This is a genomic window from Micromonospora sonneratiae (genome assembly GCF_042679305.1).
Lineage (GTDB): Bacteria > Actinomycetota > Actinomycetes > Mycobacteriales > Micromonosporaceae > Micromonospora_H > Micromonospora_H sonneratiae.
Genome location: NZ_JBHTMP010000023.1, coordinates 57,672 through 105,301, shown reverse-complemented (window position 1 = coordinate 105,301; position 47,630 = coordinate 57,672). Strand labels below are relative to the sequence as shown.

Genomic DNA, 47,630 nt, shown 5'->3' with positions numbered 1-47,630 from the left:
CGGGACCGGCCGCCAGCGCGGCGGCCAGCGGGTCGGCGTCAGCGGCGGTGACCAGCACCGCAGGCGGGCCGGCGAGCCGGGACCACGGCCCGGCCGCGACAAGTTCGCCGCGTCGGATCACGACCACGTCGTCGACGAGCTGCTGGACCTCGCTGAGTACGTGGCTGGAGATCAGGACGGTGCGTCCCTCGTCGGCCAGCCGACGCAGGAAGCCGCGTAGCCACGACATGCCCTCCGGATCGAGGCCGTTGCTCGGTTCGTCCAGGAGCAGTACCCGGGGGTCGCCGAGCAGCGCCGTGGCAAGGTTCAGCCGCTGTCGCATGCCGGTGGAGAACCCGCGGGTACGCCGGTCGGCGGCATCGGCGAGACCGAGCAGGTTCAGCAGTTCGGTGACCCTGCCGTCCGGGTAGCCCCCCATCGCGGCGTAGATCCGCAGGTGGGCGCGGGCGCTGTGGCCGGGGTGGAACGCGTTGGCGTCGAAGACGGCACCGACGACGCTCGACGGTCGGGCCAGCCGACGGTACGGCTGTCCGCCGATCGTCGCGGTGCCGGAGGTGGGCGACACGAGGCCGGTCAGCATACGCATCGTGGTGGTCTTACCCGCGCCGTTCGGGCCGAGGAATCCGGTGACGACGCCGGGTTCGACGGTGAAACTCAGATCCCGTACGGCGGTGACGGCACCGTAGCGCTTCGTCAGGTGGGAGACCTCGATCGCCAGATGGTCGCCGGTCATGCGCGGGCCGCCATCGCACGCCCGATCGCCTCGACGAAGTCCGGCGCGGCCGGGCTGGAGAGTACGACCTCGTCGAACTCACCACCGGCAGCGGCACGGTCCAGGACGAGGTGCAACCCGGGCTCGCCACGGCGGGCCGCCACGAGCTGCCGGGGACCGCCGAACAGACCCCAAATGCCGATCTTGGCGAAGCCGGTGACCGTGTAACCGCGTCGGGCACCACGGGCCAGGCGCAGCGGATCGTCGACCCGAACGGCATGCCGCACGGCGGCGACGGGCAGCACCAGTCGCTCCCGCCCGATCCAGAGCCGCTCCCAACTGGTGAACCGGATGTCGAGCAGATCGCCGGTAACCATGACCGATGCCATCAGCCATCTCCTTCCGTCGCGCCAGAGCCGTCCACGGGCTCTGCTGTCTGGTTGTCGTTGCCGGTGGTCGTCACCTGGTTGGCCGGCAGCAGGATGGTCGCCAGCAACCGGGGCACCCGCCCGTTGCCGGGCTCGTTGCCGAGCAGCGGGCCGACGAGCGCGTTGAGGCCTGCGGCGAACTGGCCCAGTTCGGCGTCCGTCAGGTGCAGCACGAGCTGGTGGTATCCGACCCCGTCGGCGGCGAAGTCGATGTGTTCGCGGGCGAGATAGCGGGAGAACTCCGACAGCAGGCTCGACATGAACGCGGTGAAGTCGCGCTCGTGCTCCTCGGCGGTTGCCGTGGCGTCCAGCGTCGCGCCGCGAGCTGGCAGCGCGTACACCCGCTCGACGGCACCGCGCACCTTGCGCTCCTCGACGACCTCGAGCAGCGAGGCTTTGACCAGCGTCGCCAGGTGCCGGTACAGCGTGGCCTGCGGAATGTCCGGCAGCAACGCAACGAGGTCGTGCGTGGTGAGCCGGGCGCCCGCGACGGCTCGCAGGATCCGGATCCGGACCGGGTGCAGCGCCAGCTCGGCCAGGCGCTCCTTCGACGTTTCCACGCCGCCAACGTTATCACTATCGAGAATGAGAATGAAATCAGCCGAGAGATTCGACCGACTGCCTCTGACCGGCACTCGGGCGATCTCCCGGCAAACCTCGCACCGCGTCGGCCCTACGGGTCGGACGCCGCCGATGTGGCCAACCCTTTGTGGGTGTCGCCGCGAGCCCGGCGACACCCACAGCGGCGGGTCAGCTCGCGCAGACCAGGGCCAGCGAGAGCCCCCATGCCTCGACGTATCCGTCGGCATCCTCGTACGCCCAGGTGTTCGCCGAGCCAGCCGTGCTGCCGTTGAGCCCGGTGAGCAGGGTCTGGGTCCGGTCGTCCTCGTGGATGCTGGACACGTTGATGCCGGCGCCCACGCTGAGCAGCTTCTTTCCGGTGGTGCAGGTGCCGGGGACGTTCTTGAACGAACTGCTCGTCATGTCCGTTGCCGCACGTACCACCTCGTAGCCGGCGGGCTCGGTGGCGCAGATGGCGAACGTCCGGAGTGCTTCCGTGCCGTGCGCCGCCGTGCCCTGGTCCACGGTCCGAGCGACAGCCCAGGTGTAGTTGGTTCCCCCGTTCGGCGACACGGCATCACCGGGGGCGACCCGGTCGAGAACGAAGGCGCTGTTCGAGTTGTAGACCTCGGCTCCCGCGCCGAGGACCTTCGTGCTGCCCGGGCAGGCCGTGGTCTTGGACAAGCGGTGGAAGTCGTTCCATCCGGTCTTGACCTCCGACACCACCTGGTAGCCGGTTGGCCGGTTGGCGCAGAAGGCGAAAACAGTGAAGCGCCACTCTCCGGTGTACTTGACCGCGCCGACCTCACGCATCGACACCGTCCAACTCGCACCGTCGGTGGACGGCGCGGACTTGTCCATCGCCACCCGCCCGACCGCATCCGTGGAGGCGGTCAGGTACCCACCCCCACCGAGGGCAACCTTGCCGGACGGGCACGGCACCGTATGGGTGCGGTCCGAACTGCCGGGGCTCGTCGTCTCGGAAACCTTCTCGAGTCCGCTCACGACGGGGTTCGCCGGGATCGGGTCGATCTCGGCGAAGGCCGGGGCTGCCCAGCCGGCACCCGCCAGCGACGCGGCCAGCACGACGGCTGCGGTAACGGAACTGCGACTGATGCGGATTCGCATCTGATGACCTCCTGTGGTTTCGAAGGACCGACCGGTGTGCAGGTCGACCGCTCCGCGCTTCGCCGGACGTTCGTCGCCGGCTGACAATGAGCCTCGGAGATCACGCTTGCCGTCCACTAGCCGTCCGCTAGCCGTCGGCTCCGCTGTCCAGGTGGCAGGTAGCCAGCGATGCCAGCCCGAAGGGTGACGGGCAATGCCGTGGGCTTGGCGAAGTGAGTCGACGGCAGCGGAAGACCACGTCGACGACGGCACGTGGCCGGCTGCTGCTCGACCTGCGCGGCGTTCCGGGACCGCGAAGCAACGGCCCGGTCGACACGGACCATCGCGGATTCACGGATACGCAACGTGGCCGGTCTCCGCGAGGTGGCACAGCTACCGCCGGACCACCAATCAGACATCCACGATCAACGATGTCGTCGGGATAACAACTCGTTCACACTGCTGGCATAATCGTCGATGGCTAGGGGCGCGACGTGGTGCCGGAGCTGTAGGTGTGGCCCCGTCCGCCCGGGTACATCGCGGGGGCACACATGACACTAGCCTTTCGTATCCTCGGCACGCCCTGCGTGCACCGGGACGGCCAACCACTACGCCTACCGGCCGGCCGACCGACATCGCTGCTGGTGACCCTGCTGGTGCACACCAACCAGGCCGTCCCCGTCGGCGCGCTGGTCGACGAGTTGTGGGGGCAGAAACCACCGGCTTCGGCGGTACCCAACCTGCGCAGCCACATCTGCCAACTCCGTACGCTGCTGGCCTCGTCCCCCTCACCGGAGACGCCCCGGCTGTCCGCCGGTGCCGGCGGCTACCGACTGCGGGTCTGCCCCGGTGAACTGGACGCCGTCGAGTTCGACCGCCTCGTCTCCGACGGGCACTCGGCACTCGCCCGGGGGGAACTGCACGCCGCATCGGCCGTACTCGGTCAGGCGCTGTCGATGTGGCCCACCTCGACGTCCGGCGGGCCGATCGGTGGTCCGATCGTCACCGCCGCACTCGACCGGTTGCGCCAGCGACGGATCGGCGCGGCCGAGGCGTACTTCACCTGCCAACTGGAACTCTGGGAGGGCAGTTCCGCCGACCTGGTCGCGCGGCTACGGACACACGTCGCCGAGAATCCGCTGCGGGAGTGCGCCTGGGCGCAACTGATGACCGTGCTCTACCGGATCGGCGACATCGCCGGGGCGTTGGACACCTTCACGACCGCCCGCAGGAGCCTCGCCGACGACCTGGGGGTGCAGCCGAGCACCGAACTGTGCGACCTGCATCGAGCCGTGCTACGCCGTGACCCGAGTCTGCTGCATCCACGACAGCGGTTGGCGGAGAGTCCCGTCCGACCACGTACCTGGCGGGCCCGTACGGCACCGGTCGAGGGCAGCACCAGCACCGGCCCGGGGACACCACCCGTACCCGTGCCACACGAACTGCCGCACGACGTCAACGCCTTCGTCGGCCGGGGCGCCGAACTGGACCGGCTGCACGACGTACTGAGCACCGTCGGCGATCGCCCGGTCGCGGTTGCCGTCTACGGCATGCCCGGCACCGGCAAGTCCGCGCTGGCCATGCGGGCGGCGGCGGCCGTCGTCGATCGTTTCCCCGACGGCCAGATCTACCTCGACCTCGGTGGCTCGGCGGCGGACACACCGCCACTGGCTCCCGCCGAGGTGCCGGCCCGACTGGCACGCTCCCTTGCCGGGCCGTCGGCACCGGCACCCTCGACGCTGGCGGAGGCACATGCCCTGGTGCGGTCGTTGCTGTTCGGCCGACGGATCCTGCTGCTGCTCGACAACGCGGCCGAGGCCGCGCAGGTAGCCGATCTGCTGCCGGTTCGCGGCGGCTCCGCGTTGCTGGTCACCACCCGGGCACGGCTGCCGACCGTCGAAGGTCTGCACCTACGGCTCGGCCCCCTAGCCGAGGCGGACGCGGTCGAGTTGCTGCACCACTCGGCCGGTCGGCAACGGATCAACGGCGGTCCAGCGGCCATCGTCGTCGACCTCTGCGAGCGGCTTCCCCTGACGGTACGGGCCGCCGGGAGCAGACTGGCCCAACGCCCCCACTGGTCCGTGGCGAGGCTGGCCACCCGGCTACGCGACGAGTGTCACCGGCTCGACGAACTGGCGATACGGCCGCGTCTGGCGGCCAGCTGCCGGTTCCTCGGGGACGCCGGTGCGGCGTTCCGGCGGCTCGGGCTGTTACGACTCGGCCATGTCACCCCGGACATCGTCGCCGCGCTACTGGACACCGGCCCGGAGCTGGCCGGGACCGCCCTCGACCGGCTGGTCGAAGCCCAACTCGTCGAGCCCGTCGGCGCCGGACGTTTCCAGATGTCCCGCCTGCTCTGGCTGTACGCAGCGGAACTGGCGGCCGACGAACGGCAGGGGGCACGGGACGCCGCCGTACGTCGGGTCCTGGTCACGTTCGCCACCACCGCCGCGCGAGCCGCACGGCTGCTCCGACTGCCGGTCAGCTGTGACAGCACCCGCTGGCCCGACGTCCGACTCGGCCCGCAACTCGCCAGTCCCGACGAGGCAATGAAGTGGTTGCGCGGTGAACAGCACAATCTCATCGGTCTGGCCCGGCAGGCTGCGGCGCGTCACGACGACACCGCGAGATCGGCTGCCCGGCTCCTACAGGTGGTGCACCGCTGTCTGCCCCGGACCAGCGCCGGCTGACCAGGTCCCCCGGTGTCGGCTGACCAGGTCCCCCGGTGTCGGCTTGACCTCGCCCCAGGGGCGGGCCGGAGACTTACCGGCATGTCCGAGCTGTTGACCACTGGAGAGTTCGGGGCGCAGTCACGGCTGAGCCCGAAGGCACTGCGCCTGTACGAACAGCGCAGCCTGCTGCTGCCCGCGCACATCGACGCCCGGACCGGATACCGCTACTACGGTCCCGCCGAGCTCGACCGCGCCCGGCGGATCGTGCTGCTGCGCGGGATCGGGATGCCACTGGCCGACATCGCCGCCGTGCTCGACCTGCCGCCCGCACCGGCGGACCGGGTCGTCGACGCGTACTGGCAACGGGTCGAGGCGGACCACACCGCGCGTCGCAGCCTCGTCGCCCATCTGCGACAGGTTCTCACCGAGGAGGGTGTCCACCCGATGTACGACATTCGCCAACGGGACGTGCCCGAGCAGAAAGTGATCTTCATTCAGCGGCACGTGACCGCCGACCAGCTTCCCGTGTTCCTACCCGAGGCCACCCGGCAGCTCTTCGCCCACCTGGACGCGGTCGGCGGCACACTGTCCGGACCGGTCTTCGTGGTCTACCACGGCCTGGTCAGCGAAGACTCCGACGGCCCGGTCGAGGTCTGCGCGCCCACCCCCGATCCGATCGAGCCGGTCGGGGCGATCGGAGTACGGGTGGAAGGTGCCCACCGCGAGGCCTACACCGCACTGACGAGGACGCAGGCGTCGTACCCGTCGATCCTGGGGGCGTACGACGCGGTCGGGGCCTGGCTGACCGACCGGAGCCTGACGCTGAGCGCGTCCGTTCGGGAGGTCTACTACCCCAACTGGGATACGGCCGACGACGCTGAGGAGTGCGTCGACGTCGCCTTTCCGTTCTCCTCCCGGTAGCCACGGGCCTGGAGGGTGAACAGCCGGGCATAGCCGCCGCCGGCCGCCATCAGCTCGTGGTGGGTGCCCCGCTCGACCATCCGCCCGTCGTCGAGCACGACGATCATGTCTGCCTCGCGCACCGCGTTGAGCCGGTGCGAGATGAGCAGACTGGTCCTTCCCCGCCGCAACTGGCGGAGTCGGGTGTGCAGGTCGTGTTCGGCCTCGGCATCCAGTCCGGCGCTCGGCTCGTCCAGGATGAGCAGATCACGGCCGGCCCGCAGGAAACCCCGGGCCAGTGCCACCCGCTGCCACTGGCCGCCGGAGAGCACCACACCGGCCGGTTGCTCGTCCCGGTCACCGCCGGCGAAGAAGATCCTGGTGAGCAGGGTGTCGTAGCCGCGTGGCAGGGCGTCGAGGGTGTCCGCGATGCCGGCGTCGTCGGCTGCGGCCCGCAGCCTCGGCTGATCCCCGAGCGCCGCCAGGTCTCCGACCGCGATGTTCTCCGCAGCGGTCAGGTCGTACGCCATGAAGTCCTGGAAGACCGCACCCATCCGCTCCCGAAGGCTGGCCGGGTCCAGATCCCGCAGGTCGACACCGTCCCACAGGATCGATCCCCGATCCGGGTCGTAGAACCGGCACAGCAGCTTGACCAGGGTGCTCTTCCCCGCGCCGTTGAGCCCGACGAGCGCGGTCGTCGACCCGTACGGCAGGTGCAGGTCGACGCCCCGCAGCACCCACGGATGTCTGTCGGAGTAGCGGAACCACACGTCCCGCAGTTCGATCCCGGAGCGCAGCGGCGGGACGGGGCGGGGCACGGCCGGCAGGGCCAGGTCCGGTTCGGCCCGTACCACCGCGTCGTAGTGGTCGAACAGCAGCAGTGCCTGGTGGATGGCGCCGACCTGGCCGACGAGACTGGCCAGGGCACTCTGCACACCGGGTACGGCGGCGAGGAAGAGCGCCACGTCGCCGACGTTCAACGTGCCGGTACGGGCCACGCCGATCGTGTACACGATTCCGGTTCCGGCGGCACCCGCCCCGAGCAGCCCGAGCAGCACCTGGGCCCGCATCTCCCGACGGTCCAGCCGGTGTTCGGCGTCGTGCATCCCGCTCAGCTCACCGAGCATCCGGTCCCCGAAGAACCGGCTCAGCCCGAACAGGCGGATCTCCTTCGCCGCCGGAATTCCGACCAGTAGCTGGGAGAAGAACAGGTCGCGGCGTTGGAAGTGTTCCAGCCGCAGGAGCATCGCCGCCCGCCGCTGGTTGAGGCGCAGTTGGATCCACAGCGTCGGCAGGGCGGCCAGCAGCACCAGTACGGCCATCCACGGATTCAGCACCAGCAGTACGCCGAGGAAGCCGGTCATGCCGATGACACCCTGCACGGTGGCCAGTACGTTGCCGGTGAGCTGGGTCGGCCCGAGGTGCCCGGTCTGCTGCGCCACCTGAAGCTGGTCCTGGAACTCCGGATTCTCCAGCCGGACCAGGCCGACGAACCGCTGCAACGCCGTGTACAGGCGTCGCCGTACCAGCCGGGCGACCGCGCGGGACCGTTCCGCCTCGACGTACCTGCGCAGGTGCGGCAGTACGGCACCGGCCGCCGCCGTCGTCGCCAGCCCCACCCCCAGTCCGGCGAGCCCGGCAGCGGAGCCTCCCCCGGTGAACAGTCGGTCGAGCACCAGCTTGGTCAACCAGGCCGCCAGCACCGGAGTGAGCCCGACGAGCACGGCAAGCACCAGATCCACCACAGTGCCGGCCGGGGCCGCCCGCCAGGTCAGGCCGAGGGCGTCCCGCGCGTGCCGGACCGCGCGCGCGGGTGCCAGCCGTGGTCCGCCCGACGCTTCGACGCTCATCGGGCCACCGGCAGGTCCAACCTGGCGATGCCGAAGGTGCTGGCGACCGCCCTGCCACCCTCGTCGAGGAGGCCGAATGCCGGAAAACCGTTGACCTTGAAGGCAATGGGGAGGCTGCCGTTGCCGGGCTCGACGAAGACGGTGGCGACGTCCCGGAACCGGTCGGCGTACGGTGCGGTCTCCGGGCCCTTGCCCACCACGACGACCCAGACGTTGTCCCGACCGCCCGGCATGTCCCGCGCCCGGTCCAGCAGCGTGGGGATCTGCTCCTCGCACAGGTCGCAGGCGGGTGACACGAAGGCGATCAGGGTCATCGGGCGCAGCGAGTCGCGGGTGAGCACCTGACCGTCGACGGTGGTGGAGACGAAGTCGTCGGGGGCACCGCCGCCTTCGAGGATCGCCTCCGGTCGCTTGGTTTGCCGGTCACTCAACAACTCGGTGTGCTCGCGCAACCGGCGTACCACTCCGAGAGTGAACACCAGATTGACCAGGCCCAGCGCGGCGACGAGGACGACGGCGACGGTGAGGTACCACATCATGTTCTCCTTCGGGGTCACGGTGTCGGGTCACCAGCGGGTGCGGCCCGACGTCCTTCAGCGGCCGGACGGGCCGACGGGTGGTTTGGCCCGGACCGGGCTCGCGGTGAAGAGTTCGACGATGTCGTCGAGTCGGACGACCAGGGCGGCCAGTGGGACCGCCGTTGCGACCGCCAGCAGCGCAGCCGCCGGGCGCATCGGTGAACCGCTCGTGGCGACCGAGGCCACCAGGCCGCCGGCGGCGATCGCGGCCAGCAGCAGGTTGCGCGCCACGTGTCGCGCGCCGATCGGCACACCGGCCGCGCCGAAGCACAGGCAGGCTGGCCGCCGGCCGCGTCGTACCGCCGTCAGCATCCCCGCGCTGAGGATCCCGAGCACCCCGATCGCGAGTGCGTAGCCGGCCGGAACGGTGGCGGGCAGGGCGAGCAGCAGCACGATGCCCGCCTCGCCGGTCAGCACGAGTCGGGCGGTGAGCGGCAGCCACCTCTCCGGTAGCAGGCCGAACTGGGCAACGGAGGCGACGAAGTCGTCGAAGGCGGTGCGGCTACGTAGTTTGCCGGTGACCGCGACGAGGAACACCAGGCCAAGCAGGCACCGGCCAGCCAACTCGACGTACGCCATCCCGACCGCCCTCCCCGATCCGCTTCGGGAGGTCACCGTAGGAGCCCGACCTACATTCGACATACATCGATGAGATGTGGTCCGGGGCGGAGATCGGGGCCGAGCTCACGCGCAATGTATGCCCGATGTAGTGGCCGACCGTAGGGTTCGAGCGCTCTCAACCTGGAGGGAGGTGAATCAATGTTTCGTCGACTGGAAGCCCTCGGCGAGCGGATGCTCGGCCTCGTCGTACCCAGGGTGACCGCCTCCGCCGGTTGTCCGCCAGACCCCTGGTGTGCAGCCTGCGGCACCTGTCACCTGAAGCGGTGCAGCCAGAACCTCGGGTGCCAGACCTTCTGCGGCTCGTGCGGTTACTCCTGCACCGCTGGTGGGGTCACCATGACCTCACTTTGCTGATCGGCACCAGGCGCGCCGCACGGGTCCGCGTCGGACCGGGCGGCGCGCCGCTCGGTGCCATCCGTCGGGGGCCGTCAACTGGTCCGCTGTCCCGACCGGTCGCCGGCCACCACGATCTTGATCGCCCCGCTCGGGCAGAACTCCGCAGCTTCCGCGACCGCCTCCTGTTGGTCGATGTCCGGTCGTGGGGTCAGCAGGAGCACGGTTCCGTCCGTTTCGTGCTGGCTGAAGACCTCGGGCACGGTGAGCACACACAGTCCAGCGCCGCAGCAGCGTTGCGGCTCGACCTCGACCAGCATGGTTCTCACCACGCGACCGGAAGCTGATGGACGCCGTAGATTGCCATCTCCGTACGCAGCGGAACGTCCGCCGGGGAAACCGCCAGACGTAGGCCGGGGAACCGACGCAGCAGCGCAGGGTAGCCGACCCGCATCTCGACCCGGGCCAGTTGCTGGCCGAGGCACTGGTGGACCCCGTGTCCGAAGGCGACGTGACCGGTAGCCCGGCGGGTGATGTCGAGTCGGTCCGGCTGGGGAAACCGCTCCGGATCCCAGTTGGCCCCGGGAACCGACACGGTGACGGACTCCCCCGCCCTGATCAACTGGCCCTCGACCTCGATGTCCGCCACGGCCGTACGAATCGGTCCGATATGGACGATGCTGAGGTGGCGCAGCAGTTCCTCCACCGCATTGCCGGCCAGGTCCGGATCCGCGTGTAGCAGGGCAAGCTGCTCGGGATGCTGAAGCAACGCGAAGGCACCGAGGGCGAGCATGTTGGCGGTCGTCTCATGCCCGGCGACGAGCAGCACCAGACCGATGTTGGCCAGTTCCTCGTCGGTGAGTTCACCCGTGGCCAACAGCCCACTGAGCAGGTCGTCGTCCGGTTCGGCCCGCTTGTGTGCCACGAGTTCCCGAAGGAACCGCTCCAGGCCGTCGACGGCCGACCTGACCTGCTCGGTGGCAGAGGTCAGGTCGAACAGCACCCTGCTGTTGTGCTGGAACTCCTCCCGACGATCGTACGGAACACCGAGCAACTCGCAGATCACCAGCGAGGGAATCGGCAGCGCGAAGGCCTGCACCAGGTCGACGGGCGGACCCGCCTTCTCCATCGCGTCGAGGTGCTCCTCGGTGATCTGCTCGATCCGTGGCGTGAGCTGGTTCATCCGCCGGACGGTGAACTGGCCGGTCAGCAGGCGGCGATACCGGGTGTGCTCCGGCGGATCGAACTGGGTGATGATGCCCGGCGTCGGGTGCTGCGGCCTTTCCCGGTCCGCGACGATGGAGACGGGGCTCCTGAGCAGCTCCGGGCGGGAGCTGAACCGGACGTCCGCCAGCACCGCCCGCACGGCGCTGTACCCGGTCACCAGCCATCCCTCGTGACCGTCGGGGTAGATCATTCGGCTGACCGGACGCTCGTTGCGCAACGCGATGAGTTCCGCGGGCGGGGCGAACGGACAACTGCGTCGAGTTGGTGTTCCGTTCGGAGTCGGTAGCGTCGACGTCATCGCGATCTCCTTCACTGAACCGGGCCGGAACGGGAGACGGGCTGGGGTGAGCCGCGATCACAGGGCCGGTCGGTGCCTCCTTCGAGCAGGGTCCGTGATGCGGCCGGCTGGTCTGGCGATGGCCTGGGGCGTACGCATCGGGACGTCATGGGACGCGTGCCAGGTCGGGCGATACCCCAACTCCGTCACTCGCCACAATCATCCGATCACGCACTGTAGCTTCGATGGAGCGAGGAGTACAGCCCTCGATGCAGCATCTGTGATAAAAAGTCAGGATTACTGCGCTGTCCCGTGCCCGGGGACAGGCGACCGGGCCGTCGACCGGGCGGCGTGACAGCTTCGCGGCCGACCGCCGAAGCCGAGGTGGACGGTCCTCAGGAGAGGGCGTTCTCCAGCACTCGACGGTTTCGCAGCAGCCAGGCGGCGGCGCGGGCCCGCCAGGCCATCGCCCACAGCGCCTGGGGATGGTAGGTCATGTCCGGGGTGACCCGGGCGTCGTCCGCCTCGAACGCGGTATCGGACACGACGAACTCGACGATCCGGTCGAAGAAGCCGCGACGCTGGTTGGCTGACAGACCGTAGGCGTCGACGATGGCGCGGAGCTGCCGTGCCCGGTCGGCCAGGGGTGGCAGACCCTCGAGTTCGGCGACGATGTCGTCGTGGAGTTTGACGTTGAGCCAGCTTGCCTGCGCCAGCTCGACCAGCGGGTCGACCGGACCGGCGAACTCCCAGTCGATGAGGGCGACCGGCATTCCATCGCGGGCCACGATATTCCAGGGGGCGACATCACAGTGGCCGATGACCCGGGCGGATCCGCCCAGATCGCGGCCGTGCCAGGGAAACCACACCGCGTCGGGGGACGGCTGGTAGGAGGCGGTGGCGTCGTGGAGATCCCGCAGTAGTCGACCGACGGCAGCGACGCCGTCCAGGCTCCACGGTCCGGGCTGGACGAACACGCCCTCGATGAAGGTCAACGTTTCGCGTCCGGTGGAGTCCAGACCGGTACCGACCAGGCGCGGTGCCCCGGCGAAGCCGACCCGTTCCAGATGCCGCAACAGTGTGTGCACGGCCGGCGTCCACGGGCCGGTGTCTCGGACCACGACCTGCCCACGCCGATGGACCGCCGTCCGCCCTCCACCGGTCAACTCGACCTCGTCTGGCCACTCCAACTCGGGCACGTTGGCATTCTCCTGCACAGAGCGCGAGCGGGCACGTGGTTATCGCATGGTTCAGGCAGGTGAAGCGGCGCTAACTGGCGGGCAGCCGCGGACGCACCACCACACCGAGCACGCTCTCCTCCCGGAAGTAGCCGATCTCGCGCGAGTCGTAACTCCAGGGTGGATTGTCACCGAGCGCGACCAGGTGTCCGACCGGCACCTCCGCAGCGGACTGGCCACCCAGGATCGGCACCCGCTCCACCGGCACCGGGTCGCCCGGCACCGCAAAGGCCCGCTTGATGAGCAGGCCGGGTGACTCCTGGCTCGGGGGCTGCGAGTCATCCGCCATCTGCGCGGGTGCCGCCAACACGACGACGTCGCCACGTCGGACCCTGGCCAGCGGAACCCGCCGGGCCAACACCCGGTCGCCGGACCGCAGCGTGGGTTCCATGCTGCGGCCCACCACCGACACGACGAGCAGTCGCCGTCGTGCCCAGACGAGCAGCGTGGCGGCCGACGCCAGAACGCCGGCCACCACGATGATGACGACTGCCGTACCCATCCGGGTCAGGCACCCCGTAGGACGGCCCCGAAGCGGGCCGCGGCCTGGGCCACCGCGGCGTCCCGCGCGGCCACCGCCTCCTCGGCGGTGAGCGTACGGTCCGGCGCCCGGAACGTCAGCTTGTACGCCAGCGACTTACGCCCAGCGCCCAACTGCTCGGCCGAGGTGTACACGTCGAACAGGCGGATCGACTCGAGCAGCTCGCCCGCCCCCTCGGTGAGGGCCTGACGCAACTCGGCGGCGGGCACCGCGTCCTCGACGACGAGCGCCACGTCGATCAGAGCCGGCGGGAACGTCGACACCTGTGGCGCGGCCACCTGCGGCGCCGACGGTACCGCGTCGAGGTCGAGTTCCATGGCGCAGGTACGCCTCGGCAACTCCATCGTGTCGATCACCGACGGGTGCAGCTCGCCGGCGTAGCCGATGGTGATGTCGTCGACGAGCAGTTCGGCACAGCGCCCCGGGTGCCAGGGCGCCCGTTCCGCCTGCCGTACCGTCACCCGCTCCGGCGGGATACCCGCGGTGGCCAGCACGAGTCGGGCCGCCGCCACGGCGTCCGCCCAACCGGCCGGACGTCCCTGGCCCCACCAGCCGGCCGTGTCCAGTTCACCGGCCAGCACCGCCGCCACGTGCCACGGCTGGTGCGGCACGGTCGCGTCGGCTGCGGCGAACTCGGCCTCGGACGGCCGGTCCGCCACCCCCATCGCCGGGGGTACGCCGGCCCCGATCCGGGGTTCGAACACCAGACCGAGCTCGTAGAGCGCCAGGTCACGCTGCCCGCGACCAATGTTGCGGCGCAACGTGGCCAGCAGCGGGCCGAGCAGCGTGGTACGCAGCAGCGGCTCCTCCTCGGACAGCGGGTTGGCCAACCGTACGGCCTGTCGACGCGGGTCGTCGGCGGGCAGGCCCAGGGCGTCGAACAGTTCCGGTGCCACGAACGGGTACGCCAGCACCTCGACGTAGCCGTTCTCGGCCAACGCCTGAGCGACCGCCCGCCGCCGACGCTGGTCGGCGGTCAACCCACGCCCGGCCGGGGCCTTGGGCAGGACGATCGGCACCCGGTCGTACCCGTCGAGCCGGACGATCTCCTCGACCAGGTCGATCGGATCGGTGAGGTCGGGTCGCCAGGTCGGGGGCGTGACGATGAGACGGTCCGGTCCGGTGACGTCGGCCGCGACGGAACCGGGATCCTCGGCCAGCCGGTCGGTGCCCTCGGTAACCGTGCAGCCGACCTGTTCCAACAGTTCGACCACGCGGGCCGGTGGGTAGTCGACCCCGATCCGGCGACCGGCCAACTGTGGGTCGAGCGCGATCGGCGTACGGGCCGGCACGTGGTCGATGTCGAGGATCTCGTCCCCGGCGACACCGGCGCCGTACTCGGTCAGCAGCGCGACCGCCCGGTCGATGGCGACCAGGGCCAGCGCCGGGTCGACGCCGCGTTCCCAGCGTTTGGCCGCCTCGCTGAACAACTTGTGCCGCCGGGCGGTACGACCGACCATGGCCGGATCCCAGTGCGCCGCCTCGAACAGCACGTTCGTGGTGCTGGCGACGACCTCGCTGGTCTGCCCGCCCATCACCGCCGCCAGCGAGATCGGCCCGCTGTCGTCGCAGATCACCATGTCCTCGACCGCCAGCACCCGGTCGACACCGTCCAGGGTGGTCAGCCGCTCCCCCGGCTCGGCCCGGCGTACGACCAGCGGTCCGGCCAGTCGGTCCAGGTCGAAGGCGTGCATCGGCTGGCCCAGTTCGAGCATCAGGTAGTTGGTGATGTCGACCGGCAGCGAGATGACCCGGATGCCGGCGACGGTCAGCCGCCGCTGCATCCACTGCGGGCTCTGCGCCAACGGATCGACACCACGTACCGCCCGGGCGGCGAACCGGTCACAGCCGACGGTGTCGAGTACCTGCACCGGGTACGCCGGTTCGGCGGTCGCACCGGGTGCGGATCCGGCTGCCGGGTCACGCAACGGCAGCCCGAGCGCATGTGACAACTCCCGGGCGATACCCCGCACCGACATGGCGTACCCACGGTCGGGGGTGATCTCCAGCTCGACCACGACGTCGTCGAGCCCGACGACCGGGCGGGCGTCGTCCCCGGGCAGGGCCTTCGTGTCCTCCGGCAACACGATGATGCCCGAGTGGTCCTCGCCGAGGCCGAGTTCGCGCGCCGAACAGATCATCCCGTTGGAGTTGCGTCCGTACGTCTTCCGCGCACCGATGGCGAACCCACCGGGCAGCACCCCGCCCGGCAGGATCACCACGACCCGGTCGCCGGGGGCGAAGTTGGTCGCTCCGCAGACGATCTCCTGTGGTTCGCCGGTGCTGTTGGCGTCCCCCACGTCCACCCTGCAGAAACGGATCGGCTTCTTGAAGCCGGTCAGTTCCTCGATCTCCCGTACCTCGCCGACCACCAGCTGTCCGGTGACCGTCGTACGCAGGTCCACCACGGACTCGACCTCGATGCCGAGTTCGACCAGCGCCCGTTCCAGGTCCTCGGTGGACAGTTCGGCGGGCAGGTCGACGTATTCCCGCAGCCAGGAAATTCCAACTCGCATGGCTCAGACCACCGTCTCCGTCGCTTCGTTCCGCATCCCGCTACGCTCCACCTGCGAACGTGCGGGTGAACCGCACGTCGCCCTCGAACATGTCCCGCATCTCCCGCACCCCGTGCCGAACCATCAGGGTCCGGTCGATGCCCATTCCGAACGCGAAGCCGGAGTAGACGTCCGGGTCGATGCCGCAGGCCCGCAGCACCCGGGGGTTGACCAGACCGCAACCGCCCCACTCGACCCACTGTGGCCCGCCCCGGTGCTCGGGGAACCACACGTCGAACTCGGCCGACGGCTCGGTGAACGGGAAGTAGTGCGGCCGCCAGCGCATCCGCGCCTGCGCCCCGAACATCGACCGGGCGAAGTGCTCCAGGGTGCCCCGCAGGTGGGCCATGGTGATGCCCTTGTCGACGACCAGGCCCTCGACCTGGTGGAAGACCGGGCTGTGGGTGGCGTCCAGTTCGTCGGTGCGGTAGACCCGCCCCGGGCAGACCACGTAGATGGGTGGTTGCCGGGTCAGCATCGTGCGGGCCTGCACCGTCGAGGTGTGGGTACGCAGCACCAGCCCCGAGCCACCGGCGCCGTCGGTGCCGGCGACGTGGAAGGTGTCCATCAGGCCGCGGGCCGGGTGGTCCGGACCGATGTTGAGCGCGTCGAAGTTGGCCCATTCGAGTTCGACCTCGGGCCCCTCGGCGATCTCGTAGCCCATCCCGACGAACAGGTCGCTGATCTCCTCCATGAGGGTGTTCAGCGGGTGCCGACCGCCCTTCGGACGTCGGTCGTAGGGCAGCGTGACGTCGACCCGTTCCTCGGCCAGCACCCGCTCGGCCCGCTGCCGCTCCAGTTCTTCACGGCGGGCGGCGAACGCGGTCTCGACCGCCCGGCGCGCCTCGTTGACCCGCTTGCCCGCGTCGGACTTGGCGGCCGGAGGCAGCGCGCCGATCTCCCGGCGGGCCAACGAGATCGGGGCCCGGTCGCCGAGGTGCTGGTGGCGTAGCGAGGCCAGCGCGTCGGGGTCTCCGGCGGCGTCGAACGCCTGCTGCGCGGCGGCGACAGCCCCGTCCAGGGCACTTTGGTCGAGCAGGGCGACCTGTTTCGGGTCGTACGGATCGTTGCGATAGGTCATGGCGTACGGGCACTCCCTCACGGCGGCGCAGCCCTCGTCGGGCGCGATGGCGAGTTTACGGACACGCGGCTTCGCCGCAGCCCGCCGGTGGGAGGTGCACAGGGAAAGGTCAGCCCTGCCGCCCGCCGACACCGGCGGGCTGGCTAAACGAGTGCCGTACGGCGCTCATGACGGGGTTGTCCTCCTGGCTCGCAATGCTCTGGCTGAAGCATACAGACACACCGCTGCGGCGGCAGCCAGGTTCAGGCTCTCGGCACGGCCGTGCAGCGGTACGCGTACCCGGGCGTCGGCCGCGTCGGCCAGCTCGGCGGGCAGGCCGTGCGCCTCGGAACCGAAGAGCCAGGCGGTCGGTGTGGCCAGTCCTCCGGCGTCGGCGAGGTCGTCGAGGTCGGTTTCGCCGTAGCCGGAGGCGGCCAGCACGGTCAGGCCCGCCGCCCGCAGGGTGGTGACCACCTCGGCGGGATCACCTGCCCGGACCACGTCGACGTGGAAGAGGCTGCCGGCCGACGAGCGCACGCTCTTGCCGTTGTACGGGTCCACGGTCTCCCCGGCGAAGACCACCGCACCGGCCCCGGCCGCGTCGGCGGTGCGCAGCACCGTACCGGCGTTGCCCGGGTCCCGGATCCCGGCCAGCACGGTGACCAGACGGGGTGCCCGGTCGAGCGCGGCGGCCAGTGACACGTCGAGGTGGTGGCAGACCGCGACCAGGCCCTGGGGCGCGACCGTCTCGGTCAGCGCGGCCAGCGCCTCGTCGGTCAGTGGCGAGACCGGCATCCCGGCCCGTGCGGCGGTGGCGGCAAGATCGGCGTAGCGGTCCAGCGCGGCCGGGGTGCCGAACAGTTCGGCGACTACGCCGGGCACGGCCAACGCCTCCCGGACCGCCTGCGGCCCCTCGGCGAGGAACCGGCCGGTGGTGTCCCGGTCCCGGCGGCGGTGCAGCCGTCGGGCGGCGACCACCCGGGGTGTACGGGTGGTGAACAGGGTGTCGTCCCGGTCTGGAACAGGAGCGAGGCGCCCCCCGGACGGTCGTGCTGTCATAGGGAGCGCCTCGTTCCAGGTGGGTCTTGACTCAGGCGGCCTGCGCCGCCGCGCCACCGGTGCCCTCGGCCGCGACAGCGGCACGGGCCACCTCGACGATGGCGGCGAACGCCGCCTCGTCGGTGACGGCGAGGTCGGCCAGGATCTTGCGGTCCACCTCGACGCCGGCCAGCTTCAGGCCCTGGATCAGACGGTTGTAGGTCATCCCGTTGGCGCGGGCACCCGCGTTGATCCGGGTGATCCAGAGCTGCCGGAAGTCGCCCTTGCGGTCGCGACGGTCCCGGTAGGCGTACTGCATCGAGTGCAGCACCTGCTCCTTGGCCTTGCGGTACAGCCGGGAGCGCTGGCCGCGGTAGCCGCTAGCGGTCTCCAGCAGGGTACGACGCTTCTTCTGGGCATTCACAGCCCGCTTGACGCGTGCCATCTCAACTTCTCCTTCGGGTCAAGTGGCGCGCGTCAGCGGCCAAGCAGTTTCTTGATGCGCTTGACGTCGGCCTTGGCCACCTCGACCGTGCCGGTCAGACGACGGGTGCGGGTGGTGGCCTTCTTCTCCAGGTTGTGCCGCAGCCCAGCCTGCTGGGCAACGATCTTGCCACGGCCGGTCACCTTGACCCGCTTGCCCATACCCGTGTGGCTCTTCATCTTCGGCATGTGAACCGTTTCTCCCCTGTTACTCGCCGGTGGTCCCGGCGGGTCCGGCCGCCTCGGCCGGTGGTGCCTCGGCGGCACCGGCCTCCCGCTCACGCGGCGAGCCCGCCCTGGCCGCCGTAGCGGACGCCTTGACGGCTCGATGCGGAGCCAGAACCATGATCATGTTTCGGCCGTCCTGCTTCGGTGCGGCCTCGACGTACCCGAGTTCCGAGATCTCCGATTCGAGCCTCCGCAGAAGCCGGTAGCCCAGCTCCGGCCGGCTCTGTTCGCGACCACGGAACATGATTGTGACCTTGACCTTGTCACCCGCCTTGAGGAACCGCACCACGTGACCCTTCTTGGTCTCGTAGTCGTGCGGGTCGATCTTCGGCCGGAGTTTCATCTCCTTGATGACGGTCTGCTGCTGGTTACGCCTGGCTTCGCGTGCCTTCAGTGCGCTCTCGTACTTGAACTTGCCAAAGTCCATGAGCTTGCACACCGGCGGACGCGCCATCGGCGCAACCTCGACCAGGTCCAGGTCGACGTCCGCGGCCAGCTGCAGGGCGCGCTCCAGCGGGACGATGCCCACCTGCTCACCCTCAGGGCCGACCAGCCGGACCTCACGTGCCCGGATCTGCTCGTTGACGCGTGGCTCGACGCTGATGGGGCCTCCTCAAGTCCGTTTCTCAGCTTGAGCCGACCCCGGCAGGTTCCCGGCGGGAACCAACCCGGAAAGCAGAAGGCCCCGGCGCATGCCAGGGCCCGCTCGACCGGTCAACTGCGGCACAGCGCCGCAAGCCGGATCGATCGCTCGATCCGGTGACCGGACCCGGACGCCAATCCTGGCGACTCGGGTGGGAGCAGGCGCTCCACTTTATGGCTGATGCGGCTGTGGTTCGTAACATGTACGCAGTTCGCACCAGCATGGTCGACCCATGAAGGTTACCAGGTGGGGTGACCGGTTGCGACGCGGCCACCCCGGCGAGTCGTCCGACCGGTCAGGCCGGCTCGGACTGCCTGGCCGGGGCCGACGACGGCTGGTGGGCCGAGTGCAGGGCCCGCAGCGCCCGGACCCCGGCCACCGCGCGCTCCTTGTCCACCGCCTGCAGGGCCAGCATGGTCACCTGCTCCTCGTCGTGCAGTTCCAGGGTGGCCCAGGCGGAGCCCCGGTTGAAGCGGACCGCCCGTACCTCCTCCCAGGGCACGTCGTACGAGCCGATCACGTTCTGCACCCGGACACCCTGGGCATCGGCCTCGACCCGGGGGCGGGTGAAGAGGAGGACCCCGAGCGCACCGAGCACCCCGAGTCCGATCATGGCCATCTGATCGCCGCGTTGGAAGGTGGCGTTACCCATGCCGGTCGGGCCGGTCAGCGACGTGCCGATCAGGGTGAAAACCACGACCAGAGCAGCCGCCAGGGACCAGCACATCACGCGGATACGGTGCGGTCGAAGACGTACGACGTCGGAGTCGGTCACCTCACCAGTCTGCCATCTGCTGGTCAGGCTCCGGGAAGGGTGTCCGGACCCGGCTACCCGACGGGGCCGGGCCGCCGGGTTCGGGTCCGGAGTCCGGAGACCGCCACGGCCGACAGGGTGAGCAGCGTGCCGGCCAGTACCGGCAGACTCACCACCGGCTGGTCGGCCCGCAGCGTGTCCAGCAGAACCGCGCCACCGAGCTGGCCGGCGACGATCGCCAGTCCGGTACGGAACACGCCCACCGACCGTACGGCGAGCAGCAGCGTGACCACGATGCCCACCCCGAGCAGACCGCCGACGTAGAGGTGCCACTCGGTCGGCCAGTGCGCCGAGGGCAGCACGTCGAGTGCCCCCAGCCCGATGGCGGCGACGATCACGGCCGGTGTGCTGACCGCGAAGTTGATCGCCGTACCCGCCGCCGTGCTGCTGGCGGCGGAGACCCGGCCGTTGAGTGCCGCCTGTAGCGCGACGGCGACTCCCCCGAACACGGCCAGCAGCACCAGCCCGACGGCCAACTCGCCGACCGGGCGACCGGTCTGCGCCAGCGCCACCGCCCCGATTCCGAGTACGGCACCGGCCAGCCGGGGGCCGGTCAACGCCAGCCGGCCGGCCGGGGCCAGTCCCACCCGGTCGACGGTGAGCCCGCCCACGCTGTTGCCGGCGACCTGGGCGATGGTGAACACCGCCACCCCCAGCACCGGTACGACATAGGTCGCCACGATCACGATGGCCGCCCCGCCCAGCCCACCGAGGTACGCCCACCAGGGCAACCGGGAGTGGCGCAGGGCGGCCAACCCGGTACGCATCGACGGCAGCACCAGCAGGCCGAGCAGCACCAGCACGACGCCACCGAGGTTGTTGACGACGGCACCGATGGCCGCGTTGCCGACCCGCTCCCCCAGTTCGGCGTTGACGGCGCTCTGGGCGGCCGAGGCGACACCGCCCAGCGCGGCCAGGCCGAGCGCCGCCCAGGCGGGCAGCGCCTTCACCGTCGTACCTGACAAGTGGGCGGTTGCCGATCAGAGCCGAAGTTCACCGACCCAGCTTCGTGGTCGACCGGCGTGGATGTCTGTGACCAAGATCGCTCAGCGGCTGTCTGGACGGCCTGACCGGGCACCCGCCGAGAGGCTCAGTCGCCGAGGTACGCCAGCTCGATGATCTGGAAGTCGCAGGGCAGCGGACCCGGGTTGGCGAACGTGTGGTCCGCACCGGGGGCCAGGTAACGGACCCCGCCGTCGGGCGACGCGTCGACGGCCGGGGAGCCCTCCAGCGGGACGACCACCACCGGCAGCCGGCCGGCGGTCCAGGTCTGCTCGGTGCCCGGCGCCACGGTGAGCCGCCGGACGTGCACCTCGTCGATCTCCAGCACGCTCGTCGAGCCGGAAAGCTCGGAGGAAGTGCCCTCGCCCGTCCGGGCTGCCGCGTCCCCGCCTACCGGTGGCTGCCCGGAGGCCTCCTCACCCAGGTCGAGCAGTTCGATGAGCCGGTTCCGATACGTGGTGTCGCCGTAGTTGGTGAGCATGTGCACCGGGGAGACCGGCCGGTAGATGGCGCCACCCACCTCTTCCCGGATGAACCAGGGCGGGGTGCCGTCGAGCCAGTCCATCCGGCAGTCGGAGGTCCGCAGGCACAAGACCACGTACGGGTTGTGGTGCAGGTGCCAGGGCTGGGTTCCACCCGGCTGGAGGGTGACCTCCCAGACCCGTACCCGGGAGTTGACCAGCAGGATCCGCTGGCCGATCTCCCCCAGGACGATCTCGGTGCCGTCGGGGGACTGGACGATGGTGCCTGCGCTCATGAGGGGTTCCTGTCATCTGGCTCGACGATCTACCAGCTACCGCTGCTGTTGCACATTATGTGCAACAGCAGCGGTAGGAAACCCCGGCCGGGCCCTACAGCCGGCAGGCGTGGATGTCGGTGACCAGGATCGCCCGGGCGCCGAGGTCGTAGAGCTCGTCCATGATCCGGTGCACCTCGTCGCGGAGCACCATCGCCTGGACCGCGACCCAGCCGTTGCGGTGCAGGGACGAGACCGTCGGCGACTCGATACCCGGGGTCAGGGCACTGGCCTGCACCAGCAGGTCGACCGGCACGTTGTAGGCCAGCATCACGTAGCGGCGGGCCACCAGGACACCCTGGAGCCGGCGCAACAACTGGTCGGTCTGCGCACTGGCCGGGGCGCCCACCCGGCGGATCAGCACCGCCGACGAACGCAGGATCGGCTCACCGATGATCACCAGTCCGGCCTGACGCAGGGTGGCCCCGGTGGAGACCACGTCGGCGACGACATCAGCGACACCGAGGCGTACGGCATTCTCGACCGCGCCGTCGAGCCGGATCACATCCGCCTTCAGGCCCCGTTCGGCCAGGTAGCGCTCGACCACGCCGGGATAGGCGGTGGCGATCCGCTGTCCGCCCAGTTCGTCGACCGACGAGACGGTCTCCGGGCGGGCGGCGAACCGGAAGGTGGCGCCCCCGAAGTCGAGGTCGACCACCTCCTCGGCCGGGCTGCCCGCGTCGACGAGCAGGTCCCGACCGGTGATGCCGAGATCGAGGTCACCGGAGCCGACGTAGGTGGCGATGTCCCGGGGACGCAGGTAGAAGAATTCGACTCCGTTGGCCTCGTCCAGGCAGACCAGGTCCCGGCTGTCGGCGCGCTGACGGTAACCCGCCTCGCAGAGCATCTGGCTGGCCGGTCCGGACAGGGTGCCCTTGTTGGGGATGGCGATACGCAACATTCTCGGGTGCTCCTTCGAGTTCGATCGGAATCGGTCGGGGCACTCAGAGATGTCGGTAGACGTCCTCAAGGTCCAGACCGGTGGCCAGCATCAGCACCTGCGCCTGGTAGAGCAGCTGGGAGATCTCCTCGGCGGCCCGTTGCGGTCCCTCGTGCTCGGCCGCCATCCACGCCTCGGCGGCCTCCTCGACGACCTTCTTGCCGATCGCGTGCACACCGCGTTCCAACGCGGCCACGGTCGCCGAGCCCGGGGTGCCGGCAGCGGCCTTGGCCTGCAACTCGGCGAACAGCTCCTCGAACGTCTTCACGGAATCGGATTCTCGCAGCCGCGCCGCGTGACCCTCGCCCCCGGGGCACCCGGCAACCATCAGGTGGACGCCGGCGCCACTGTCGCCGTACCCGGCGTCGACCACGGGGTGGCCCGGCGGAGGTCAGCCCGGCCTCTCGATGATCCCTACCACAGGAGTCGGAATTCCTCGGGTACGGCCCTATGCTGTCGGCCATGGCCAGCCGCCCCTACATGCCAGTCGCGCTCGCGACCGTTGTCCTCGCCGCCCTCGCCGGCTGCGCTCCGCAGGAGGCAGACCCGGCCCCCACCAACCAGGCCCAGGCCGACTGCACGAAAGACAAGCTGCGTACCCTCACCGCCGGCAAACTGACCATCGGCACCGACGAGCCGGCGTACGAGCCCTGGTTCCGGGACAACAAGCCCGAGAACGGCGAGGGTTTCGAGTCCGCCGTGGCCTACGCCGTGGCGGAGAAACTCGGGTACGCCCGCAGCGACGTGGTGTGGACCCGGGTCAAGTTCGACAATGCCATCGCCCCCGGACCGAAGAGCTTCGACTTCGACATCAACCAGTTCTCCATCACCGACGAACGTAAGCAGGCCGCCGACTTCTCCGGCCCGTACTACCTGGTCCGTCAGACGGTCATCGCACTCAAGACCTCCAAGATCGCCGGCAAGGCGACGCTGGCCGACCTGAAGGACGCCAAGCTCGGCGCACAGGTGGGCACCACCAGCTACCAGGCGATCACCGATGTGATCAAGCCGAACACCAAGCCGCAGGTCTACAACAGCAACGACGACGCCAAGAAGGCGTTGCAGAACGGCCAGATCGACGGGCTCGTCGTCGACCTGCCCACCGCCTTCTACATCACCGGCGCGGAGATCACCGACGCCACCATCGTCGGCCAGGTTCCCCAGGTCGGCGTGCCCGAGGCGTTCGGCCTGCTGCTGGACAAGAACTCGCCGCTGACCGGCTGCGTCAGCAAGGCGGTCGACGACCTGCGGACCGCCGGCACGCTGGCCGAGTTGGAGAAGAAGTGGCTCGCCCAGGCGGCGGGCGCGGCCGAGCTGACGTGACCCTCGACCGGATCGGCACCCCGCCGGTCGGCAAGACGACGGACGGCTACCAGCCCTCCGAGACCCAGCGCCAGCGGATCGCCTACCGGCGACGGCAGACGATCCGCTCGGTGCTGGTCGCCGCCGCGTCCACCGCCGTGCTGGGTACCCTGCTCGTCGTCGCGGTCACCGGGGCACCGGGCTGGGACCGGGTCAAGCAGTCCTTCCTCGACCTGGACATCGCCCGGGACGCGTTGCCCGACGTGCTCGACGGTCTGTGGCTCAACGTACGGCTGCTGTTCTTCTGCGCCCTCGGCGCGCTGGCCCTCGGCCTGCTGATCGCGGTGCTGCGTACCCTGCGCGGCCCGGTGTTCTTCCCGGTACGGATGCTGGCCACCGGCTACACCTACACGTTCCGGGGCCTGCCGCTGATCATCGTGTTGTACGTGCTCACCCTCGGCGTACCCGGTCTGCGGTTGCAGGGCATGCCGTCGGTGCTGGTGCTCGGCGGACTGGCTCTGGTGATTACCTACAGCGGCTACCTGGCCGAGGTGTTCCGCGCCGGGATCGAGTCGATCCACCCGAGCCAGATCGCCGCCGCCCGGTCGTTGGGCCTGACCTACCGGCAGGCGATGCGGCACGTGGTGCTGCCGCAGGCGGTCCGTCGGGTCGCCCCGCCGCTGCTCAACGACGTGGTCGCGCTACAGAAGGACGTCGGGCTGGTCTCGCTGGCCGGCCCGATCGACGCGGTACGCGCCGCGCAGATCGCCACCGCCGAGACGTTCAACTACACCCCGTACATCCTGGCCGGGGTGCTCTTCGTACTGCTGGCCATTCCGCTGATCGCCATCACCGACTGGGTGACGCTGCGGGCCGCGCGCCGACAGGCGGGAAGGTGACATGTCACTGCTGACCTGCCGAGGACTACGCAAGACGTACGCCGGTGGGCACGTCGTCCTGGACAGCCTGGATCTGGACGTGGCCGAACACGAGGTGGTGGCGCTGATCGGGGCGTCCGGCTCGGGCAAGTCGACGCTGCTGCGCTGCGTCAACCTGCTGGAGGAGATCAGCGACGGCACCATCCACCTCGACGGCGAGCACATCACCGACCCGAAGGTCGACCCCGATCGGGTACGCCAGCGCATCGGCATGGTGTTCCAGTCGTACAACCTGTTTCCGCACCTGAGCGTGCTGGAGAACATCACCCTGGCACCCCGGCGGGTGCACCGGCGGGCCCGGGCCGACGCCGAGGCGCAGGCGCTGGAGCTGCTCGACCGGGTGGGGTTGGCCGACAAGGCCCGCGCCTATCCGGACCGGCTCTCCGGCGGACAGCAGCAGCGGGTGGCGATCGTCCGGTCGCTGGTCAACTCCCCTCGGCTGCTGCTGCTCGACGAGGTCACCTCCGCGCTGGACCCGGAACTGGTCGGCGAGGTGCTGACGATGATCCGGGACCTGAAGTCCGAGGGCATGACCATGGTGCTGGCCACCCACGAGATGGGGTTCGCCCGGGACGTTGCCGACCGGATCTGTTTCCTCGACGGCGGCCGGGTGATCGAGCAGGGGCCACCGGAGCAGGTGCTGGGTGAGCCGATCGAGCCACGTACCCGGCAGTTCCTGCACCGCATCATCGAAGCCGGCCGGCTCTAGCGCCGGATCGTCCTGAGTGCTGGCTGGCCTGGGCGACGACCTGAGACGTACCACCCGGGTGGCGGCCGGTAGGAACGGGTCCGTCCAGCCTGTCGAGCTGGACGCACAGACGGGGCAGCCGCAGCGCCATCAACGGCCAGGACCCATCCGAGGTCGTCGTTAGGTGACGGGAGCACAGACGGGGCAGCCGCAGCGCCATCAACGGCCAGGACCCATCCGAGGTCGTCGTTAGGTGACGGAGCACAGACGGGGCAGCCGCAGCGCCATCAACGGCCAGGACCCATCCGAGGTCGTCGTTAGGTGACGGGAGCACAGACGGGGCAGCTCGACAGGTCCGCAGCAGGGCTTCCCGGACCAGCCTTCCCGGGCACCTCCGCCACGCCCGTGTACGGATCTGACGGGTCGTGGCGGATCTGGAAAGACAGCCGACGCACGGGTGGGGCTCCGGACAACCACCCGGAGCCCCCAGGTTCGTGAGCTGCCAGTCAGCGCAGGGTGGCCGCGCCAGCGTTGGCGTACTGCTCGTCGAGGTCGCCCGAGGGCGCGCCACCGACTCCGATGGCCCCGATGGCCTGACCGCCGACGGTCACCGGCACTCCCCCGGCCAGGAACAGGGTCCCCGGGATGTCCCGCAGGGTGGCGCCCTGCCCGTCGACCCGGCCCGCGAGCGCCGAGGTCGCCTGGCCGAAGGAGACCGCCGTGAACGCCTTGCGCTTGGCGGACTCCGCCGTCTGCGGGCCCGCGCCGTCGCCCTTGAGCTGTACCTGGACGTTGCCGGACCGGTCGAGGATCACGACGGTCACCCGGTGCCCGCCCTTTTCGGCCGCCTTGATCGTCGCCTCGGCCGCCTTCAGCGCCGCGTCGATGTCGAGGGACGGGTTGTCGACCAGGTCGTTCTTCTTGACCGCTACGGCAGCCAACGCGACCGTCGGCTCGGCGGCGCTGGCGCTGCCGGAGGTGGCGGCGGTGACGGTGACACCGGTGACGGCGGCCACCCCCAGGGCACCGGCAACCACACCGAGGGTTACCCGGCGGCGGGCTCTACTGATCATCAGCACTGCTCCTTCGATCGAGATCCAGTCGAGGTGACGTCCCCAGCCTGGTCGCGAACACCGGTACGGGCATGGCGCGCGAGATCCATCCGCGATACATCAGATGGTTGATTTGCCTACCTCGGATCTGCCGTACGCTGGATTTGTCAAGATCAGCTAACTGTGCGTGAGGGAGGTGAGTGGTGGTGCCAGGCGAGAACCGGCTGCGCTCGACGATGCGGTGGGGGTTCCTGCTCCTGCTGACCGCCGCCGCTTCCCGCTACGTCGCGTACCACGGCTGGGGCGGCTCGACCACCGGAGTGCTGGTGCTGGCCGGGGTGCTGCTGGCCGCGTACGCCATGAACGAGCTGGGGCGTTCCGCCCCCGGCGCACGCTTCGCGGTGGTCGTCGTCGCGTTCCTCGCGTTGGTGATCGTGGCACCGAGCTTCGCCTGGTGTGCGATCCCCCTGTTCTTCGTCGGGCTGCACCAGCTCCCCCGACGCGCGGTCTGGCCATTGGTCGGCCTGCTGACCGCCGCCGTCGTGATCGCCCAGATCCGGCTGGCCGACCGGCTCGAACCCAGCCTCGTACTCGGACCGGTCGGCCTGGCCGCCATCACCACCGTCGTCTTCCTCGAACTGGACCGGCAGAACCGGGCCCGGCAACACGCGCTCGACGACCTCCTGGCCGCTCGCGACGAACTGGACCGCAGTCAGCGTGAGGCCAGGGCGCTGGCGGAACGGGCCCGACTCTCCCGGGAGATCCACGACACCCTCGCCCAGGGCCTGTCGAGCATGAACCTGCTCCTCCAGGCGGCCGACCGGGAGTGGGACGACAAGCCAGAGCAGGCCCGTGGACATGTACGCCAGGCCACGGCGACCGCCCGGGAGAACCTGGCCGAGGCCCGCCGTTTCGTACGCGGCCTGGCCTCGCCCGCGCTCGACAACGCCTCGTTGACCGATGCCCTACGGCGACTGTGTACGGCGACCGAGCGGGACACCGGCACCCCGGTCCGACTCACCGTGGCCGGCACGGTCACGCCGCTCGGGGTCGACAACGAGATCGCCCTGCTGCGGGTGGCCCAGGGTGCCCTGGCCAACGTCCGCAGCCACGCGCACGCGCGCCACGCCGCAGTGACGCTCACCTACGGCGACCAGGAGGTGATGCTCGACGTGTACGACGACGGGGCGGGTTTCGACCCGGCCGCCACCAGCGGATTCGGACTGACCGGCATCCGGGAACGGATAGCTCACCTCGGCGGCACGGTCACCGTCGAAAGCGCCCCCGGTGAGGGCACCGCACTGGCCGTCAGCCTTCCGCTGAGGGAGGCACGATGACGAGCCCGCTACGGCTGATCCTGGTCGACGACCATCCGGTGGTCCGCGCCGGCCTGCGCGCCCTGCTCGGCGGCCGACCCGACATGACCGTGGTCGCCGAGGCGGCCACCGCCGCCGACGCCGTACGGCAGGCCGCCGCCCTGCGCCCCGACGTGGTGCTGATGGACCTGCAACTCGGTGACGGGGTCGACGGTGTCGCCGCCACCGCGCACCTGCTCGACCTGCCGGACCCGCCCCGCGTCCTGGTGCTGACCACGTACGACACCGAAGAGGACATCATGCGGGCGGTCGAGGCCGGCGCGACCGGCTACCTGCTCAAGGACTGCCCACCCGAGGAGATCTTCCGTGCCGTGCACTCCGCCGCCGCCGGACAGACCGTCCTGTCCCCACCGGTCGCCGCCCGGTTGATGGACCGGATGCGCGGTCCGCAGCCCACCCTCAGCACCCGTGAGGTGGAGATCCTCGGTCTGTTGGCCCGGGGCCATTCCAACAGGGAGATCAGCCGACTGCTCTTCATCAGCGAGGCCACGGTCAAGACCCACCTGGTCCACATCTACGCCAAGCTCGGCGTCGACTCGCGTACCGCGGCCGTGCATGCCGCCGTCGAACGGAAGCTGATCCGGCTGTGAAGCGCCGCACCCTGCTCACCCTTGCCCTCACCACCCTGCTCACCCTTGCCCTCACCGTCGCCGTGACCGGCGGCTGCGCCCGGCCGGACCCGACCCCATCACCCCGGGAGGACCGTATGACCAGCACCGCCGACCAGCAACTACTCGCCGCGGCCAGCACCGGTGACGCGACCGGGGTACGCACCGCACTGGCCGCCGGCGCCGATCTTGAGGCCCGCGACGCGCGACGGCGTACGGCGCTGCTGCTGGCCGCCGCGAACGACCAGGTCGAGGCAGCCCGGGTCCTGGTCGAGGCGGGAGCGGACCCGGACGCGCTCGACGACCAGCACGACACCCCGTGGCTGGTGACCGGTGTGACCGGCAGCGTGGCGATGCTCGAGGTCCTGCTGCCCGCCGAGCCGGACCTGACGATCGTGAACCGCTACGGCGGCATCTCGATCATTCCGGCCAGCGAGCGGGGCCACGTCGACTACGTACGGCGGGTCGTCCGTACGGGCATCAACGTGAACCACGTCAACAACCTCGGTTGGACCGCGCTGCTGGAGTGCGTGCTGCTCGGCGACGGGAGCGGGGCGTACCAGCAGATCGCCGAGATCCTCGTGGCCGCCGGCGCCCGGGTCCACCTGCCGGACCGGGAGGGCGTCGACGCGTTGGAGCACGCGCGTCGACGCGGCTACGACGAGATCGTCACCATCCTGTCCCGCTGACCGGCGACGGTCGGCACTGCGGGAACCCGGTGGGTGGCGGCCCACCCCGCGGCCCCCCCACCGGCGCGGTGGTGTGGTTGGCGGTCACGCCGTGGCGGCGTGGGTGGCCGCCTGCCAGGCGGCGAATCCGCCGAGCAGGTCTGACACGTCGGGCCGACCGGTGGCCCGCAGGAGGCTGGCCGCGACCGAGGAGCGGTAGCCGCCGGCGCAGTGGGTGACGATCGGCCGGTCGGTGGGTACCTCGTCGAGGCGACGGGGCAGTTCGGCGAGGGGAATGTGCAGCGATCCCTCGATGGCGCCCTGCTCGCGTTCGCCGATGTTGCGTACGTCGAGGACGGTCGGCGGTTCGGGCTGGTCGAGTGCCTGGCGCAGTTCGGTGGCGGTGAGCCGGCTGGCCCGGGTCAGCTCACTGATCATGTCGAGGAACGTGTGCTCCGGATCGCGGAGGTATCCGGTGACGTTGTCGAAGCCGATGCGGGCGAGTCGTACGACGATCTCCTCTTCACGGTCCTGCGGGGCCACGACGAGGATCGCGCGGTCGGGTGCGACGACGCTACCGGCGGTTTCGGCGAAGCGGCCGTCCGCGGGGATGTTGATGGCGTCGCGGAGGTGGCCGGTGGCGAATTCGTGCGGGTCGCGCGTGTCGATCACGACGGCACCGGATGTGCGGGCGGCGAGGAACTCGGCGGGGTCGAGCGGCCGGGCTGCCCGGGCGTGGTCGAACAGTTCCCGGGCCTTGCGGTTGAGCACCGCGTCGTAGGAGAAGTAGCCGGGTGCCGATGGTTGTCCGCCGGTGACCAGGGCGAGGAACTGCTCCTGGCTCATCGGGGCGCAGGCGTAGTTGGTGCGACGCTGTTCGCCGATCGTGGACTGCCGCTCGGTGGACAGGTTCTTGCCGCAGGCCGAGCCGGCACCGTGGGCGGGGAAGACCCGGACCTCGTCGGGCAGGCCCATGAGCTTGTGCTGCACGCTGTCGTACAGCATCCGGCCCAACTCGTCGGCGGTGACGCCGAAGGAGGCCAGCAGGTCGGGCCGGCCCACATCGCCGATGAACAGCGCGTCTCCGGTCATCACTCCGTACGGAACGGTGTCGTCGGCGTGCTCGTAGACCAGGACGCTGATGGATTCCGGGGTGTGGCCCGGGGTTTCCATGATCTCCAGGGTGACGTCGCCGAGCGGGATCCGCTCGCCGTCGGCGAGCTTGCGGATCGGGTATTCGGTCTCGGCGGCCTGCCCGTAGCCGATCCAGGCTCCGGTCGCGGCGGCCACCTCCAGGTGACCGGCGAGGAAGTCGGCGTGGAAGTGCGTGTTGATTACGCCTTCGATGCTCAGTCCACGGGCTCGGGCGTCAGTGAGGTACTCGGTGATGTCGCGGCGCGGATCGACCAGCACGGCACGCTTCGTGGTGTCGTCGGCGATCAGGTACGACGCCTGGGACAGGCAGTCCAGGTAGTACTGGGTGAACAGCATTGTTACTCCCCTAGCTATCGGTGTTGGTCAGTGAAATCTAGCATCACATACCCCCGGGGGTATGCGTAAGGCCTAAAGTCCCGAGTTGCGGTCCGGACTGTTCGGGCGCACTCAGGTGCGGCTGCCCCGGGTCACGGGGTGGCCGGCACGGGCCCAGGCTGCGGTGCCGCCGGCGACCGAACGGGCGTCGAACCCGGCCCGTTCCAGCAGTTCGGCGGCCACCCGACTGCGGTTGCCACTGGCACAGATCGCGTAGACCGTACGGTGGCGCGGCAGGCTCCCGAGGCTCGCCGGCAGTTGGGCCAGCGGCACGCAGTGGGCACCGGGGACGTGACCCTCGGCGTACTCGACGGGCTCCCGTACATCGATCACCGTCGCCCCGTTCGCGTGGGCGACGGCGAAGGCGGCAATGTCGACCTCTCGCACGTCTTCCTCCTCGATCTTTATACCCCCCGGGGTATCCGTTGATGGCGACGATAGCGTGCCGTCGCCGGTTGCCGCCACCCACGCCAGGTGGACCACCGCCCCTTCGGCGAGTGGCACCACAATACCCCTGGGGGTATGCTGGCAATCGCCATCCCAGCGAGAAGCGGAGGTCAGCATGGCCAGCGTGGCCCTGACGCAGGACAACTTCGAGCAGATCGTGACCGACAACGGGATCGTGCTGGTGGACTTCTGGGCCGCCTGGTGCAGCCCGTGTCGCCGCTTCAGCCCGGTCTTCGAGCAGGCCAGCGAGAAGCACGCCGACGTCGTGTTCGGCAAGGTGGACACGGAGGCAGAGCCCGGACTGGCCGCTGCGGCGCGGATCGCCTCGATTCCGACCCTGATGGCGTTTCGGGACGGATTGCTGGTCTTCTCGCAGCCCGGCGCACTCGCACCGGCCGGACTCGAGCAGGTGATCCAGGCGGTACGCGACCTGGACATGGCCAAGGTGCGGGCAGTGATCGAGGGACAGCCGCCGAGTCGATGAGCAACCCGGAACCCCGGCGCGAACCGCGCGGGATTACCGGGGCACCCTCGCAACGTTGACGCACATACCCCCTCGGGTATCCAGGGGCAATCAGGTGGAGGTGTGGAGATGAAGCTTCGTCCCGAGATGACCGCTGAGGCACTGGTTCGGCTCAAGCGGGCACGTGGGCAGCTCAATGCCGTGATCGAGATGATGGAGACCGGCCAGGACTGCCAGACGGCGCTGACCCAACTCGCTGCGGCGTCGAAGGCGATCGACCGCGCCGGCTACAAGATCATCGCCTCGGGCCTGCGGCACTGCAGCACCGCCCGCGACCGTGGCGAGCAGCCGGAGATGACCGAAGAGGAACTGGAGAAGCTGTTCCTGGCCCTGGCCTGAGCCACCCCGGCTCCGGGTCGCGCTGACGCGCGCCCCCGGGGAGACCCTGACCAACGGGGAGAGAGCACAGATGAACGACACCCATCACGATGTCCCGGGAAACCTATCCGGGGGGACCCACGGGTACGGCTCGGAGCCTCGACGGTGACCGCGACCGGCACCGCGCTGCGGTTGGGCCTGCGCGCGAACATCGCCCAGTTCACCCTCCTCGTCGCGGTCAACGCGCTGGTCGGTGGGCTACTGGGCACCGAACGTACGGTGCTGCCGCTGCTCGGCGAGCAGGAGTTCGACCTGAGTGCCTACACCGCGGCGCTGACCTACATCCTGGCCTTCGGCGCGACCAAGGCGGCGGTCAACTTCGTCGCCGGCACCCTGTCCGACCGGTTCGGCCGCAAACCGGTGCTCATCGCCGGCTGGCTGTTCGCGCTGCCCGTACCGCTCATGCTCATCTGGGCCCCCAGTTGGGGCTGGGTGATCGCGGCCAACGTGTTGCTCGGCGTCAACCAGGGGCTTGCCTGGTCCACCACGGTCATCATGAAGATCGACCTTGTCGGACCCCACCGTCGGGGCCTCGCGATGGGTCTCAACGAGGCTGCCGGCTACCTCGCGGTCGCCACCACCGCCATGGCGACGGGTGCACTCGCCACGGAATTCGGACTGCGCCCGGCCCCGTTCCTGCTCGGAGCGGCCTACATCGCGGTCGGACTGGGCCTGTCGTTGTTCTTCGTCCAGGAAACTCGCGGGCATGCCCGGCACGAGGCCACCCTCGACGGAGCTGTCGACAGTGGCCACTCCGGATCCCTGTCCACCTGGCGGATCGCGGGTCTGGTCAGTTGGCGGGAACCCGCCCTCTCCTCGGCCAGCCAGGTCGGTATGGTCAACAACCTCAACGACGGTCTGGCCTGGGGGCTGTTTCCGCTGCTCTTCGCCGCCGCCGGCCTGTCGTTGCCCCAGATCGGCGTGCTGGTCGCCCTGTATCCCGCGATCTGGGGTCTCGGTCAGGTCCTGACCGGTCCCCTGTCCGACCACATCGGCCGGAAACCGCTCATCGTCTCCGGCATGCTCACCCAGGCCGTCGCGCTCGGCCTGGTCGCCACCGCCGACACCTTTCCGGCGTGGGCCGCAGCAACGGTGCTGCTCGGCGCCGGTACCGCCATGGTCTATCCCACCCTGCTCGCGACCATCGGCGACGTCGCGCACCCGTCCTGGCGGGCCCGTGCGGTGGGGGTGTACCGGCTGTGGCGTGACGGCGGGTTCGCCGCCGGAGCGGTGTTCGCCGGCGTGATCGCCGACCTGACGAGCATCCGTGGTGCCACGTGGGCGGTGGCCGCCCTCACGGCAGCCTCCGGCCTGCTCGCCGCCAGGCGGATGTACGAAACCCGCCCCGGTGGGTGACTCGCGAGGTCGTCGACAACGACGTCGAGGATGGGCGGATCTGCCGGCGGCATGCCGGCACGATGATCCCAGCGGGGTGCAGGCCCCCCGCTAAGCCAGCGACAGGAACAACTTCTCCATCTGTTCCAGGTTGGCCTTCTGGTCCTCACCGGGAGCACCGGTGACACACTGCTGGAGACCGCTAGCAATGATCTTGAACCCGGCCCGGTCCAGTGCTCTGGACACCGCCGCGAGCTGGGTCACCACCTCGGCACAGTCTCGGCCGGTTTCCAGCATTCCGATGACGCCACGGATCTGACCTTCGGCACGGCGGAGCCGTTTGATCACGTCGCCGACCGCATCCTCGTCGACCTGCATTGCCTGCCCCTCCTTGATGTTCAAGCGTCAACGATACACCCGGAGGGGTATACAACCGGCACATGGTATGATCATCACTTCTCGCATACCCCCGGGGGTATGTTAGGATTCAGTCAGCCGGCCGGCAACGACGTCGCACGACGCGCCGCCGCGCCCGGCGAAGCCCGAGCCGACCGCCCAGTTCCGTCGCCCCCCGAACCCCGTGGGTCACCCGCAAACAGCGGATGACCCACGGGTCACCGGTCGACGGCCCGCTCGAAGACAGGCGACCCCGTCGACCATTCGCACCCGGTTGCCACCGGACGAACATCCGGGCAGCGCGGGGCCACAGGGTACGCGGGGCCGCAGGGCACCGAGGTTTGCAAATGTCCGTTCATTCGCACATACTCGATTTGGTTACCCCCGGGGGTATACGCCGGGGGCCGCTAGAGAGGGGAAGGACCACCGTGGAACTCGTGTCATTCCGCACTCCAGGGCTAGGCGACCAGACATACCTGCTGACCCACGAGGGAAAAGGTGTCCTGGTCGACCCACAGCGGGACATCGACCGCTTCCTGCACGCCGCCGCCGAGCGCGACGTGGAGCTGCGGTTCGTGCTGGAAACCCACCTGCACAACGACTACGTCTCCGGTGGAGAACAGGCCGCGTTGCGTACCGGCGCTGAGCTGGTGCTGCCCGCAGCAGCGGCTGCGGCCTACCCGCACACCGCAGCGTTCCACCTCGAGGACATCAAGGCCAACGACGGGCTGACGATCCGCCCGATCCACACCCCCGGGCACACCCCTGAGCACACCAGCTACCTGGTGCTCATCGACGGCGAGCCGGTGGCCGTGTTCTCCGGCGGCAGCCTGCTGGTCGCCTCGGCCGGTCGGCCGGACCTGCTGGGCCCGGCCCGTGCCCGGACGCTGGCGAAGCTCCAGCACGGTTCGCTGCACCGCCTCGCCGGACTGCCCAGTTCCGTCGCCCTCTATCCGACACACGGCGAGGGCTCGTTCTGCACCGCCACCGGCGCCGGACGCTATACCTCCACCATCGGCGAGGAACTCGCCAGCAACCCGCTGCTGAACGTCGGCGACGTGGAGCAGTTCGCCGACCGGCTACTTGCCGCGCCGATGCCCATTCCGGCGTTCTACCAGTACATGGGGCCGGCGAACACGCTGGGTGTGCCACCGATGCCAGCGCTGACCGTACCCGAGCTCGACCTGGCGGACCTGGCCGATCAGCCCGAGGGCACGCAGGTGCTCGACGTCCGCCCCCGAGCCGCGCAGGCCGCCGGTTTCCTACTCGGTTCCGTCGGGATCGAGGTGGCCATCGACTTCGGCAGTTGGGCGGGCTGGCTGCTGCCGTACCAGACCACCACCGTGCTCGTGGCCGAGCCCGGCCAGGACGTCACCGAGCCGATCACCCAGCTGGCGCAGATCGGCATCGACAGCGTGCGCGGTGTCGTCCGGGACCTGGGCGAGGCAGCCACCGAACGGTTCGAACTCGTCGACGTGGCCACCTTCGTCCACCGACTGGCCGACCCCGCTGCCCAGGTGCTCGACGTACGGATGCCGAGCGAACGCGCGGTCGTACGGCTGGACGGAGCGGTGGAACGTTTCCTGCCCGACCTGATCACCGAGGGCGTACCCACCGAGATCGACGCCGGGCGGCCGGTGCTGGTCGCCTGCGGCAGCGGTCGACGCGCCGCAATCGCCGCCACCCTACTGGCCCGCGAGGGGTACCAGCCCGTCGTCCTGACCGGTGCCGGTGTCGCCGACGTGGTCGCCGCCCGCGCCTCCTGACCATCTCCCGCATTCCCGGCGGGGCGACTCTGCTGCCCCGCCGGCCCACCACCCAACAATTGACCGGAGTATTACGTGAGCACCAAGAACGCTTCGTCTTCCATCGATGTCGCCACCGCCCGTGCCCTGCTGGCCAACAACTCTGAGGTCCTGGTCGTCGACGTGCGTACGCCAGGCGAGTTCGAAACCGCGCACGTGGCTGGTTCGATCAACCTGCCGCTGGACCAGGTCGATGCACACCTGGGACGGATCGTGAATGCCGCTGGCGGCCGGGTGCTGCTGATGTGCCAGTCCGGCAACCGCGCCACCCAGGCCTGCACCAAGTTGGTGAACGCCGGGATGGTCGACGCCACCGTGATCTCCGGCGGCATGAACTCCTGGATCGCCGCCGGCGGTCCGGTCGAGCGCGGCCGTCAGCGGTGGAGCCTCGAACGCCAGGTCCGACTGGTCGCGGGAGGCATCGTCCTGCTGTCCGTGATCGCCAGCATCTGGCTACCGCCGGTACGGTTCGTGGCCGGTTTCATCGGGGCCGGGCTGACCTTCGCCGCGCTGACCAACACCTGCGCCATGGGTGCCCTGCTGTCCAAGCTGCCGTACAACCGGGGGGCGGGTTGTGACGTCAACTCCTCCATCTCCCGGATGCAGGACACCAGGAGACGGGCATGAGCTATGTCCAACAGGACCGCTCGGGCATAGCCCGGGCGGTCCCCCTGTTCGGGTGGCTGCGCAACTACAACCGCGAGACCCTGCGCCACGATCTGATCGCCGGCCTGACCGTGGCGGTGATGCTGGTGCCACAGAGCATGGCCTACGCCACGCTCGCCGGCATGCCGCCGGTCACCGGACTGTACGCCTCGATCGTGCCGCTGCTGGTGTACGCGCTGCTGGGTACCTCCGGGGCGCTCGCCGTCGGACCGGTGGCCATCACCGCGCTCATGAGCAGCGCGGCGCTGGCCCCCCTCGCCGACGGCGACCCCGGCCGGTACGCGGCGCTGGCCGGTCTGCTCGCGCTGCTGGTCGGCGCGATCCAGGCACTGATGGGCGTGTTGCGCCTCGGGGTGCTGGTCAACTTCATGTCCCACTCGGTCCTGTCCGGATTCACCTCCGCAGCCGCGATCGTCATCGCCGCCAGCCAGATCAAGGACCTGTTCGGGCTCAACGCGACGCGGGCGGAGACCTTCCCGGAGACCGCCGCCTCGGTCTGGGAGTCGGCCACCACCGCCCACGGGCTGACCATCCTGATCTCGGCGGTCAGCGTCGCCGGACTGGTGCTGCTACGGCGCTACCTGCCGAAACTTCCCGGCGCGCTGCTTGTCGTCGCCGGGGTCACCACGGTCAGCGCCGCACTGTCCTTCGGCGAGCGCGGAGTCAAGATCCTCACCGACATTCCGGGAGGAATTCCCGCGCCCGCACTGCCGGCACTCTCCGGACAGGACATCCAGGCTCTGTTGCCCACGGCCGTGGGCATCGCGCTGGTGGCGTACATGGAGGGCATCGCCGTGGCGAAGTCCCTCGCGGCCAAGTCCCGCCAGCAGGTCAGTGCCAACCAGGAACTGGTCGCGGTCGGAGCGGCCAACATATCGGCCGGGCTGTTCCAGGCGTTCCCGGTCGCCGGCGGTTTCTCCCGCAGCGCGGTCAACTTCTCTGCGGGCGCCCGTACGCCGGTGGCCAGTGTGCTGACGGCGGCGATGGTGGCCCTCGCCACCCTCGCGTTGACACCCGCCTTCTACCACCTGCCCAAGGCCGTGCTCGCGGCGATCGTGGTCGTCGCCGTGCTTGGCCTGGTCGACCGCAAGGGAGCGGTGACCACCTGGCGGGCCCGTCGGTCCGACGGTCTGACCCTGGGACTGACCTTCCTGGTCACGCTGCTGTTCGGGGTCGAGCCGGGCCTCGTCGCCGGCGTGGTCTTCAGCCTCGGCATCTTCGTGTGGCGCTCGTCCCGGCCACACACCGCCGAACTCGGCAGGGTGCCGGGCAGCGACACGTACCGCAACGTCGACCGGTACGCCGGCCTGCACACCGATCCACGATTCGCCGTCATCCGACTGGACGGCCCCCTCTACTTCGCCAACGCCCAGGTCCTCGAGGAGCGGCTGATGGGACTGGCCGAGCAGCGGGAGGGGCTGACGGCCATCGTGCTCGACGCCAGCGCGATCAGCGACATCGACGCGGACGGAGCCCACGTCCTGACGGAGCTGGGTGAGCACCTCGGTGCCCGTGGTGTGGCCCTGCATCTGGCCACGGTTCGCGGCCCGGTACGCGACCTGCTCCATCGCGCCGGGGTGTGGCAACCCCTGCACGAGAAGGGCCGGGTACACCGCGACATCGCTGCCGCGCTCGCCACCAGCGGGCTCGAACCATCCAGCCCACTGGGCCGTGGTGCGTCCGAACCCGCTCCACCCGTTCTCGAGGGGGTGCTGTGATCATGCCCGACCGATTCGCAACGATGCTCACCTGCATCGACGGCCGTATCCAGCAGCCGCTCACCGAGTGGGCCAGGAAGCACCTCGATGTCGAATACCTCGACACGATCACCGAGCCCGGACCGGAGGCCGTGTTGACCACGGCCGACGAGCGGTGGCTGGAGGGGGTACTGGAGAAGGTGGAGGTCTCCCAGCGGGCCCACGAAAGCGGCACGCTGGTCGTCGCCGCCCACTCCGACTGTGCCGGCAACCCCGTCTCCGACGACGAGCACCGCCAGCAGCTTCGTCAGGGCCTGACCCGGCTGGCCACCCGGCTTCCCGGCACCAGGATCCTCGCCGTACACGCTGGCCGGTGTGGCGACCGGTGCTGGGATCCGGAACTCGTGGCCGAGGTGACGCCGACCGGTCGTACACCTTCCGCGCTGTGAGGGTGAAGGGAAGGACCCCTTCCTGTCGGTTCTTGTGCAGGAAGGGGTCCTTTTCGCCCCACCGTCGACGGTGACGTCGATGTCGGTTGTCAGCTCAGAGCTTCGAGAGCGGGTGCCCCATCCGGGGACAGGCGGAGCATCCGAAGGTCACCGGTGAGCTGGTCGAAGACCATCGTCAGCACCTTGCCGCTCGGTGCTGACGCCCCCTGCGGCCGGGGCGCGCTGGTGGCCGTGAAGTCACCCGACATCTGGACCACGGTGACGGCCCGCTCCTCGGGCAGGTCGGTTTGCAGGGTGGCGGCGACGTCGGCGCCACGGGCGGTCACCGAACGCACCTGCGTCGGGTTGGTGACCCCGTACGACGTGGCGATCCGCTGTGCCCTGGCCAGCGGGTCGGTGGCCGACTGGCGACCGGTCGGTCCGGCCTGGGCGCCGGTGAGCGAGATCGTGTTGCACAGCGCCCGCATGTGGGTGGGGTTGGTCTGCCACAGCGTGTAGCAGGGCCAGCCGCTGGGGTTGGCGGCCGGTGCCGGCCAGCCGGTGGCGGACCATCCGTTGGTCCAGACCCCGCCGGTCGCGGTCCGGTACTTCAGGTTGCTGCCCGCCATGATCGACTGTACGTCGTCCCGGGTGTACTCGTTGCCGACCTCCAGGAAGTTGGTGCTGGTCGGGGCGTTCAGCCAGGTGGTCAACGCGGCACCGTCGAGGGTCCAACTCCACGTGCCGGAGGCTCCCTCCTCGGCACGGAGCACGACCGAGGTGTTCAGGGGCGCGCTGCCGAGGCAACGGAACTCGAAGCCGATGGCTGGATAACTGGCGGCACTGAAATAGTTGACCCCTCCGCAGTAGGTGTCCACGCCGTGGATGACTCCCGCCTCGACCCAGGAGATCGGCGAACCGTCGAAGCCGATCCACACCTCCGAGGTTTCGAAGTGCGGTCCGGGGCCGACGATGTCCATGACGTACGCGCCGAGTTCGACCTCTGCCCCGGACACGTCATCGTGATACCACCGCAGCGTGGCGTAACAGTGGCTTTCCCAGGAACACGGGTCGAGCGATTCCGACGATGCCGAGGCGGGCACCGTCGCCGCTTGTCCGACGAGCAACGCGACCAATGCGCTGGTCACGAGCCCGAGCCGGTGGAGACGTGACATTGTCACCCTTCCGTTGAATGACAGGGACGGACCCGAGCCGAGCGCCTACCGGATCCGAATCAGCCCCAGCATTACATTGAATTGTGACAATGTCTCGATGAAAACTTTTCTCAGCCGGACCATCGGTGACAGTACGGCCACGCAATGGTCGTCGAGGGGCATGGATGCTCGTCGCCGACAAACCTCGTACCAGCACGCACCAATGCCTTCTCCGGTTGACCGAGATGGTCGGGCAGGTTTTCAACTACCAGCACCCGAGTTGCCCGATCACCGCCGCCAGTCGGTGAAGGCGCGGCTCAGGTCGAGCGGTCGACACGCCCGGACGCTGGACGGCACGACACTCAGCACTCTGGACGTACGCCGATCGGCGGCGGGAGCAACCGGTACGCTCCCGCACCTGATCCGGGTCGCGTGCTGTCTAGACGAGTAGCTCCGAAGTCAGAGGTCGATGTTCGGGCATGGGGAGGGCGTCCAGGATCGTGTTGTGATGCAGAACCTGGACCTGGCCGTCGACGGCCACTGGTCGGGTTTCGTGACTACTCGTCGGATGTCGCGTAACTGTTGTGGGTGCCGCCGCCGATGCCGGGGGCGAGGAGGTCTGCTGGCTGTCGAGTTGGGCGCACAAGCGGGGCAAGCCGTTGCGCCATCGGTGGTCAGGATTCGCACGAGGCGGCCGACCGCTACGGGATCGACACCAGGGCCGGCTGCTGGCGAGGGCGTGCGTCGTCCCGGGAAGTGCCATGTCCAGGGCGATGTCCATCTGCGAGAGCGCCGGCCAGGTGCCGGGGCAGAGAGGTGGGAGCGTAGACGAGGCAGCTCGACAGGCTCTACGGCGGCCTCCCCTGACCGCCGGGAACCGGTCAGATTTCGGAACTACTCGTCCAGACCTTCTGGTACGGGTCGGCGGCATTCCACACACTGGTGAACTGCTCGTAGAAGTAGTCGAACCACTCACCGTCGCGCTTGCGGATCAGCCTGAAGGTGGGTCGCAGTTCGCGCTGACCGTGGAACGAACCGAGGCGGAGATCCATCGAACCGTTCTCCAGCCCGGGATCGTAGGCGTAGAGCGTGTACGGGGCCAGATAGTCGACCAGGCGGACCTCGATGCCGGTACGGTGTTCCAGCAGCCGGTCGAGCAGCCCGAGGTTGATGCCAGCCGCTCCTCCAAGCCCTGGACGTCACCGCCGGGTCCCGCGCGGGGTACGGCACCCCGCCCGACCACGCCTTTGCCGGGGCGGTGGACGCGCTCTGCCGGGCGTTGGCGGCGGCGACGGAGGTTGAGCACGTACCCCGTCGTCCGGTCGCGGAGAAGGACACCCGCAGGCGTCGGTAGGGCTAGCACTACCTTCCATTCGGGGGTATCCGGGATTACTCACTGCGACGAAAGCCCGAACACTGGGGTACGACAGCACGCCGTCTGGCGTAGCGCAAACCCGAGCATTTGGGGGAATAATGGCCGTCGGTCTGGCAACGGCTCCCGACACGCGGAAGGCGAGCGACTACTCACAGCTACTGAGACGGATCAACGCGGCTCGCCTGCTGGACCGACGCCCCGGGTACTACGTCGCGCGGCTGAGCCTGGTGGGCGGTCTTCTCGTCGCGGGCTGGGCGGCGTTCTTCATGCTCGGCGACTCCTGGTGGCAACTGCTGGTGGCGGCAGGGCTCGCGGTGCTCTTCGCGCAGGTTGCCCTGGTGGCACACGACCTCGCGCACCGGCAGGTGTTCCGGGGCCGGCGGGCGAGCGGGGTCGCCGGACGAATCGCCGGCAACCTGGCGATCGGCATGAGCTACGGCTGGTGGATGGACAAGCACACCCGCCACCACGCCAACCCCAACCACGAGGACCTGGACCCGGACGTCGCCCCGGACATCCTGGTGTGGTCGGTCGAGCAGGCCCGGGCCAGCCGAGGTCTGCCCCGGTTCATCGGACGCTGGCAGGCGTACCTGTTCTTTCCGCTGCTCACGCTGGAAGGGTTCAACCTGCACGTGTCCAGCGTCCGGGCGCTGCTCCGCCCGGGAATGAAGGGCCGTGGACTGGAGGCGGCGCTGCTGCTCGTCCACCTCGTCGGCTACCTGGCCGCCCTGCTACTGGTGCTCTCGCCGGGCAAGGCGCTGGCGTTCCTCCTCGTACACCAGGCGCTCTTCGGGGTCTACCTCGGCTGCACGTTCGCGCCGAACCACAAGGGTATGCCCACCCTGACCGAGGGGGACCGACTCGACTACCTGCGTCGCCAGGTGTTGACCTCCCGAAACGTACGTGGCGGCTGGCTGGTCGACGTGGCGCTGGGCGGACTCAACTACCAGATCGAGCACCACCTCTTCCCGAACATGCCGACCCCGCACCTGCGGCTGGCGCAGCCGATCGTCCGCGACTTCTGCGCCGAGCGTGGCATCCCGTACGAGGAGACCGGCCTGATCGAGTCGTACGGCCGGGCGCTGGCCCACCTGCATGCCGTCGGCGAACCGCTGCGACGTGGCTGACCCCGTGGCCGTGGGGTCAGAACCCGCGTCGGGCGGTACCCGTCCGCATCGGTCTGCTCCAATGGTCGAGACTGCGGAGCATGGAGTTCTTCTGCTACCACCGCGACCGGCCCGGCTCCATGGCGTTGCGCCAGCAACTACTGGAGGAGCACTGGTCCTACATGGACCGGTACGCGGCTGAGATGATCGCCCGTGGTCCGACCCTCACCGAGGACGGTGACCTGCCCACCGGCAGCGTGCACATCCTCGACCTGCCCGATCCCGCCGCCGCCCGTGCGTTCGCCTTCGACGAGCCCACCTACCAGGCCGGCGCGTACCGGGACGTGCTGCTGCGCCGCTGGCGCAACCTGCTGGGCCGGACCATGTGGGACTTCCCCGGCGGGCGGACCGGTGGCAACCGGTACCTGGTGCTCGGCCTCGGTACCGGCCAGGCCGTCGACCTCGACGTACCCCCCGACCGGGACGAGCTGATCGCGTACGGCCCGCTGCTGGCCGACGACGGCACCACCTGGCTGGGTACGGCGGCGCTGGTCCGGGCGTCGGATCCGGACCAGGCACGCGCCATCCTGACCCCGGATCGGTACGCCGACATCGAGGTACACAACTGGCAGTTCGGTGGACGCCCGTCATGACCCGAGGACGGCTGTGGTCGCCTGGCCGGCGGTACGGCCAGGTCGGCGCAGGGTGAGCCGCCCCTGGCTGATCAGGATGCCGAGGATCACCAGCACCCCGCCGGCGGGTTCGTTCCAGTGGAGGCTCTCCCCCAGGACGAGGATGCCGAGGATGACACCCACGACCGGCGTGACATAGGTGACGGTGGAGACGGTGGTGGCACCCCAGGCAGCGATCACCCGCGTGTTCCAGATGTAGGCGAGACCCGTTCCGAGCACCCCCAGGACCAGCATGCTGGCCACGACCGAAGGGCTCAGGCGGATGGGTTCGAATCCCCCGACGAAGGGGGCGAGCATGAAGCCGATGACAGCGGCGAGGCCGACCTGGCTGGCCGCGATCGTGGTGGGATCGTGTTCGTTGGCGCGTAACAGTCGGCGGCTGAGGACGAAGGCGATCCCGTAGCAGAGGCAGGCCCCCAGGCAGGCGAGCTGGGCGAGAATGACCGGGCCGTCCTGGACCGCGCCGAGGGCGTTCCAGGGAGCGGCGACGACGACAACCCCGACGGCGGCGATCATCAGCCCGACCGTGCGCGTACGCGTCAACCGCTCGTCCGGAAGGACGGTCAACGCCACCAGCAGCGTCGCGATCGGGGTGGTCGCGTTGTAGATGCTGGACAGCCCGGACGGGATGTACTGACCGGCCCAGGCGTACAGCAGGAATGGCGCGACGCACAGGAAGACCGAGATCACCGCCAGCGCACCCCACGTACGCGCGGTACGCGGCCAGCGTCGACGACTGACAGCCATGACCATGGCCAGGAAGATCGCACCGAGAGCCAGCCGCCCGAGCATGACCTGCGCCGGTGACATCCCGTCCAGCGAGACCTTCATGAACAGGAAGCTCGCCCCCCACACGACAGCGAGAACCACGAACTGCGCACCGACCGAACCTGCACGCACCGCCGAGACCGTCAACGTGACTCCTACCCCTCTGCCTCTCTGCCCGATGTGCTGTCACCCTGACGCGCCCATTACCATGAATCAAATCGATGTTGCCGATCGGGAGATGCAGAGATTCGATGAGTCCGAGCTGATGGGTCCAACGCTGCGGCAACTGGAGATACTCGTGGCGATCGCCGACCACGGCGGGTTCGGCGCAGCCGCCGACGTGCTCGGCATGAGCCAATCCTCGGTGTCGCACTCGCTCTCGTCGTTGGAGCGAACCGTGCAGGGCGAGCTTGTGCACCGCGTCGCTCCGGTCCGGCTGACCCGGCTGGGTGAGGCGCTGCTGCCCCACGCGCGCGCCACCCTCGCCGGTGCCCGCGCTTTTAACATCGCCGCCGCCGCTCACCGGGGAGCGGACACCGCCGCACCGATCGCGCTGGCCGTACCGCCGACCGCCGCACACGGCCTACTGCCCGACCTCATGGTGCTCTGGCGCGAGCGCCTCCCACACGTCCAGGTCAAAATCTTCGAAGGCTTCGACGAAGAACTCGGGCGATGGCTTGAGGACGGCACCGTCGACGCGGCCGTCCTCATCGACCCGGACCCGGTTCCGCCGGGCGCGGTCACCCTCGCAACCGACACGTTCCACGCCGTCGTCCGCCGCGACCACCCGCTGGCCGGTCAGAACTCCATCGACCTGGCGGACCTGCTCGACGACCCGTTGCTGTCCTCCACCGCCGGCTGCGAGCCCCAGGTCAGGCGACTTCACTCGCTGGCCGGTCTCCGCTACCAGCCCGCGCAACGCATCCGCGAAGTCACGACGCTGCTGTCCATGGTCGAAGCCGGCCTGGGCGTCGCGGCCGTCCCCTCCCTGACGGCCAACCTGCTACCCGAGGCCCTCACCCTGGTCCCCCTGCTGCCCCGGCTGGACCGCCACCTCGTCCTCACCGGCCCGACCACCCGCCCATGGCACCCGTACGTCACCGCCGTCCGGGACGTGTGCGAGAACCACACACGCAGCCAGCAGGCATGATCAGTCGGCCGGTAACTTCCGGGCCACCCTGTCGTACGTCAGACCGGCAGGCCGTCGCACGGCTGCTTACTGAAGACCAGGTAGCCGGACTGGACACCCAACCGCGCCACGGTGCCCTCACAGTTGACGCTGTGGCTGCCGTTCCAGTGCGTACGGGTCGAGTCGGTGTACCAGTTGTGGATGCACATGTAGTCGGCCGGGCAGGGATAGAGAGCCAGAGCCGGCGAACTGGGAGTGACGATGGTGACGGCGGCGGCCAGTGCCGCTGTCACGAAGATACGACGGAGCATGCTGCCTCTCCTCACGGAATCGCGCCAGCGACATAGCTGTCCACCGTGGACCTGTAGCCAACGGCTTCCCGACGATAGAAGAAAACGTCTGGGTGTTGCGGTCAATCGACTACTCGGTCTGGTCAGCCGCCAATAGCGACCTCGCCCCATCAACAGGGACGTCGCTGCCATATGGGCGACAACCACCCGGCAGGGCGGCGGGCTCGCTGTTCCCAGCAGACCCCGGGGCGCACCGGGTCCTGGCCTGGCTGCTCTGCCAGGTACGCAGAGCCTCCTTGATCCGCTCGTTCTCCGCACACAACTGGTCGAGCTGCCGGCAGCGGTGCGCGGTCTCATCGGCCAGCCGGGTCAGGATCGCGTCGACCTGGTCGGGAAGATAGCCGCGCTGGCCGATCCGGGTACGGCCGATCACCAGCGCGCGTATCTCGTCCGGGGACAACGGACGGGTCACGTCAACACTGTTACCGCTGCGGTAGATACCCATGACCGGTGCCGTCGTACTCGTCGGGCAGGTGGATCCGCTCAGCGGGAACCCCCGCGACCAGCAACCGCAGCAACGCACCCCGGGTCATCGCCGGTGGCCCACACACGTACACGTCCTGACCTGGCCGAAAGTGCGGCAGGGCAATGGTCAGGGCGTCGCCCACCTCCTCCGGCTCGGCGGTCGGATCGTGGGAGAACGCCGGCACCAACGTCAACCAGCCGTGGGCAGACTGCAACTTGTCCAGGCTCGTCGCGTCGTACAGCTCCATGAACGTCCGGGACCCCACCACCAGGGTCACCCGCCGACCGTTGTCCCCCTCGGCAACTACCTGCTCGACCAGGGACCGCAGTGGAGCAAGACCCGTACCACCCGCCACCAGAAGCAGGTCATCCCCTGATCCCGGTGCGAGTAACAGGCCGTCGCCGTAGGCGGGACCGAGCCACATCCGCTGCCCCGGCCGCACCACGTTGGCGAGTACGTGGGAAACGCTGCCGTCCGGGACTGCCCGTACATGCAGCTCGATCGTGTCGTCGGGACGGGGTGCGTTCGCCGGGGCGTACCAGCGCCACCGGCCCGGGTGCTGCGGCACACTCACCGGCACCGCCTGACCGGGCCGGAACGACAGGCGGCGCTGCGGGCGTACGTTGAGAATGCCGATCCCCTCCGCAGGCCGATCCACATCGACCACCTCAGCCGACGTCCAGGCCGGGCCCGGCCGCATGCTGCGGGCGATCCGGGCCAATGCCTGGGTCGTCGCCTCGTAGACCCGGATCCAGGTCAGCGCCACCTCCGGTGTCCAGAGATCGGGGACGTAGCGGGCCATCGTGGCCGTCATCGCGTCACCGATCAACTGGTGATGCGGGGTCATCAGCTGGAACCGCTGGTGGGCCCGGCCCAGCACCGCCAGCAGGGCCGCCCGACCCGCCGCATCGTCGCCACCGGTGACCAGCCGACCGAGGCTGGTGAACAGCAGCGCGGCATCCTGCTGCGGCAGCAGCCCTGGCCGGCGCTCCTCGACGATGCGCCAGAACTCGTCGGTGGCCGGATCCATCTGCTGGGTCGTGGCAGACCACAGCGCCAGCAACTCCTCTTCTGTGGCGATGCTCATCAGGCCACCTCGTCCGCGAACACCCGGCCCACCACGGCAACCGCTTCCGGCGACACACCCAACCCCGTCAACGTGCCGGTCAGGTAGTCGACGACTCGACGATGCTGCTCCGGCGACAGACCCAACCCCTGCCACGCCCCCGCCGTCGGGCGGGCGATGTCACCGGCAGGTCCGCCCAACGCCGCCGTCAACTGCAACGCCAGATGTCCGCCCAACCTTGGCAGATCAACCCCCACGAGGTACGGGGACAGCTCCGCATCCGCAGCCACGAGGCGCAGCCAGCGGGCCACCGCGTCACCCACTCCTCTCGGGCCGAGCTGCTCGAACGCGGGCACATCCATCGGGTACGCCGCAGCATCCGACACCCCGAAGCCAGGACCACCAACGGGCGGCAAGCCACCGTCCACACCCATCACAAAAGCGCTCCTCACGACTCGGCAACCTGGAACGGCACCGGAGCGGGCGGGCATCACACGGGTAGCAACCTCGGGAGAACCTGCCACCACAGCCACCCCCGCCCCGGGCCATGTCCTGATCATGGTTGCCCGGAAGCGCGATGCACATGACGCTGAGTCACTACAGATCACATCGGGCTCTAATGATCTCGAAACTCGATAGTTGGTCATCACATGAATGACCGGTATACGCAATACGTATACCGATTGCCGACCTGGCGAGTTAGATGGATATGATCAGCATCTGACGGCAACGAACGGAGCCACCCCTATGGCAAGGTCGCTGGCGACGCCCTCAAACTGCCCTCGCTGCGGCGCACGCTTGGCCCGCGACAATCACAGTGGACGTTGCGGCGCCTGCCAGACAGCTGAACGTGATCGGCTCACCTCCCCGCCCACCCTGCCGGCGGACTTCTGGGAGCACGAGCCGATCCGGCAGGCACTCAGCGAACGCCATCTCGGGAAGGTCATCCGCGCCTACCGATACCACCCCTACCACGGTCGACACCCGCTCCCTCAGGAAACCGTTGCCTGCTGGCTCGGGATAGCCCAGGCCCAACTCAGCAGGGCCGAAAACGGCCCAGCCATAGTGCACTTGGATCGCCTC

Annotated in this window: 52 protein-coding genes (1 of these 52 only partly in view); 19 read left to right on the top strand and 33 right to left on the bottom strand. The window is 69.5% G+C overall.

What is annotated here, in order from left to right:
• The 4 genes from ACFQ4H_RS16805 to ACFQ4H_RS16790 form a co-directional block, all read right to left on the bottom strand.
• A partial coding sequence (locus ACFQ4H_RS16805) for an ABC transporter ATP-binding protein (RefSeq protein WP_377571905.1) occupies positions 1 to 733 on the bottom strand: 733 nt, incomplete at its 3' end.
• Positions 730 to 1,101 (bottom strand): hypothetical protein, encoded by a 372-nt coding sequence (locus ACFQ4H_RS16800; protein WP_377571904.1) that lies wholly within the window; start codon positions 1,099 to 1,101, stop codon positions 730 to 732. The genes ACFQ4H_RS16800 and ACFQ4H_RS16805, both read right to left, overlap by 4 nt.
• A complete protein-coding gene (locus ACFQ4H_RS16795; protein ID WP_377571903.1) occupies positions 1,101 to 1,700 on the bottom strand; it encodes a helix-turn-helix domain-containing protein in 600 nt (199 codons plus the stop codon). Before ACFQ4H_RS16795 ends, ACFQ4H_RS16800 begins: the two co-directional genes overlap by 1 nt.
• A gap of 190 nt (positions 1,701 to 1,890) precedes the next feature.
• Positions 1,891 to 2,829 (bottom strand): hypothetical protein, encoded by a 939-nt coding sequence (locus tag ACFQ4H_RS16790; RefSeq protein WP_377571902.1) that lies wholly within the window; start codon positions 2,827 to 2,829, stop codon positions 1,891 to 1,893.
• Between the two features lie 530 nt (positions 2,830 to 3,359).
• Between ACFQ4H_RS16790 and ACFQ4H_RS16785 the strand changes: the two genes are divergently transcribed.
• Together ACFQ4H_RS16785 and ACFQ4H_RS16780 are read left to right on the top strand one after the other, a co-directional pair.
• Positions 3,360 to 5,498, top strand: a complete 2,139-nt coding sequence (locus ACFQ4H_RS16785) for a BTAD domain-containing putative transcriptional regulator (protein WP_377571901.1) — start codon at positions 3,360 to 3,362, stop codon at positions 5,496 to 5,498.
• Between the two features lie 81 nt (positions 5,499 to 5,579).
• Positions 5,580 to 6,401, top strand: coding sequence for a MerR family transcriptional regulator (locus ACFQ4H_RS16780; RefSeq protein ID WP_377571900.1), 822 nt, complete (start codon positions 5,580 to 5,582; stop codon positions 6,399 to 6,401).
• On the opposite strand, the gene ACFQ4H_RS16775 is transcribed toward ACFQ4H_RS16780, so the two are convergent.
• The 18 genes from ACFQ4H_RS16775 to ACFQ4H_RS16690 all read right to left on the bottom strand — a co-directional run bounded on the left by ACFQ4H_RS16775 (position 6,329) and on the right by ACFQ4H_RS16690 (position 22,872).
• Positions 6,329 to 8,230 (bottom strand): ABC transporter ATP-binding protein, encoded by a 1,902-nt coding sequence (locus tag ACFQ4H_RS16775; RefSeq protein ID WP_377571899.1) that lies wholly within the window; start codon positions 8,228 to 8,230, stop codon positions 6,329 to 6,331. The two genes, ACFQ4H_RS16780 and ACFQ4H_RS16775, sit on opposite strands and share 73 nt — an antisense overlap.
• Positions 8,227 to 8,769 carry a TlpA family protein disulfide reductase gene (locus ACFQ4H_RS16770; protein WP_377571898.1) on the bottom strand — a complete coding sequence of 181 codons (543 nt, stop codon included), beginning with the start codon at positions 8,767 to 8,769 and terminating at the stop codon, positions 8,227 to 8,229. Before ACFQ4H_RS16770 ends, ACFQ4H_RS16775 begins: the two co-directional genes overlap by 4 nt.
• 54 nt (positions 8,770 to 8,823) lie before the next feature.
• Positions 8,824 to 9,387, bottom strand: a complete 564-nt coding sequence (locus tag ACFQ4H_RS16765; protein ID WP_377571897.1) for a MauE/DoxX family redox-associated membrane protein — start codon at positions 9,385 to 9,387, stop codon at positions 8,824 to 8,826.
• Between the two features lie 470 nt (positions 9,388 to 9,857).
• Positions 9,858 to 10,082 carry a ferredoxin gene (locus ACFQ4H_RS16760; protein WP_377571914.1) on the bottom strand — a complete coding sequence of 75 codons (225 nt, stop codon included), beginning with the start codon at positions 10,080 to 10,082 and terminating at the stop codon, positions 9,858 to 9,860.
• Between the two features lie 5 nt (positions 10,083 to 10,087).
• On the bottom strand, positions 10,088 to 11,287 hold the full coding sequence (locus ACFQ4H_RS16755; protein WP_377571896.1) for a cytochrome P450: 1,200 nt from the start codon (positions 11,285 to 11,287) through the stop codon (positions 10,088 to 10,090).
• 374 nt (positions 11,288 to 11,661) lie between these two features.
• Positions 11,662 to 12,465, bottom strand: coding sequence for a phosphotransferase (locus ACFQ4H_RS16750; RefSeq protein WP_377571895.1), 804 nt, complete (start codon positions 12,463 to 12,465; stop codon positions 11,662 to 11,664).
• Positions 12,466 to 12,535: 70 nt separating this feature from the next.
• Positions 12,536 to 13,006: a S26 family signal peptidase gene (locus tag ACFQ4H_RS16745; RefSeq protein WP_377571894.1), complete on the bottom strand. Its 471-nt coding sequence runs from the start codon at positions 13,004 to 13,006 to the stop codon at positions 12,536 to 12,538.
• A gap of 5 nt (positions 13,007 to 13,011) precedes the next feature.
• Positions 13,012 to 15,561 carry a phenylalanine--tRNA ligase subunit beta gene (gene pheT / locus ACFQ4H_RS16740; RefSeq protein WP_377571893.1) on the bottom strand — a complete coding sequence of 850 codons (2,550 nt, stop codon included), beginning with the start codon at positions 15,559 to 15,561 and terminating at the stop codon, positions 13,012 to 13,014.
• Positions 15,562 to 15,601: 40 nt separating this feature from the next.
• Positions 15,602 to 16,681 (bottom strand): phenylalanine--tRNA ligase subunit alpha, encoded by a 1,080-nt coding sequence (gene pheS / locus ACFQ4H_RS16735; protein ID WP_377571892.1) that lies wholly within the window; start codon positions 16,679 to 16,681, stop codon positions 15,602 to 15,604.
• A gap of 165 nt (positions 16,682 to 16,846) precedes the next feature.
• A complete protein-coding gene (locus tag ACFQ4H_RS16730; protein ID WP_377571891.1) occupies positions 16,847 to 17,719 on the bottom strand; it encodes a TrmH family RNA methyltransferase in 873 nt (290 codons plus the stop codon).
• Positions 17,720 to 17,750: 31 nt separating this feature from the next.
• A complete protein-coding gene (gene rplT / locus ACFQ4H_RS16725) occupies positions 17,751 to 18,143 on the bottom strand; it encodes a 50S ribosomal protein L20 (protein WP_363861575.1) in 393 nt (130 codons plus the stop codon).
• A gap of 32 nt (positions 18,144 to 18,175) precedes the next feature.
• Entirely contained in the window at positions 18,176 to 18,370 is a 195-nt protein-coding gene (gene rpmI / locus ACFQ4H_RS16720; protein WP_377571890.1) for a 50S ribosomal protein L35, read from the bottom strand.
• Between the two features lie 19 nt (positions 18,371 to 18,389).
• Positions 18,390 to 19,013: a translation initiation factor IF-3 gene (gene infC, locus ACFQ4H_RS16715; protein WP_377571913.1), complete on the bottom strand. Its 624-nt coding sequence runs from the start codon at positions 19,011 to 19,013 to the stop codon at positions 18,390 to 18,392.
• 334 nt (positions 19,014 to 19,347) lie between these two features.
• Positions 19,348 to 19,779, bottom strand: coding sequence for a PH domain-containing protein (locus ACFQ4H_RS16710; protein WP_377571912.1), 432 nt, complete (start codon positions 19,777 to 19,779; stop codon positions 19,348 to 19,350).
• Between the two features lie 101 nt (positions 19,780 to 19,880).
• Entirely contained in the window at positions 19,881 to 20,816 is a 936-nt protein-coding gene (locus ACFQ4H_RS16705; protein ID WP_377571889.1) for a DMT family transporter, read from the bottom strand.
• Positions 20,817 to 20,956: 140 nt separating this feature from the next.
• On the bottom strand, positions 20,957 to 21,625 hold the full coding sequence (locus ACFQ4H_RS16700; RefSeq protein ID WP_377571888.1) for a cupin domain-containing protein: 669 nt from the start codon (positions 21,623 to 21,625) through the stop codon (positions 20,957 to 20,959).
• A 94-nt stretch (positions 21,626 to 21,719) separates the two neighbouring features.
• Entirely contained in the window at positions 21,720 to 22,565 is an 846-nt protein-coding gene (hisG, locus tag ACFQ4H_RS16695) for an ATP phosphoribosyltransferase (RefSeq protein ID WP_377571887.1), read from the bottom strand.
• 43 nt (positions 22,566 to 22,608) lie between these two features.
• Positions 22,609 to 22,872: a phosphoribosyl-ATP diphosphatase gene (locus tag ACFQ4H_RS16690; protein WP_449289022.1), complete on the bottom strand. Its 264-nt coding sequence runs from the start codon at positions 22,870 to 22,872 to the stop codon at positions 22,609 to 22,611.
• Positions 22,873 to 23,066: 194 nt separating this feature from the next.
• On the opposite strand from ACFQ4H_RS16690, the gene ACFQ4H_RS16685 reads away from it, so the two are divergent.
• From ACFQ4H_RS16685 to ACFQ4H_RS16675, 3 genes are all read left to right on the top strand, one after another.
• Positions 23,067 to 23,927 carry an ABC transporter substrate-binding protein gene (locus ACFQ4H_RS16685; protein WP_377571886.1) on the top strand — a complete coding sequence of 287 codons (861 nt, stop codon included), beginning with the start codon at positions 23,067 to 23,069 and terminating at the stop codon, positions 23,925 to 23,927.
• 77 nt (positions 23,928 to 24,004) lie between these two features.
• The gene (locus tag ACFQ4H_RS16680) at positions 24,005 to 24,805 is read left to right on the top strand and encodes an amino acid ABC transporter permease (protein WP_377571910.1); all 801 of its coding nucleotides are present in this window, start codon (positions 24,005 to 24,007) and stop codon (positions 24,803 to 24,805) included.
• A gap of 1 nt (position 24,806) precedes the next feature.
• The gene (locus tag ACFQ4H_RS16675) at positions 24,807 to 25,553 is read left to right on the top strand and encodes an amino acid ABC transporter ATP-binding protein (protein WP_377571885.1); all 747 of its coding nucleotides are present in this window, start codon (positions 24,807 to 24,809) and stop codon (positions 25,551 to 25,553) included.
• A 485-nt stretch (positions 25,554 to 26,038) separates the two neighbouring features.
• Here the strand turns inward: ACFQ4H_RS16675 and ACFQ4H_RS16670 are convergent, their stop codons facing one another.
• Complete coding sequence (locus ACFQ4H_RS16670) at positions 26,039 to 26,605, bottom strand: GlcG/HbpS family heme-binding protein (RefSeq protein ID WP_377571884.1); 567 nt, start codon at positions 26,603 to 26,605, stop codon at positions 26,039 to 26,041.
• A gap of 185 nt (positions 26,606 to 26,790) precedes the next feature.
• On the opposite strand from ACFQ4H_RS16670, the gene ACFQ4H_RS16665 reads away from it, so the two are divergent.
• From ACFQ4H_RS16665 to ACFQ4H_RS16655, 3 genes are read left to right on the top strand one after another with little or no spacing between them, the layout of a single operon-like run.
• Positions 26,791 to 27,921 carry a sensor histidine kinase gene (locus tag ACFQ4H_RS16665; RefSeq protein WP_377571883.1) on the top strand — a complete coding sequence of 377 codons (1,131 nt, stop codon included), beginning with the start codon at positions 26,791 to 26,793 and terminating at the stop codon, positions 27,919 to 27,921.
• Complete coding sequence (locus ACFQ4H_RS16660; protein ID WP_377571882.1) at positions 27,918 to 28,550, top strand: response regulator; 633 nt, start codon at positions 27,918 to 27,920, stop codon at positions 28,548 to 28,550. The genes ACFQ4H_RS16665 and ACFQ4H_RS16660 overlap by 4 nt, the downstream gene beginning before the upstream one ends.
• Positions 28,547 to 29,257, top strand: a complete 711-nt coding sequence (locus tag ACFQ4H_RS16655) for an ankyrin repeat domain-containing protein (RefSeq protein ID WP_377571881.1) — start codon at positions 28,547 to 28,549, stop codon at positions 29,255 to 29,257. Before ACFQ4H_RS16660 ends, ACFQ4H_RS16655 begins: the two co-directional genes overlap by 4 nt.
• An 84-nt stretch (positions 29,258 to 29,341) precedes the next feature.
• On the opposite strand, the gene ACFQ4H_RS16650 is transcribed toward ACFQ4H_RS16655, so the two are convergent.
• Positions 29,342 to 30,727, bottom strand: a complete 1,386-nt coding sequence (locus ACFQ4H_RS16650; protein ID WP_377571880.1) for a rhodanese-like domain-containing protein — start codon at positions 30,725 to 30,727, stop codon at positions 29,342 to 29,344.
• 111 nt (positions 30,728 to 30,838) lie between these two features.
• Entirely contained in the window at positions 30,839 to 31,153 is a 315-nt protein-coding gene (locus tag ACFQ4H_RS16645; RefSeq protein WP_377571879.1) for a rhodanese-like domain-containing protein, read from the bottom strand.
• A gap of 175 nt (positions 31,154 to 31,328) precedes the next feature.
• On the opposite strand from ACFQ4H_RS16645, the gene trxA reads away from it, so the two are divergent.
• The 3 genes from trxA to ACFQ4H_RS16630 all read left to right on the top strand — a co-directional run bounded on the left by trxA (position 31,329) and on the right by ACFQ4H_RS16630 (position 33,470).
• Positions 31,329 to 31,697 carry a thioredoxin gene (gene trxA / locus ACFQ4H_RS16640; protein ID WP_377571878.1) on the top strand — a complete coding sequence of 123 codons (369 nt, stop codon included), beginning with the start codon at positions 31,329 to 31,331 and terminating at the stop codon, positions 31,695 to 31,697.
• Between the two features lie 108 nt (positions 31,698 to 31,805).
• A complete protein-coding gene (locus ACFQ4H_RS16635; protein WP_377571877.1) occupies positions 31,806 to 32,075 on the top strand; it encodes a metal-sensitive transcriptional regulator in 270 nt (89 codons plus the stop codon).
• Positions 32,076 to 32,219: 144 nt separating this feature from the next.
• A complete protein-coding gene (locus tag ACFQ4H_RS16630) occupies positions 32,220 to 33,470 on the top strand; it encodes an MFS transporter (RefSeq protein ID WP_377571876.1) in 1,251 nt (416 codons plus the stop codon).
• Positions 33,471 to 33,560: 90 nt separating this feature from the next.
• Here the strand turns inward: ACFQ4H_RS16630 and ACFQ4H_RS16625 are convergent, their stop codons facing one another.
• Positions 33,561 to 33,827 (bottom strand): metal-sensitive transcriptional regulator, encoded by a 267-nt coding sequence (locus ACFQ4H_RS16625; protein ID WP_377571909.1) that lies wholly within the window; start codon positions 33,825 to 33,827, stop codon positions 33,561 to 33,563.
• A 455-nt stretch (positions 33,828 to 34,282) separates the two neighbouring features.
• Here ACFQ4H_RS16625 and ACFQ4H_RS16620 point away from each other — a divergent pair, with 455 nt between their 5' ends.
• The 4 genes from ACFQ4H_RS16620 (at position 34,283) to ACFQ4H_RS16605 (ending at position 38,462) form a co-directional block, all read left to right on the top strand.
• The gene (locus tag ACFQ4H_RS16620) at positions 34,283 to 35,611 is read left to right on the top strand and encodes a rhodanese-like domain-containing protein (protein WP_377571875.1); all 1,329 of its coding nucleotides are present in this window, start codon (positions 34,283 to 34,285) and stop codon (positions 35,609 to 35,611) included.
• Positions 35,612 to 35,686: 75 nt separating this feature from the next.
• Positions 35,687 to 36,277: a rhodanese-like domain-containing protein gene (locus ACFQ4H_RS16615; protein ID WP_377571874.1), complete on the top strand. Its 591-nt coding sequence runs from the start codon at positions 35,687 to 35,689 to the stop codon at positions 36,275 to 36,277.
• Complete coding sequence (locus tag ACFQ4H_RS16610; RefSeq protein WP_377571873.1) at positions 36,274 to 38,034, top strand: SulP family inorganic anion transporter; 1,761 nt, start codon at positions 36,274 to 36,276, stop codon at positions 38,032 to 38,034. Before ACFQ4H_RS16615 ends, ACFQ4H_RS16610 begins: the two co-directional genes overlap by 4 nt.
• A gap of 2 nt (positions 38,035 to 38,036) precedes the next feature.
• Positions 38,037 to 38,462 carry a carbonic anhydrase gene (locus ACFQ4H_RS16605; protein WP_377571872.1) on the top strand — a complete coding sequence of 142 codons (426 nt, stop codon included), beginning with the start codon at positions 38,037 to 38,039 and terminating at the stop codon, positions 38,460 to 38,462.
• A gap of 89 nt (positions 38,463 to 38,551) precedes the next feature.
• Here ACFQ4H_RS16605 and ACFQ4H_RS16600 read toward each other — a convergent pair whose 3' ends face one another.
• Together ACFQ4H_RS16600 and ACFQ4H_RS16595 are read right to left on the bottom strand one after the other, a co-directional pair.
• Positions 38,552 to 39,589: a hypothetical protein gene (locus ACFQ4H_RS16600; protein WP_377571871.1), complete on the bottom strand. Its 1,038-nt coding sequence runs from the start codon at positions 39,587 to 39,589 to the stop codon at positions 38,552 to 38,554.
• A gap of 887 nt (positions 39,590 to 40,476) precedes the next feature.
• On the bottom strand, positions 40,477 to 40,647 hold the full coding sequence (locus ACFQ4H_RS16595; RefSeq protein ID WP_377571870.1) for a hypothetical protein: 171 nt from the start codon (positions 40,645 to 40,647) through the stop codon (positions 40,477 to 40,479).
• 421 nt (positions 40,648 to 41,068) lie between these two features.
• Here ACFQ4H_RS16595 and ACFQ4H_RS16590 point away from each other — a divergent pair, with 421 nt between their 5' ends.
• Both ACFQ4H_RS16590 and ACFQ4H_RS16585 read left to right on the top strand, forming a co-directional pair.
• The gene (locus ACFQ4H_RS16590) at positions 41,069 to 42,097 is read left to right on the top strand and encodes a fatty acid desaturase family protein (protein ID WP_377571869.1); all 1,029 of its coding nucleotides are present in this window, start codon (positions 41,069 to 41,071) and stop codon (positions 42,095 to 42,097) included.
• Positions 42,098 to 42,177: 80 nt separating this feature from the next.
• Positions 42,178 to 42,729 carry a YciI family protein gene (locus tag ACFQ4H_RS16585; RefSeq protein ID WP_377571868.1) on the top strand — a complete coding sequence of 184 codons (552 nt, stop codon included), beginning with the start codon at positions 42,178 to 42,180 and terminating at the stop codon, positions 42,727 to 42,729.
• Here the strand turns inward: ACFQ4H_RS16585 and ACFQ4H_RS16580 are convergent.
• A complete protein-coding gene (locus tag ACFQ4H_RS16580; protein ID WP_377571867.1) occupies positions 42,724 to 43,668 on the bottom strand; it encodes a DMT family transporter in 945 nt (314 codons plus the stop codon). The genes ACFQ4H_RS16585 and ACFQ4H_RS16580 overlap by 6 nt on opposite strands.
• 106 nt (positions 43,669 to 43,774) lie before the next feature.
• Between ACFQ4H_RS16580 and ACFQ4H_RS16575 the strand changes: the two genes are divergently transcribed.
• Positions 43,775 to 44,686 carry a LysR family transcriptional regulator gene (locus tag ACFQ4H_RS16575; RefSeq protein WP_377571866.1) on the top strand — a complete coding sequence of 304 codons (912 nt, stop codon included), beginning with the start codon at positions 43,775 to 43,777 and terminating at the stop codon, positions 44,684 to 44,686.
• A gap of 38 nt (positions 44,687 to 44,724) precedes the next feature.
• Here the strand turns inward: ACFQ4H_RS16575 and ACFQ4H_RS16570 are convergent, their stop codons facing one another.
• From ACFQ4H_RS16570 to ACFQ4H_RS16555, 4 genes are all read right to left on the bottom strand, one after another.
• Positions 44,725 to 44,976 (bottom strand): hypothetical protein, encoded by a 252-nt coding sequence (locus ACFQ4H_RS16570; RefSeq protein WP_377571865.1) that lies wholly within the window; start codon positions 44,974 to 44,976, stop codon positions 44,725 to 44,727.
• A 109-nt stretch (positions 44,977 to 45,085) separates the two neighbouring features.
• Positions 45,086 to 45,427, bottom strand: a complete 342-nt coding sequence (locus tag ACFQ4H_RS16565) for a hypothetical protein (RefSeq protein WP_377571864.1) — start codon at positions 45,425 to 45,427, stop codon at positions 45,086 to 45,088.
• Between the two features lie 10 nt (positions 45,428 to 45,437).
• The gene (locus ACFQ4H_RS16560; RefSeq protein WP_377571863.1) at positions 45,438 to 46,568 is read right to left on the bottom strand and encodes an FAD-binding oxidoreductase; all 1,131 of its coding nucleotides are present in this window, start codon (positions 46,566 to 46,568) and stop codon (positions 45,438 to 45,440) included.
• Positions 46,568 to 46,981, bottom strand: a complete 414-nt coding sequence (locus ACFQ4H_RS16555; protein ID WP_377571862.1) for a globin family protein — start codon at positions 46,979 to 46,981, stop codon at positions 46,568 to 46,570. The genes ACFQ4H_RS16560 and ACFQ4H_RS16555 overlap by 1 nt, the downstream gene beginning before the upstream one ends.
• A 364-nt stretch (positions 46,982 to 47,345) precedes the next feature.
• On the opposite strand from ACFQ4H_RS16555, the gene ACFQ4H_RS16550 reads away from it, so the two are divergent.
• Positions 47,346 to 47,630, top strand: partial view of a helix-turn-helix domain-containing protein gene (locus tag ACFQ4H_RS16550; RefSeq protein ID WP_377571861.1) — the beginning only. The gene runs 1,161 nt beyond the window's last position; 285 of the gene's 1,446 nt are visible here — the first part of the coding sequence; the start codon lies at positions 47,346 to 47,348; its stop codon lies off the right edge, out of view.

Bases quoted from the DNA above. Each gene is read 5' to 3' on its own strand.
- ACFQ4H_RS16800 (WP_377571904.1), bottom strand. From the start codon at position 1,101: ATGGCATCGGTCATGGTTACCGGCGATCTGCTCGACATCCGGTTCACC.
- ACFQ4H_RS16790 (WP_377571902.1), bottom strand. From the start codon at position 2,829: ATGCGAATCCGCATCAGTCGCAGTTCCGTTACCGCAGCCGTCGTGCTG.
- ACFQ4H_RS16785 (WP_377571901.1), top strand. From the start codon at position 3,360: ATGACACTAGCCTTTCGTATCCTCGGCACGCCCTGCGTGCACCGGGAC.
- ACFQ4H_RS16780 (WP_377571900.1), top strand. From the start codon at position 5,580: ATGTCCGAGCTGTTGACCACTGGAGAGTTCGGGGCGCAGTCACGGCTG.
- ACFQ4H_RS16775 (WP_377571899.1), bottom strand. From the start codon at position 8,230: ATGAGCGTCGAAGCGTCGGGCGGACCACGGCTGGCACCCGCGCGCGCG.
- ACFQ4H_RS16770 (WP_377571898.1), bottom strand. From the start codon at position 8,769: ATGATGTGGTACCTCACCGTCGCCGTCGTCCTCGTCGCCGCGCTGGGC.
- ACFQ4H_RS16765 (WP_377571897.1), bottom strand. From the start codon at position 9,387: ATGGCGTACGTCGAGTTGGCTGGCCGGTGCCTGCTTGGCCTGGTGTTC.
- ACFQ4H_RS16760 (WP_377571914.1), bottom strand. From the start codon at position 10,082: ATGCTGGTCGAGGTCGAGCCGCAACGCTGCTGCGGCGCTGGACTGTGT.
- ACFQ4H_RS16755 (WP_377571896.1), bottom strand. From the start codon at position 11,287: ATGACGTCGACGCTACCGACTCCGAACGGAACACCAACTCGACGCAGT.
- ACFQ4H_RS16745 (WP_377571894.1), bottom strand. From the start codon at position 13,006: ATGGGTACGGCAGTCGTCATCATCGTGGTGGCCGGCGTTCTGGCGTCG.
- pheT (WP_377571893.1), bottom strand. From the start codon at position 15,561: ATGCGAGTTGGAATTTCCTGGCTGCGGGAATACGTCGACCTGCCCGCC.
- pheS (WP_377571892.1), bottom strand. From the start codon at position 16,681: ATGACCTATCGCAACGATCCGTACGACCCGAAACAGGTCGCCCTGCTC.
- ACFQ4H_RS16730 (WP_377571891.1), bottom strand. From the start codon at position 17,719: ATGACAGCACGACCGTCCGGGGGGCGCCTCGCTCCTGTTCCAGACCGG.
- rplT (WP_363861575.1), bottom strand. From the start codon at position 18,143: ATGGCACGCGTCAAGCGGGCTGTGAATGCCCAGAAGAAGCGTCGTACC.
- rpmI (WP_377571890.1), bottom strand. From the start codon at position 18,370: ATGCCGAAGATGAAGAGCCACACGGGTATGGGCAAGCGGGTCAAGGTG.
- ACFQ4H_RS16710 (WP_377571912.1), bottom strand. From the start codon at position 19,779: ATGTGCTGGTCCCTGGCGGCTGCTCTGGTCGTGGTTTTCACCCTGATC.
- ACFQ4H_RS16700 (WP_377571888.1), bottom strand. From the start codon at position 21,625: ATGAGCGCAGGCACCATCGTCCAGTCCCCCGACGGCACCGAGATCGTC.
- hisG (WP_377571887.1), bottom strand. From the start codon at position 22,565: ATGTTGCGTATCGCCATCCCCAACAAGGGCACCCTGTCCGGACCGGCC.
- ACFQ4H_RS16685 (WP_377571886.1), top strand. From the start codon at position 23,067: ATGGCCAGCCGCCCCTACATGCCAGTCGCGCTCGCGACCGTTGTCCTC.
- ACFQ4H_RS16675 (WP_377571885.1), top strand. From the start codon at position 24,807: ATGTCACTGCTGACCTGCCGAGGACTACGCAAGACGTACGCCGGTGGG.
- ACFQ4H_RS16670 (WP_377571884.1), bottom strand. From the start codon at position 26,605: ATGATCAGTAGAGCCCGCCGCCGGGTAACCCTCGGTGTGGTTGCCGGT.
- ACFQ4H_RS16660 (WP_377571882.1), top strand. From the start codon at position 27,918: ATGACGAGCCCGCTACGGCTGATCCTGGTCGACGACCATCCGGTGGTC.
- ACFQ4H_RS16650 (WP_377571880.1), bottom strand. From the start codon at position 30,727: ATGCTGTTCACCCAGTACTACCTGGACTGCCTGTCCCAGGCGTCGTAC.
- trxA (WP_377571878.1), top strand. From the start codon at position 31,329: ATGGCCAGCGTGGCCCTGACGCAGGACAACTTCGAGCAGATCGTGACC.
- ACFQ4H_RS16635 (WP_377571877.1), top strand. From the start codon at position 31,806: ATGAAGCTTCGTCCCGAGATGACCGCTGAGGCACTGGTTCGGCTCAAG.
- ACFQ4H_RS16625 (WP_377571909.1), bottom strand. From the start codon at position 33,827: ATGCAGGTCGACGAGGATGCGGTCGGCGACGTGATCAAACGGCTCCGC.
- ACFQ4H_RS16610 (WP_377571873.1), top strand. From the start codon at position 36,274: ATGAGCTATGTCCAACAGGACCGCTCGGGCATAGCCCGGGCGGTCCCC.
- ACFQ4H_RS16605 (WP_377571872.1), top strand. From the start codon at position 38,037: ATGCCCGACCGATTCGCAACGATGCTCACCTGCATCGACGGCCGTATC.
- ACFQ4H_RS16595 (WP_377571870.1), bottom strand. From the start codon at position 40,647: ATGGATCTCCGCCTCGGTTCGTTCCACGGTCAGCGCGAACTGCGACCC.
- ACFQ4H_RS16590 (WP_377571869.1), top strand. From the start codon at position 41,069: ATGGCCGTCGGTCTGGCAACGGCTCCCGACACGCGGAAGGCGAGCGAC.
- ACFQ4H_RS16585 (WP_377571868.1), top strand. From the start codon at position 42,178: ATGGAGTTCTTCTGCTACCACCGCGACCGGCCCGGCTCCATGGCGTTG.
- ACFQ4H_RS16575 (WP_377571866.1), top strand. From the start codon at position 43,775: ATGCAGAGATTCGATGAGTCCGAGCTGATGGGTCCAACGCTGCGGCAA.
- ACFQ4H_RS16570 (WP_377571865.1), bottom strand. From the start codon at position 44,976: ATGCTCCGTCGTATCTTCGTGACAGCGGCACTGGCCGCCGCCGTCACC.
- ACFQ4H_RS16560 (WP_377571863.1), bottom strand. From the start codon at position 46,568: ATGAGCATCGCCACAGAAGAGGAGTTGCTGGCGCTGTGGTCTGCCACG.
- ACFQ4H_RS16555 (WP_377571862.1), bottom strand. From the start codon at position 46,981: ATGGGTGTGGACGGTGGCTTGCCGCCCGTTGGTGGTCCTGGCTTCGGG.